The following is a 56,625-nucleotide window of genomic DNA, read 5'->3' on the forward strand; positions in this document are numbered from 1 at the left end:
GATAAGTGCTGAAAGCATCTAAGCATGAAGCCCCCCTCAAGATGAGATTTCCCATAGCGCAAGCTAGTAAGAACCCTGAAAGATGATCAGGTTGATAGGTCAGAGGTGGAAGCGCGGTGACGTGTGGAGCTGACTGATACTAATCGTTCGAGGACTTAACCAAAAACGAAAAGTGTAGGCGACTGTACAGCCTCGACAAGTGCTGGAGGGCCAGCAGTTGAAGTCGTTCTTTGACTTCAGCGGATGGACCGAAGCAATCTCGAGAGGCTAGGAGCCGAAACTGGACAATTGATTACTCGTTCTTCTTGTTTTCTTCTTACAACATTATCTAGTTTTGAGGGTACAAAACCTCAAATCAAATAGTCTGGTGGCGATGGCGAGAAGGTCACACCCGTTCCCATACCGAACACGGAAGTTAAGCTTCTCAGCGCCGATGGTAGTTGGGGGTTTCCCCCTGTGAGAGTAGGACGCCGCCGGGCACACGAAAGAACAGCTGTAATGGCTGTTCTTTTTTTTGTGTAAATGTCCGAGTGGGATATAGGATTAAGCCGAATAAATGTCTAAGTAGAAAGGTTAGCAAGGAGGACCGCATCGTATGATATACGCGGGCACTGAGTGACTGAAACTGACGCACAGACCCGCCGGTGATGTGTAATGAACAGCAGAGAGCACTGTTCTTTGTTGTGTGTAGTCATGGTTGCGATAGAATGTTCTCAGAAGAGAAGGCTAACTCCTGTCAGAAAAGCAACTTTTATAGTCTCCGCACAACCAAATGGTCACCAAATTTCAACCTTACAATATCTCCTTTTAAAGTTGTTGCAATCTCTTGTGACATCGCTTTTTGTTCTTCTTCACTCTCAGCGAGTAAAGTTAGCTGCTTTCCTCCCATTACTCGGTCTTTTGAAAGTGTAATGATGGCTAATACATCAAATTTAGGGAAGCCTCCGCTGGTCTCAGCCAAATTAATTCCTCCCAACGAAATTTGTTCTTAGTACATCTTTATTTTTTTTGGTGCTCTCAAGCAGGGGGGTTTTTTTAATGGCTTCGAGTAACCGGTCAGAATCCTTTAGTATTGGAACAAAGGTTATGATGACCTTGCCATTATCAAAGTCTTTTCTAGTGAAATGGTATCGTTTTAAGCCTAATGTCCGTGTTGCTTCAAATAAGGCTGCTTGTTGTTGTCCCCTATGGTCTAAAGTGATACGAAAACGGTCTTCATTCGGTGTGAGTACTGCTGCAATTCCCTCACTTTCAAATAAACTTGATGCATTTTCGGAGCCAAGAAAATTAGTTACAAAAATATCATCTACATATAAATCAGTTTCTTTTATTGATATAGAACCTTGTTCAACCGACGCTATGTCTCCAATTGTTTTACCTTTAGAAAACCTTTTGAGAATGAAGAGGACTATTACTCCGCTAATTACTCCTGCTGCTATCCTAATCGGGATTGATTGGCTATTGACTGCTTGTATTGCCAGAGCTGTACAGAATGATACGATAAGAGCAAAGTAGTTACGAGCTTCAAAGGTTTTTGCGATACCATCTATATATGCGTCGCCTCGACTTGTATACTCTGTATTCTCAAGATCTTTTAAGCTTTCTCTTTCTGCTTTTCTTACATCCCTGAATTGCTGAATGGCCAGAGTTAAAAAGGTAACTGCGATAAAATTCTTAGTCATTAGTGCGGGAATCGCTACTGCACCTAGAGCTGAGGCTATGAATCCAGTCACTAAATTAGTCATATAACCATTTGGATAACTGGGGTATTGTCTGAAATCCTCTTTAACAGTAAGAATGCGTGCGAGTGTCCCAGTCGTGATAGCTACTGCAATCATGACAATATGTTCAGTTGAAATAACGTCTGCTTTCATAAAGACACCCCGATGAATGATTTTAGCATTTGTGAATGAAATATTTTGAACATATACACTGGACAAGGTGAATAAAAATGAGAGAAAGCCTATCCATATTTTTTGAAAAAGTTGGGATGCATTTATGATAGCTTTTCTCCGAAAAAACGTAATGGTTATAGCAGGAGGTACCATTCAAGGCATAGGAATGGGACTTTTTTTATTTCCACATGCAATCCCGTCCGGGGGAGCAGGTGGGATCGCAGTGCTTTTGAATTACTTTCTCGGTATAGACATGGGATTGGCTCTTTGGATTGTAAATTTCTCTATGCTTGTTGTCGCAGCAAAATATCTGGGAAACCGTTGCGCTCTATGGACCATGTGTGCTATCACTGTGACCTCATTTACCATTACATTCTGTGAACAATATTATTTTCCAGCGGTCCGCAATGAATGGATTGATCTTGTTATGGGTTCCATCTTTTTAGGAACTGGCATTGGTCTATTGCTTAAGGAAGGAGTCTCAAATGGCGGTGTTGGGGTCATCGCGCTTATTATCGCCAAGAGAAGGAACTCACTTCCAGGATCCGCTTTATTTTGGATTAATTGCTGTATCTTTGTAATGACTGGTTTTATCATCAGTTTGGAACTCATCGTCCAGGCGTTAATCAGTCAATGGATTTCCACTAAAATGGTCGATATTGTTTATTATTATAACTATAACCAGGCTTATACTTTGGGTTGGAGGAAAAAGTAGTTTATACATAGTTATAGCGGAAAGCAGAATTTTTCTCTTTTTTTCCGTCAGACCTTTTTACATGAATCGTCAGAATGGCAAGCAGTCCTACGATGAAAGTGAGAGTTGCGATTGACAAAAACATTCCTGTACGCGACCAATCCATTAGCCTGGTAAAAATTGGCGGCCCGACAGCCACTCCTATAAAGCGGACTGATCCATATAAGGAAGTGACAAATCCTCTCATTTCTTTCCCAACAGACCCAGTGATTAAGCTGTTTATGCAGGGAAGAACCAATCCCGTACCGATACTGCTAAAGATAAGGACGAAAAGGAATGGAACAATTTTCTCAACCATGGTCAGGAAAACGTAGGAGAGAGTCATCAGCAAAAACCCAAGAACTATCAGCCGTTTCATCATCAGCATGTTCTTGCCGATCTTAGACCCTGTTATGTAGGCAGTGCCTCCTTGTACTAGCAAAGGAATTGCAAGGATTAGCCCTTTTTTTACTCCATTTATTCCATATTTGGACTCTAAAACATCTGAAAGGTAAAACAAAATCCCAAAAAGGGTAAATAAACAAGTGGCACCAGCAAGGTATGTTGTAAAGAGCCATCTGCCCTCCTTTTTAAAGACATGCAAAAGACCTCGTGAATACTTTTCAAAAGGGGGAGGGACTTGACGGTTCCTCTTCTCTTTTATGAATATCCAAGTCAGTATTATAGAAATCAGACATATAGCTGGAAAGGCGTAAAAAACCGCATACCAGGCTATGATGGCAAGCAGTGAACCAATAATGGGGGATAGTACCTTACCCAGGCCGTTTGATGCTTCTACAATCCCTAAAACCCGGCTTTGTTCTCCGCCTTTAAATAAATCCCCGGTAAGGGCCATCGCTATAGGTGCTGTACCTGCTGCCCCGATTCCCTGTAATGTCCTGCCAATAAGAATCCATATATAATGATTTGATAAAGTACTGGCACCGAAACCAGCAAGCAGTCCACCAATTCCATATAAAATTAGGGCAGGAAGTATGATGGCTTTTCTCGAAAAACGGTCAGACAGGTACCCAAATATGGGAATGAATATTGCAGCAGCAACTGAAAATACAGTAATTGTCAGGCTTACCTGCAGCTGTGTCAGTCCCAGTTCTGATTTCATTTTGGGAAGGATGGGAATCAGCATCGAATTACCCAGCGTCATGATTAACGGGATTGATCCAATTGCAGCAATTAACATGCCTTTATTCTGTTTAGCCAAGTATCCTGCACATCCTTCTTTTTAAAATGCAATGTTTATTTAAGATTGATCGGCGGGGGAACAAGCCAGCCTTTTTCTTTCGTGATTTTAAGTAATTTCCCCTCATACTCGGTCTTTTGGACGTGAAATTCTCCAAACATTTCCGCAATGTCTGACCTGATTGAAATACCCATGACATAGCTGCAAAGAATTTTACCGACCATCAATTCTCTTTGGACGAGCAAAGCAATTTCAGGATCATTGAAACGCGCACCTGCTGGTATATCCTCTACTTGAACATCAGGCCTTGCGGGGGGAGCTGGCGGCAAACGAATTCCGTTTTGCTTTAAAATTGCTTCTGTTTGCTGCTCCTCCTGCTTATAGCAATTCTCCAGAAGATCCTCCAAAAAAACCTTTAAATCATGGTCCCCAGTGTGATTAATCATAATTTGAAGAGTTACAAGATATCCTTTTGCAGCATAAAGATGGGCCCACAAATTGAATACCTCTCCCGAATGAAGTGGTTCATTCTCGGGTTTACCAGTAAAGATTCCCATAAAAACTCCCTCCAGCTTTTTTTCAATGTAATTAGTTTTCCTGCTTTTAAAATTTTTATGTTCTTTTTTCTTTGCTATAGACAGGAACCTAGTTTTTGTCTGTGACATAGGCTAAAACAGTTGTTATCAAATGATTAAGAGGTGTAAGAGGATGAAGTGTAATTCAGCATATATCAAAAAGATGATTGCAGGCTTTGTTCTGCTGTTCAGCATTGTCCTTTCTGGATGTAATCAATATAGTGAAAGGAAACAGGATGCGGAAGCTTCATCTTCTGACAAAATAGTCCGGATTGGTTATCAAAAAAATTGTCCGCTTGTGATTTTAAAATCGTTGGGAACACTTGAAAAGCAACTTGAGAAAAAGGGTGTAAAGGTTGAATGGAAGGAATTTCAGGCAGGTCCAGCATTGTTGGAGGCATTGAATGCAGGAAGTGTTGATTTTGGAAGAACAGGAGATTCCCCGCCAATATTTGCCCAAGCAGCTGATTCTCCAATTGTCTATGTTGCAGCAGGTTATTCCAAATTTAAGGGCAGCGGCATACTCGTACCCAAAGAGTCAACCATTCAATCGTTAAATGATTTAAAGGGAAAGAAAATTGGTTTTGCTAAAGGTTCAAGCTCCCACTATCTTCTTGTGAAAGCATTAGAAAAGGCAGGTTTGGAATATGGTGACATCACTCCAGCTTACCTTCAGCCAGGTGATGCCAGGGTCGCCTTCGAACAAGGAAACATAGACGCATGGGTTGTCTGGGATCCTTTCGCTTCAGACACAGAATTAAATTCAGAAGCAAGAATGCTTGTAAATGGTGAGGGGTTGACTTCTGATCGTGACTTTTTTATCGCAAATGCCAATTATGCTAAATCGAATAAAGAAATACTTAATACGATAGTGGACCAGGTTCAGGAGTCTTCAGAATGGGCTAACTCCCATCATGAAGAATTAGTATCAATGCTTGCACCTCTGCTGAAAATCGATGAAAATTCAATCGAAATGGCAGTAAAAAGAAGAGAATACGGAGTGGATCCATTATCCGATGAAATCATGAAAGAGCAGCAGGAAAAAGCTGACACCTTTTACCAGCTAAAAATTATCCCGAAAGAAATTGTTGTTAAGGACGCCTTATTGGACTGAGCTATATAGGGAAGGAGAGGTTTTATGAAAGCCCGATTTATAGCAGGTATTCGCCAGATGATTCCGTGGGCTATACCCATTTTATTATTGGTGTTATGGCAGCTGCTTTCATGGAAAGGAATCATCTCAGAGAGAATTTTACCCGCACCCACTGATGTGTTCACAGCAGCAATTGTATTGATAGGGACAGGAGAGTTGACGGAACATATTACGATCAGTCTAGGAAGGGCTATGCTTGGTTTCTTGATTGGAGGTCTTCTTGGTTTTTTCCTGGGGATCATAAACGGTATCTTTCGACTATCCGATCTATTACTTGATACATCCATTCAGATGCTAAGGAATATTCCTCATTTGGCGTTGATTCCCTTAGTAATTTTATGGTTTGGCATTGATGAAACATCCAAGATTTTTCTAGTTGCACTCGGTGTTTTGTTCCCGGTTTATATTAACACGTATCACGGAATCAAAAATGTCGATAGTGATTTGATTGAAATGGGCAAGGCATATGGGTTAAAGGGCGTAAAATTATTTCTAACCGTAATCTTTCCGGGTGCGTTATCTTCTATTTTAGTAGGCATTCGTTTTTCACTTGGTGTAATGTGGCTGACTCTCATCGTGGCTGAAACGATTTCTGCTCATTCAGGAATTGGTTATATGGCCATGAATGCAAGAGAATTTATGCAAATGGATGTCATAGTACTGAGTATCCTGATTTATGCTTTATTTGGGAAGTTATCCGATATGATCGCTCGTTATATGGAAGGTAAATGGCTTAAGTGGAAGACATAATCCCTTAGGAGGATTGGGTGATGAAAAGTGGAGGAAAAGAGCAGCATATACACTTGAATAATTTGAAGAAGAGCTTTGATAACACGGTTGTACTGGACGGGATCAGCTTAAAAGTGAATCACGGTGAGTTTATAGCAATTGTGGGGAAGAGTGGGTGCGGCAAGAGTACACTCCTTCGGCTGATTGCTGGTCTTGAGAAATATGATGAAGGCGCTATATATATCAAGGATAAAAAACTTGATGGTTTAAATGCACATGCCAGGATTATGTTCCAGGATGGCCGTTTGCTGCCCTGGAAGAAAGTGTTGGAGAATGTTGGCATAGGCTTAAAAGGGAAATGGGAGCATGATGCAATGGAAGCCTTGAAGGATGTAGGATTAGAAGGAAGGATGAAGGATTGGCCATCAAAACTATCGGGTGGGCAAAAGCAGCGAGTCGCCTTGGCCAGAGGGCTGGTGCATAAGCCAGAGATTTTGCTGCTCGATGAACCATTAGGTGCGCTTGATGCGCTCACAAGGTTAGAGATGCAGGAATTAATTGAATCGATTTGGGAGAAAGAAAAAATTACGTCCATTCTTGTCACTCACGATGTTGAAGAGGCAGTGGCACTTGCTGATCGTGTTATTCTTATTGAAGATGGAAAGATTGTACTCAGTAAAACCATTAACCTTCCAAGGCCTAGGCAGAGAACCCAGCAGGTCTTCACTAATTATGTTGATGAAATTTTATCTAGGATTATTGACCCTAATGAGAAGAATCTCCGGCTAATCATTAAATAGAAAAAATTATAACTATGATGGGGATGTTAGTTACTTTTTACCCCATATAAGATACAGGCGAGTCCACAGAAAATCAAAATGATTTTTTGAAAAGAAATTTTTTCAGCAAGCCCAACCAAACCGATAGTAGTTGTAGCAATGAGGATAACCGGACCGACAAATGCGAGTGTGCTATTGACGATCAAAGCCTTTTCCACATCATTGTATTTTAAAATTATAGCAGCCACCAAAATCTCAAAGCTTCCTGAAAAAAACCTCAAAAAAGCCATGCCTAAAACTGCTTTTTCAAATAAATGGAACATAGTATCCTCCTTAAAAAGCTTTTGACCCCTTCTAATTATATGCACCATGTTTATGACAGAGGACAGGTAAAGGGTGTACATGCAAAATTTTTTTAAAGGCTGTTTTCGTAAAGATTTTTGTTAAAATCCTAAAGCCGATTTTAACGTGATGTAAAGTCATTTTGTATGTCGGTACTAAGTTTGCATGCTCTTTTCTCATAATAAGCGTTAATTTTGTAAAGAAACTTAGGTAATACAATCCTATTTTGTAGTCAATAGCAACAAAGTTTGAGAAAAGAGCCTTTTTAAATGACACATTTATAAACATAGTAAAATGAGAGAAAGCATAACAGCCTAACAGACTGTTATGCTTTCTATTTATGTTGTGATTTCTTCTTTTGTAAATTCAATTTCAAATCCCAAATCCTCAAGCATTTTATGATCAGCTGTCGTTTCTTGCCCTGCTGTTGTCAGGTAATCTCCAACAAAGATTGAGTTGGCAGGGTAGAGGCCCATAGGCTGGAGGCTTCGCAAATTAACTTCTCTGCCTCCGGAAATTCTGATTTCTTTTGTAGGATTAATAAAACGCATCAGACAAAGGACTTTTAGGCAATATCGAGGATTCAATTCATCGGTTCCTTCAAGAGGGGTTCCGTCAATCGCGTGGAGGAAATTGACTGGAATTGAATCTGCGTTAAGTGCCTTCAGGCTTCTGGCCATGTCGACCACATCGTGCTTTGTTTCCTTCATTCCTATAATCACTCCGGAGCATGGTGAAATCCCGGAACTTTTAACAAGCTCTACAGTATTTACCCGATCTTCGTATGTATGCGATGTCGTGATGGCATCGTGATGGTTAGAGGAAGTATTGAGATTATGGTTATAACGGTCAACACCGGCAGACTTGAGTCTTTCTGCTTGTGAAGGTTTAAGTATGCCAAGACAGGCGCAAACCTTAAGGCCATATTTTGCTTTAATTTCCTCAACTGCCGAAGTAACAGTTTCAATTTCCTTTTCACTTGGTCCTCTGCCGCTGGCAACAATGCAATATGTGCCAGCATTCAGATTGAACGCTTGTTCTGCACCCTTTAGGATTGTGTCCTTATCCATCATTCGATACTTTTGGATAGGGGCATCGGAGACGCTGGATTGCGCACAGTAACCGCAATTCTCCGGACACATTCCCGATTTGGTATTGATAATCATATTTAGCTTTACCCGATTTCCATAATAGTGATGGCGAATCGTGTATGCAGCCTGAAGCAATTCAAGCATTTCTTGGTCTGGACAATCAAGTATACTTAAAGCCTCCGCATCAGACAACTCGTTCCCATCGAGTACGCCCATGGCTAACTCCTTCCAGTATCCCATTGATCTATCCTCCCTTTAAGCTGCTTTTCTTAAGTGTTTGAAGCTGCCTTTGGATAAAACAGATTTCTCTAGTCTGTGACCCATCATGCCGGCGAATACAGCAAGGATGATGTCTTTTGGAAGAGGGACAACCATCCATAACCAGGCCATTTTATACGTAAAGCCCTCTGGTGCTGCTGCCCAGAATTTATAGGCAAAATACATCCAATTTGTACCGAAAACATAATTAATGACAAGCCCAATTAATGAAGCGATGACAAAAGCAGAAAGAGTGCGGTTCTTCTCAACAATCTTGCCTGCAACATATGCTGTGAAAATGAATGAAAGGATAAATCCGAATGTTGGACTGATCAAAGTAGACATGCCGGCGCCAAATTTGGCAAACACCGGTACACCCACTAATCCTACAAGTGCGTATACGGTCATTGAAATTGCCCCCAGCCGGCTGCCAAGGATGATGCCTGCCAGAATGGCAAAAAAGGTTTGGAGTGTAATCGGCACCCCGCCAACCACCATAAATGGCACAAACGATGTTATGTTCGCCCCGATAGCCATAAGACCGACGAACATGGATGCTAGAGTTAAATCAAGTGCTTTAAACTTCATGTAATTTGCTCTCCTTTTCTGTAATATAAATTCAGGATAAACTTTTTGAATATTTTATGTCAACTTAAAAATAATTAAGTTAACAAATATTCTGCAAAAAACAAAGAATCTAGGTATATATATGGAATAAGGGAGAATTCAAACTAGTAGATTTTGTGATGGCAGCTTGCACAGAGGAAAGTTTTTATCGATTTTTAAACAGAAGACGGATCTCAAACGGTCAAATCAATCAATTTCTAAACGATTAGCAGCGGATCATGAAAAAAAAACAAGGTGCACGGGGATAATCCGTGCACTTTGTATCATCTAACGCGATTATTCATTGCCCGTTCAGGCAATGGACGATCTATATCCTTGCTTTTATCGGTTTCTAATGCAGGATTTTCTGATGGGTCATCCTTGTAATCTTCAAAAGCAGGTTCCCCCATATCCAGCTCGCCTGGACTAAAGGCATTCGTTGGATATTCCTTGGTTGACTTCTTTTCGACATTATAGCCTGAAATGGAACTGTTGACAGGATTATCTTTTTCTTCCTTTATTTTCTCGATTGAATCTATAGCTTCTTTTTCGTTTTTGTATGATTTAATGATATGTTTTTTCTCAATTTCCATTTCGAACAGCCTCCTAATCGGTTTTATTTACTTATACCCAAGATATAATACAGACTAACTTTTACTTTTTTTCCATGGCTCGTCTTTTTAAACTATCTTTCTGGTAAAATATTTTTAATACAAAGATGTTTTTGCATCTAAATTGAATAAAGGGGACTTTTAATTGTGAAGAAAAGGATCATATGGATTGCTACCGGGATCATCCTGGCAATTTTCATCGGACTTACTGCTGCTGGGAATTACTTTTATAATGTCGCCATAAACCGGAGCCAGGAATCTGTGGAACTCCATGGTGGCGGGGAAAGTGTCACGGCAGCCACACTGTTAAGTGAAAAAGAGGAGCAGAAGAAGCTTGAGGAAATTACAGCCTGGACAAAGAAACAAAAATTCGAAGTGGTCGAAATAAAATCAGAAGACGGACTAAGGCTGAAGGCACGGTTTTTAAAAAATGAACAGCCCTCTGGGAAAGCTGTGATTCTTGCTCATGGTTATAAAGGGAACAGTGAACAAATGCCAGGAATCACGAAGTTTTATTATGAGCAGGGGTATGATATTCTTAAGCCTGATGCCAGGGGGCACGGCCTTAGCGAAGGGGACTATATAGGTTATGGCTGGCATGATCGCAAGGATTATGTGCGGTGGTCAAAATTCTTATCTGAAGAAGCTGGGGTTGATGAAATTTTCCTTCATGGATTTTCCATGGGAGCTGCGACTGTCCTGATGGCGAGCGGGGAAGAACTGCCGGAGGAGGTTAAGGGAATTATTGCTGACAGTGGCTATACGACGGTGCTCGAAGAACTAAGCCACCAATTGAAATACATGTATAATCTTCCTGCATTCCCGGTTATGCAGGTTACCAGTGTAATCACGAATATACGGGCAGGCTACACCTTTGCTGAAGCCTCGGCTATTGACAGTGTCGCGAAAAATAAACTTCCATTACTCATTATCCACGGGGACAAGGACGCATTAGTCCCAACTGAAATGGGAAAACGTATTTTTGAAAAAGCAAACAGTGATAAAGAGATTTGGATTGTCCCAGGAGCCGGTCATACGGAGGCATATACAATTGCTGAGCAGGAGTATCAAGAAAAATTAAAGGCCTTCTGGACGAAAGCCATAGGAAAATAGGTGAATTTAATGCAAAAAATCGAAAGAATAGGCGAGCGCTTTTGGTATATGACACCTGTTTCTGAGACAGACAGGCCGATCCTCGGTATCGTTGCAGGCAAAGAAAAAACACTGATGATTGACGCCGGAAACTCAGAAGCGCACGCCACTCTTTTCAAGGATATGGTTAAAGAGCAGGGTGTAGCTGTGCCCTCTTATGTAGTTTTGACACACTGGCATTGGGACCATATATTCGGCCTGTCTGCGCTTGGAAATACTCTATCCATCTCTTCTAGGAAAACGAGGGAGGAAATTGAAAAGCTGCGCCCTTTATCATGGTCAAACGATGCAATCGATCAAAGGGTAGCAGAAGGAACAGAAATCGAATTTTGCGCAAAAGCGATAAAACAAGAGTTTCCAGATAAGCGGGACATTACAATCGCTTTACCTGAATTGACTTTTGAAGATGAAATCGAAATTGATCTAGGCGGTATTACGTGTATCATCAAGCACGTAGGTGGTGACCATGCTGAAGATTCGGTCGTCATTTATATCAGAGAGGAAAAGATTCTGTTCCTGGCCGACAGCATTTATCCTGATATCTTTTCGGTTAAAGATAACTATACGATCAATGGAATTAGAGACTTGCTCAGTAAAATTGAGATCTTTGATGCTGACACCTATATTCTCTCACATTCAGGGATAATTTCTAAAGAGGAATTCAATCAGGAAGCGAAACTCCTAAAATCTATCGCTGATTTGACTGAAAAGCATAGTGGAGATTCTAAATTGATGATTGAGGACTATAGAGAAAAGGTTAACAGAGACCTTACAGAGGAAGAACTTGAAACAATTGAATACTTCGCCAATGGATTTGAGTAGAGATGAAACACGCCTTATAAGGTGTGTTTTTATTTTACTAGGGAATACGAATAGTGTTCTGTAGTGATTAATTCCAGTTGGCTTAAAACTTTATGAAAATTGCAATAATCTATAAGTGATACTTTTAGCATGTTACTAAAAGAAAGGACAAAGTATAAATTCATTTGAAAAACATATATCTCTTAAAGGATATTCATCAAAGGAGGAGAGAGCATGCCAGAAGGAAAGCACGACATCATTATTGATGTGCCGATCAAACAGGTCTGGGATTTCGTGAAAGACATGGACAACTGGGCACCTTTATTGCCTGGGTATATTAGTCATGAGAAACTGAATGAAAAGCAGTCTAACTGGACCTTTAAGGAAACGGTCGGTGTATTGAAAAAGAAAATCAGTTTACAGGTTACCATCAAGGAGTGGATTGAACCAACTAGAGTGACCTTTGAATTGAAGGGAATTAATGAAAACCTGACTGGAAATGGTTATTTTAGCGCAGAAAGCCTGGGCCAAAACCGGACAAAGATGACTGGTTATCTACAAATGACAGCAGAAGGTGCCCTTGCACCAGTCATGAATGCTGTAATGAAGAAATCACTCCCGAAAAGCGGCCAGGAGCTTACCGAAGCAATCGCCGAGAAACTTGAGCAAAGAAAAGCAATTCGGTGAAAATTGCAGGGAGCCCGCAAAGAGCTGGCTCCCTAGTCTAATTTCTTGATTTCCACCGGTCCATCAATCCGTCCGCTTTTGTCAAAATACACAATAACAGCATCTCCATTCTTTATTATTTGGTATGCTGTCAATTTTTCTTTTTTAAAATAAATCCTTTTACCATCCGTGCTTTCTCCATAATATCCAGAACTGTCAACCTTATTGATCGTGTATTCTTCAGTAAAATACTGGGTTTCAACCTCATTGGAAATTTGTTGCGCTTCGTCCATTTCAAACTTCAGGAAAACCATCAATCCAAGAAGAATAGTCAATAAAAACAGCAATAATACCCTCATTTGTTTATCCTCCACTGCATAATCCGTAAACATTATATGTAGCTGGCTTGTCTAAATGACTTAATTCATTGAAAAAGTTTGCTATAATGATAGGAAAATCGGAGAAATGACAGAAGGGTTTGACACATGACGAAACTATACGAAGCCGATTTATATGAGCCGATCCGAAAGCATTTTATAAAACAAGGCTATCGTGTTAATGGTGAGGTACACGATTGCGATTTAACGGCTGTTAAGGATGAGGAACTCATAATCGTCGAATTAAAACTGAACCTGAATATCGACCTTTTGCTTCAGGCAACGAGGAGACAGCGCCTGACTGATCTCGTTTATATCGCGATACCGAAACCAAAGCGCATATCAAGGAAACGCTGGAATGATATTATCCAGTTAGTAAGAAGGCTAGAGCTGGGCCTGATTATAGTATCGTTAGCTGGTAATCGCAAGAAGATTGAGTTCAAGGTCCACCCGGAACCATATAAGCGCATGACAAGCAAGAACACCAGGAAGAAAGCTGCCTTGATTAAGGAAATAGAGGGAAGAAGCGCTGACTACAATATCGGCGGCAGCAACAAAACCAAGATCATGACTGCCTACAAAGAAAATTGTATCCAAATCGCCTGTTACCTAGAAAAACTCGGACAAATGTCTCCGAAAGCGCTCGTTGCTCTCGGGACAGGGGATAAAACGCCCTTGATTCTTCAAAATAACTATTACAAATGGTTCGAACGGGTGCAGAGAGGTATTTATGTCATCACAGAGCAAGGAAAGTCCGATCTTGAAGACTATCCTGAGCTCGTAGCTTATTATTTAGGTGGGTTGAAAACGGAAGATTGATTTTGAGTGCAAATGAAGCACCAAGATGCTGGAAAGAATCATGTTGCCATCAACATTAAATGAAACTGTAAATTAAAGTCACTTTTTAAGCTGTTTTTTGACCTTATCAAAATTTAATGTTAATTGGGAAAAAGGGCTTAAAATTTCCAGTTCGCCAATATATTTTGATTTTCGCCAATAAATAGGCATATTTCGCCAATAAAAGTTTATAATCGACAATAAAATCAAATTATCGCCAATAAAGTTGTGAAAACCGCCAATAAATATTTATTCATCAATAAAATGCTAGCAATCAAACCTAATTGAAGGAAAATTCAGTTGCTAATTTGACTTTAATGAAGCCTTTTCTCAAACTTTGTTGCTATTGACTAAAAAATAGGATTAAATGACATTTTTTCTTTGCAAACTTGACTCTTTATAATGAGAAAAGAGCCTGCAAACTTAATACCGACCAGCAAAATGACTTTATATACGTTAAAATCGGCTTTAGGATTTTAACAATAATCTTTACGAAAACAGCCTTAATGAAAAACCCAAGCAACATATTCTCACATTTTTATCGATCATGTACCAATATAGCTAAAAATATATTTACGATTACATATAAGCAAAATAAATTGACCGGCGCCAGCACAATCCTCCTATTAAAATTCAAAAAAACGGGGAGAAAACAAATAAACTGTTTTCTCCCCGTTTTTTTATGCCTTCTCAAGCAGATTATCGTCTAACAGTGATTGTAATTCATCTAACTCACTTTTATTGAATGTGTTCAATGATAACAAAACACTGTCAATCAGGAATTTTCTTGGTGATGATGATCGAAGCATTTCTTCCTCGATGAAATCCAGCTTTTTGAGAGAATCCCTATTATTGCATTCCATCTTCTTCAAGCGGGATACGACTGATTGAACTTTCATCCTCCAGTCAAGAGACTCAGTTGCAGACACCGGAAGCCAGTTATCCAAGGTTTCGGGTGGCAACAATTGGTCTTCAGATAACGCTAGCTCTTCAAGCATATTTAAAATTCGATTTACACTATACTTGACAACCGGGCGTAAACTTGCTGCCTCACCGTTAGCTTTACGATGAAATCTGATATTCTGAATCAGGATTCCATTAAGCATTATGGCCGCATCGAGAAGGTATGGCTGGCAAATTTCATCCGTAATGTCTCCAAGCCGATTTGAAAACCAGCGTAATATCTTCATTTGTCCAACTTCAATGAATTGCTTAAGTTCTTTATCTCCAGAGAAAAACACTTCTTCAAATAGCGGGATGATTTTGTTTTTACGGTTTGCATTCATCTGAAATTCGATTTGGCTGATAAAGACTTCCGGGTCACCAGGAGCCTTTCCATGCAGCAGTCCATTACGATCAATCTCCATCTTTCTGAACGCTGTTTTAAAAATATCCATAAGCAATTGATTTTTGGATGAGAAATAATTATAGAAGGTTCCTTTTGATATTCCGCTGTAATCGAGGATATCCTGAATAGAGGTGGCCTGGAATCCTTTTTCTATAAATAGCTGATGTGCTTTTTCAATAACATGCCGTTTTCTGTCGTTCATTTTATCACCTCGACCTTTTTGTACTGATTGTATAAAAATTATACTACATTAAATTTTCGGTCTTTACAAATCCCTTTGTTAAGGGGATTTAAAAACGTTGCAAAAATTGTACCGATGGTATATGCTAGTGTCTATGCAATTACATTGTTTACAAATTTGTGAACAATTATAGGGGGATATAGAATGGAACAAAATATGAAAACACCTGAGAAACCGCCCTATGGAATATTGGCGGTATTAATTGTTGGGGCTTTTATCGCATTTTTAAATAATACCTTGCTTAATATAGCTTTGCCTTCGATAATGACTGATCTTGAGGTAGAAGCAACGACAGTTCAATGGCTGACAACCGGGTTCATGCTCGTCAGTGGAATCATGATACCTCTTAGTGCGTATTTGATCCAAAAGTATTCGGTTAGGAATTTATTTTTGACCGCAATGGGTTTATTCACATTGGGTACGATCTTATCAGGAGCAGCACATATATTCCCGATATTATTGGGAGGACGGATGATCCAGGCTTCGGGTACAGCGATCATGATGCCGCTGTTGATGAATGTCATGCTTGTAAGTTTCCCGATTGAAAAACGCGGGACCGCAATGGGAGTATTCGGGTTGGTGCTTATGTTCGCACCCGCTATCGGTCCGACACTTTCAGGCTGGCTCATCGAGCATTACCACTGGAGGATGCTTTTCCATTTTGTAACGCCAATCGCAGCCACGGTATTGTTACTGGGATTCTTCCTGTTAAAAGATAAAAAAGAGAAAGTGTATATGCGTTTGGACATCATTTCTTTATCACTATCAAGCGTAGGATTCGGCGGGCTCCTGTATGGCTTCAGTTCTGCCGGTTCGAAGGGATGGGACAGTCCACATGTTTATCTAACATTAACGATAGGTGCAGTTTCACTAATCGTCTTTATCCTTCGTCAATTACGCCAGGATAATCCGATGTTGAATTTCAGGATTTATAAATATCCAATGTTTGCTTTATCATCAGTGATTTCTATGATCGTCACAATGGCTTTGTTTTCTGGAATGCTGCTTCTGCCAATCTACGTGCAGACAATACGCGGCATTTCACCATTGGATGCGGGCTTAATGCTGTTGCCAGGAGCGATTGCCATGGCAATTATGTCTCCGATTACTGGAAAATTATTTGATAAGTTTGGCGGTCGCGCTTTGGCTGTCGTTGGTCTGATCATTACGCTTGTGACGAGCTACTTTTTCAGCAAGCTTTCTATGGAAACGACTTATACTCAGCTGATCATCCTTTATACGGTTCGCATGTTCGGCATGTCGATGGTTAATATGCCAGTTAACACAAATGGACTAAACCAGTTGCCGGCTCGTTATTATCCACACGGCACAGCAATGAACAACACGCTGCAGCAGGTTTCTGGTGCAATTGGAACAGCCTTGTTGGTAACGGTAATGTCAATGCGTGCAGAATCCTATGGAAAAGAATTAGCAGCCTCAGCACTTAAAGAAGCTTCAGCTGCAGGTAAAGCAGTTACTCCTGCTGTACAAGCGGAAATGGAGCAGCAGATTGCCATGCAAGCGATGCTTCAGGGAATCAATGACGCTTTTTTTGTCACTGTATTCTTATCAGCGATTGCGTTGGTGCTTGCTTTCTTTATCAAACGCGCAACACAGGCGGAAGACACAATTGGCAAAAATGCTCCTGCCAAAAAACCTTCTCATAAATTAGTTAATAATTAATTACTTCCCCCTGGATACCAGGGGGTTTTGTATAATAAAAAGTAAACAAATTTGATTTATAGGGAGAATATTAATGGAGAAAATATCAGAAATGCTTGCGCAAAAACAACTTGACGCTTATAACAAACAAGATTTAGAAGAGTTTTTATCTGTTTATAGTGATGATGTAGTGATTATGGATTTTCCTGGTAACAGGGTGACTGCACGGGGTATTGATGAAATGCGAACCAGATACGGAAAGCTTTTTACAGACCATCCCAATAACCATGCGGAACTATTGGCCAGAATGGTCCACTGGAACAAGGTTGTTGACCATGAACTCGTAACAGGAAGGGAAAATTCCGAACCGAAAAAAGCGGTTGCCATATATGAAATAGAAGGCGAGAAGATCGTGAAGGTTTGGTTTTTATAATCTTGGCAAATAAAAAGCCAGCACCAGTTCGTTACAAGGTGCTGGCTTTTTAACTTCTGGGAATAATCCAGTCCTACTGGTTAAAAGAAGGTTGTTGCATGAATTGGGACACAGACTGCTGCTGATAATGAACCGGTTGCTGGATGGCAGTCTGGAATCCATAGGTGGAAACATTGTTGCCTGATAGCTCGCTGGCCATCTGGGAGCATAAATTGATGACTTCCTGGCATCGGTTAATGGCAAGGTCATGATTTCGAAGGCTAACCTCAATCATTTGCGCTGCTTGCTTCTCACGCTGAAGCAATTGTTCAAGCATGTGAATGTTCTGTTGTTCCTGCTGCAGCATCATCTGATATTGCTGGCTGCCCTGCTGAGTTTGTTGAATCAACTGCTGAGCGATCTGGCGTGTTTGATTCACTTGCTGTAACCCATGCTGAATTGTATGCATCTGTTTTCCTCCCAATAATGTAGTTGTGGAAACAATGTTCCTGCAATAGTTTGCAACGAATATCAGGTAAAAAAACTGTTAATGCAGACCATAACCGGTCGAGTTATACCATTATAATTTCGTTCTTAAGGGGGAATCTATCCTTAACTACACAGAAGGGTTTGAAAGAAGTGACGAAACACGAAAACATCCAATTGACATCAGCTGAATTAGCAGCGCTTCACCAAAATTACCTTGGAGATACAATGTCTGTCTGTGTTTTTGGGCATTTCCTTGAAAAAGTTGTTGATCCAGAAATCAAAACAGTCGTGGAGCATGCATACGATATATCAGCACAACATGCAGAAATTATTAAAAAAATATTCCTTAAGGAAAACATTCCTGTTCCCATCGGCTTTACGGAACAGGACGTTAACAAACAGGCACCCATGTTGTTTCAGATCCATTCTATTTGAATTATGTCAAGCATATGGCAAGAGGCGGCTTAGCGGTATATGGATTTCTTCAGCCACATGTTTTCAGAGAAGACATCTTATCTTTTTACACGAAATGTTTAAAGTCGACAATCGAGTTGAATAATGAAGCAACAAAACTATTGCAAGAAAAAGGACTCTTAGTCAGACCCGCTTATATCCCTTATCCTGACAAAAATGAGTTCATTCATAAACAAAGCTTTTTATCAGATTTCATGGGCAGTAAACGAACTTTGACGGCCATGGAGATTACTCACTTGTACGCGAACATACAGACAAATAAATTAGGGGAAGCACTTGCAATTGGTTTTAGTCAGGTTGCCAAATCAAATAAGGTCCAAAATTATCTCCTAAGAGGAAAGGAAGTAGCGGAAAAGCATATCAAGATTTTTTCCGGATTTCTTCGCGATGAGAATCTTCCTGTTCCGATGACCTGGGATCACGAGATATCCAAATCAAAGGAATCGCCATTTTCAGATAAATTGATGATGTTCCATTTTGGCCTGATGAATTTTTCCGGCAGCGGCAATTATGGAATGTCTATTGCGGCCAGTCAAAGGAAGGATATTGCAGCAATTTATGCCCGTTTAAACGGAGAGATTTTATTATATGCCGAAGACGGAGCAAATATCATGATCCATGAAGGATGGCTTGAACAGCCTCCGCTTGCTGCAGACCGGAATGATTTAGCTAAGAAATAAGCAGAAATTAGTGGTGAGCACAATGAGCGATCAAAATAAAGTTATTTCCATGGAAGATTCAAACCTGTCTAAAGAAATTACGGGCATGAAATTCACCAAGAATTTTCGTTCTGCATCAGCAGAAGAATGGTATGTATTTATCCCAGGGTTTAAGGATCCAGTTAGCGGGGGAGCTGCGGGGAAGGCGATAATCCATTACAATCTATACGGCAATAAGGAAATATTTATCAATACAACAGTCATTTTTGATGATCCTGACCTTCATGGGGAAGGAAATCATCTGCTTGTCTATGGACTGGCAGAAGAAATTGTAAATCGGCTGGTAGGGTATGCAGACACATTGCTGTCGGTACATTCTGGGCACAACTCCTATCAGGCGGAATATCGTTCTTAGATAAAATCCTTGAACGGAGGTGAACGCAAATGAAAAAAGATACAGAAGGCGAGGCCTATGAGAGTGAAGTAGCCAAATTATTTGGACTCGATGAAGAAACAAGTCTCCAATCCGTCAATTTTGCCACAACTGAAAACCCTTTATTAAATGAACAATTCCATGAGGAACAGCAAAAATAAATAAAAGCCAGGCGCACGGCCCAGCTTAATTTTGGCGGTTTGCCAGGACGGCATCCGCTTTATGCTGTTGTTGGAACTGCTGGAGGATCTGACTCGATATGGCTGTATTGCCAGAAAAGTTCGGATGCACTCCATCACTAGACAAATATTCCAAATTATCACTGTTGATGACATTCGTCGTTTGTACCACAATCGATGATGTAGTCCCTTTTGCTGCTTCATAAATCATTAAATTCCATTTTGGAAGAAGCTTATCTGCCAGGGAATAGAATTGGTGGTCGGCTGGCATCGGGTTATACAGCTCAAGAAGCACGATTGTTGCAGAAGGATTCAATTCAGCAATTTTCGTGGTAACCTCAGCAAGATTTTGTGAAAAATCCTTTTGCAGACTGTCAAAGGATTTTAAAGCACTGTAAATATCGCTCTTCTTTACCAATTTAAGAATATCATTGCCGCCAACGTTAACAGTTATAAGGTCGGCCTCTTTGATCGCTTCGTCATACACTCCGTCCTGTACCATAAGATTCAACCTCTCACTGGTAATACCGATTACTCCTTCGTTCTGGGAAACGACTTGTTTGCCTGTTTCGGCACTTAACTGGGTGGAAAATTGGCTGATGAAGTTTTCTTCCTCCGGGATATTGTAGCCACGGATAATTGAGTCCCCGATTGCAAGATGATGGATGGTACTGTCTGGTATTGCTCTGTAATAATCTATATAAGTAAGCTTATTGGTCTTTTCAACTGTTGGTGCATTTTCCTGCTTGATTTTATTGATTTGGTATTGGGGATAGTAAATCCACACGGAAAATGACAGGACGGCAAGCAGAGATGATAGCAGTAGAAATTTTATGATTTTCATGTTGATTCACTCCTCGATATATTTCTATTGTATCAAGGATTATGAAGGAAATAATTAGGGGGGTATTTCCATTTTTAAAATAATATTAATATTTAGTAATTCGAAAAAACAACGGTCGTTAAGCTAAGATTTTGCTATAATTATATAATTACTATATTCAAGGAGTACACAGATGTACCAGACATATTCGACAAAAGAGAAAATAAAACAGATTTTTGTCATGCTGATCCCAATCTTGATCACTCAATTAGGGATGTTTTCAATGGTCTTCTTTAATACGATCATGTCAGGAAAATATAATTCTACGGATCTAGCCGGAGTGGCGATTGGGTCATCGATTTGGAGCCCGGTCTTCACAGGACTCAGCGGAATACTTCTTGCAGTTTCGCCAATTGCAGCCCAGCGGTTTGGTGAAAAGAAGGGAAAAGAAGTCTCATCCATCCTCACTCATGGTATTTATTTGGCATTAATCATTGCAGTACTTGTTATCGTTTTGGGTGTTTTTCTGCTGAATCCTATTTTAACAGCGATGAACCTTCCAGAAGGTGTTCACGAAACGGCCTTTCGCTATCTGGCCGGATTAAGCTTTGGAATCATCCCATTATTTATTTTTAATGTATTGAGGTCATTCATTTATGCACTTGGTAAAACAAGGGTGGTCATGTATATACTGCTAATGTCCCTGCCAATCAATTTCTTCTTGAATTATGTCCTGATTTTCGGTCATTGGGGTTTTCCTGAATTAGGAGGAGCCGGAGCAGGTTATGCAACGTCGATTACCTATTATGTAATCGCGGGATTGACTGCTGTTGTCATTATCAAGCAAAAGCCATTCTCGGAGTTTGTCGGGTTGGAATACTTCAAGGAATTTTCGGGTGAGAAAGTGAAGGAGATCTTGAAAATCGGTGTCCCGATGGGATTATCCATTTTCTTTGAAACTAGCATGTTTGCTGTCGTCACCATATTGATCAGTAAATTTAACATCACTACTATTGCCGCTTATCAGTCAGCTTTGAATATTGTTTCTTTTCTATATATGATTCCGATGAGCATATCAATGGCGCAAACTGTTTTGGTCGGATTCGAAGTTGGGGCTGGCCGTTATGATGATGCTAAAGCCTACAGCTGGATGGGGATCTATCTTGGTGCGATCATTGCAGTTGGAGCCGGACTGCTAGTCGTACTATTCCGCTATAAGGTAGCAGGATTTTATTCAAATGAACCAGCAGTGATTGCATTAACCGGCCAATTTTTGGTTTACGCCTTATTTTTCATGATTTCCGACGCAATCCAGGCGACTGCGCTCGCAGCATTGCGCGGATACAAAGACGTGAATATATCTTTTGTTATCACATTGATTGCATACTGGCTCATCTGTCTTCCGGTCGGCTACATGCTGGCCCATAATACCGGGCTTGGAGCTTCTGGTTACTGGGTAGGTCTGACAATCGGATTGCTCGCAGCAGGGATATCCTTATCTTTAAGACTGATATTTATCCAAAAGCGCCGTTTTAACGCTAATTTGGCAGAAGTTATTTAATTTGAGTGAGATTCCATAAGGAATCTCGCTTTTTTTATGCCTCTATCATCGTTTAACCTATTGGTTTTCGAACTCATAATTACTGGATATCCGTACAATGTGATTAATAAAAAATCCTTATCTTGATAAAACAAAGAAGGGATTCTCTCTTTTCGGAGGAATAATTAGTTTATGGAGGTGTAAAAAATGACTTATTTAAATTTGGCCACTGAGAATTTCAAGAACATAAAAAATCAGTCTGAAAGAGCGATGGAGCAATTGAATTTTCAGGAGCTTCATTATTCGCCAAACGAAGAATCAAATAGCATTGCCATTATTGCTAAGCATATGAGCGGGAATCTTCAATCAAGATTTCGTGACTTTTTGACAGCGGATGGTGAGAAGCCTGACCGCAACAGGGACGGGGAATTCGAAGGTACATTTCCCACTAGGGAGGCACTGATATCACATTGGAATGCTGGCTGGACTGTGCTTTTTCAAACACTTTCACAGTTATCGGAGGAAGATTTGGATAAAACAGTCTTTATAAGAAATGAACCGCATACTGCCATTGAAGCGATCCAGCGTCAGGTTGTCCATCAAGCAACCCATGCTGGGCAGATTGTCTTTTTAGCGAAGATAATCAAGAATGAGGAATGGAACACGCTCAGTATTCCAAAGGGTTATTCACAGCAATTCAATGAAAAAATGATGGGGAATCAAAATAAAGAAGAGACCTAACGGAAGGTCTCTCTTAAGAATTAACTGCATGTTTTTTTGGTTTGTATTTAGACCATTGAAAACGAATGAAGCAGCCAATGCAAAATCCAAGGATTGCTATAAATGCGGCTAAAGCTACCATTATAGTAAATATATTTGCCAACAACGTTAAACCATTGGCATAGGCAATCAGTCCGCCTGCTAGGCAGCCAACAGCGATTTTTTGATTGAACTGTTGTTGATCCCACTCCTCCGGGATATAATCCGATTTATTCTTGCTAAGGAAGCTGCTCGCTATTCTCATTACCGGATTATATCCAAATAACAGCCCTGAAATGCCAGCGAGAAGTGGCAAAGCCAAAATCCATTCTAAACCTGTTAACCAGGTACTAATTACACTTAAGACAATAAACCACTGATTTGTTCTAACCAGGGGCCGAGGAATTGTGCGAATTTCATCAGTCATTTCAATTCCTACCTTTCATATTGGTTTATAAGTATTTTATCTTTTTTTTCTTGAAAAGTGAAGCCTTAGGTATTTATTTTTATTTTTTAAAGAACTTGCGGAAATATGGAAAAGTATCCCTGAATATAATGGAATGCTGTTTTTAAATATATAGAGGAATGATGGGGGTAACATGGGGAGAAAAATGAGGGTTATTTGGCTGTTGATTGTTGCGGTATTCATTGGATTGGCTGGCTGTTCGGAATCTACTGCAAAGAAAGCTGAGACAGAGAATAAGGTGAATGAACAGGAGGGCGAGCAAGAAACAGAAAATGCAGATGAAGGAAATGAGCCTGTTAAAGAAGAAGAAGAGGCTCAACCAATTGTAGTGAATGTTATCGAGCCTACCACTCAAGAATTGGTTCGATCACTTACACCGGAGAAGATGGGTTATGGAAATGACAATGCAAGGTATAGAGCAGAATTGGAGAAATGGGCCCGACAATTGGCTCGCGGGACGGATACGAAACCTGGGTACGACCAAAGGATGATTCCGGATAAGCTTGGTCCGGATGGACAGGTGATTAAAGGGAATCCTTTAATTGTTTTGGAAGAAGCGGAGCTAGTTGAAAAGATCCTCGAGGCTTCAGAACTAGGGGGAAATGTCGAGCTGCCACTTTATGTAACGGCGAGTGGTTACCAACTCAATGATGCTGCTCAGCTGGGCGAGGTTGTTGTTGGAAAATACACAACCTATTTTAACGCTTCCGTTGCAGGCAGGACGAAGAATATTGAACTGTCAGCTGAGGCTATTAATAATGTTATCTTGGGAACTGGGGATGTGTTTTCATTTAATACGACTGTCGGACCAAGCGATGAAGCACATGGCTATCAGCCTGCTGAAGAAATTGTGAACAAAAAGCTGGTCATGGGGATAGGAGGAGGCATCTGCCAGACTTCGTCTACTTTATACAATGCAGTTGATGTTCTAGGTGTTGGATATGTGGAAAAACATCATCATTCCTTATCTGTAGGCTATGTCCCAGAAGGAAGGGATGCAACGGTTTCCTATGGAGGCAAGGATTTCAGGTTCGAGAACACAACAGGCGTGCCACTTTTACTGAAAGCAATAGTGGGAAAAGGGTCTTTGACCGTAGAAGTGAGGACCTCCAAAGAGTACCAAGCTCAAATGAAGAAAGGTATTTAATGGTCTTAAGCTGATTCCGCCAAAAGATGGAGGAAGAATCAATCTGATGGTGAATGTTTCCATAATTCAAATCCCTTATTCTTGATTTAAGAATAAGGGAGGCGAAAGATATGGAAATGAATTATTTAGCATTAGAATATATATGGAATACAAAGAAAGAAGAAATGAAGAGAAAACATGATTATTGGGAAACTTATAAACTTTATCAAGAGTTTAAAAGGATTAAGTGGAGTACTTCGTTAAGAAGGAATAATTAATCGAATACTTCCTAATAGCAATACAAAAGAAAACAGCGGCTAATATACCGCTGTTTTCTCCTTTTAGGATGTCCGCCTTTTTTCATTAACATTCACCAACAAGCCGCGTTTGATCCAATAGTCAAAGTTATCCACCGGAAAAACACTCCGATTCTCCGCGTTGTTCATTTTGATGATTACGCTGCTGTTTGAAACCTCTAGAACCTTCAATCTGTCTGAGTTATACATATTGGGCAAAAAGCCATTAAGGATTTCGAACTCCATGTTATTTTTGTATTCCACCTTGAACCTCCATCTACTTTATGAAAATAATATTTACCAGATATAGTTTTATTATCCAAAAAATTAAAAGAAATATGTCATCTTTGCCACCAGGTATAGCAGTTCCAGTAAAGATTTCGCTAAAGACAAAATTTAGTTTCCTGTCTGGCTATATTTACAGCTAGATAACAGAAACTATATAGCGACAATGAAAAACATTTGAAAGGGAAGATGAGATGTGAGGAATAATCGTTATATACTTGGTGAGGGTTTTGAAGCTAAAGCTGTTTCAGATGCTTTAAGGCTTCAGCTAGATGTAAATCGAATGGATCATATTAACGTAGTTGCTATTGAGAAAAGGAATGAGGTGATTGTACAGGTACCGGAAGCGAGTGGTGATTTGGAAAAAGTTATTGAGAGCTTTATGTCAAGTTACCAAACACAAATCATACAGGAATAAAAAGTATCCCCGGACGAACCGGGGATCCTTCTTAAAATGGATCATTATTAGTATTAGAATATGATTCAATTGCATGCTGCAGGGCATTATAGGCTTGTCCGAACGCGCCTGCGGAAGGAATATCACCTGCATTCTCAAGAGCCTGTTCTGAGTGTTTGGCTTGACTTAATGAGCGGATAACATCTTCAATCATTGTGCCTTTGTCACCGTATTGTTCCTTTGCATCCTGAAGCTGGCGAATGCTCTGACCTAAATCATTCGATTCAGGATTTGTATAAGCCTTTTCTAGCTCACTTCTGATTTGCTGTAAAAGTTCCTTCATTAGTTGTCCCTCGTTTCGAAATATTTGTGCCATTGAGTATCTTTACCGATAACAATAGTTGTTATTCGGGATACTTAAGGTCAGAATCCTCAAATCGATAAAACCCAGTACTTTAAAATACTGGGCTTCGATTCCTATTAAGTTTTCAACACATTGAAATACCTTGCGTCTGGATGGGAGAAGACCATAGCTGTGACCGATGCCTCGGGCTCCATCATGAATCCTTCGGTTAAATTAATCCCGATATCTTCTGGTTTGATCAAGTTGAAAAGCTTTCTTTGATCTTCCAGGTCTGGGCAAGCTGGATATCCGAATGAAAATCGCTGGCCTTGATACTTGGCGGCGAAACGGTCCTTCATTGTCATAGCCGGTGTGTCCGGGAAACCCCAACGATCACGGATTTGGCGATGGATCAATTCCGCGAATCCTTCTGCCGTTTCAAGAGCAAGTGCCTGGAGTGCATGGCTTTCCAGGAATCGCCCTTCGTTTTTCAGCTGTTCTGCTGCCTGGCGAATTCCTGCACCTGCTGTCACTGCGAACATTCCGATGTAATCCTTTTCGGAATCACTGACAGGGCGGACAAAATCTGCCAGGCATAATCCAGGTGAAACCTCTTGTCGCGGAAATTCAAATGTTTCTGCAATTTGATCGGGTTTTTCAGGATTAAATACATACAGCCTATTTCCATCTGACTGGGCAGGGAAGAACTGATAAACGGCCGCAGGTTTAATCCAATTATTTGTCTTGGCTTCTTTTAAAAGGGATTGGACTACTTCCTGGAGCTTGACTGCCTTTTCATTGCCATCAGCCAGCAGTCTTTCTACCTTTCCCTTTAGTCCAAGGTGATGCCCCAGAAGCATTTGCTGGTTTACATAGGGCTCAATATGGGACAGGGAGTAGGATTTAACAAGGTGCCTCTTTGTATCCTGCGGGATGAATACCGGTGCCTTTGCTGTTACCTTTGGACGTTCTAAAACGGTTGTGGCAGAAGTTCGGCCCGTTGTCGTATAGTCCTGCTTATCCATCGCAGCTTCTTTCTTAGCCTTTTGTTCAGTTAAAAATTGTTCGTACCCGTCCGGCTCCTGCAATTGATTCGCAATCGACAGCCCATTCATCGCATCTTTTGCATATAAAACAAGTCCGTCATACTCCTTAGCGATTTTCGTATCAGTGAATTTCCTTGATAAGGCAGCGCCGCCCACAAGGATAGGAGTGTCGATGCCAGCCTGTTTCATATCATGGGCAGTCAGCACCATCTGCTGTGCAGATTTAACAAGCAGTCCTGAAAGGCCAACGATATTTGGTTTTTCCTTTTTAATCGCCTCAATAAGGGCAGTTGGTGTCACCTTGATTCCTAGATCGACAACATCATAACCATTATTGCTGAGGATAATATCCACCAGGTTTTTGCCAATATCATGGACATCGCCCTTTACAGTCGCTAGGAGCACCTTTCCCTTTGCTGCTGTTGAATCATTTTTCTCCATATGTGGCTCTAAATGGGACACAGCCGCCTTCATGACCTCTGCACTCTGAAGGACCTCCGCCACAATCAACTGGTTGTCATTGAACAGCCTGCCAACTTCTTTCATCCCGGCCATCAATGGACCATTGATGATATCAAGCGGGGCAGAGTAGGCTTCAAGTGCATGATCAAGGTCGGGAAGAAGGCCTTCTTTCGTTCCTTCAACTACATAGTAGGAGAGTCTTTCTTCAAGCGGCATATCAGGCAGGGTGCTTTTTGTTTCTTTCTTTTTACCCCGATAAAAATCGGTGAATTCCGCAAGAGTTTTATCGGTTGTATTGAATAATAAATCTTCGGCCATTTTAACTTCTTCAGAACTTATTGAAGCAAAACGCTCTAGTTTTTCCGTGTTCACAATTGCGTAGTCTAGGCCAGCCTGGGTGCAGTGGTAAAGAAATACTGAATTTAACACCTCACGGCCAACAGGAGGGAGGCCAAAGGAAACATTGCTGATTCCAAGAATCGTTTGTGTTTCCGGGAAAGTTTCTTTGATTCTCCTGATTCCCTCCACGGTCGCTTTCGCTGATCCAATATATTGTTCATCCCCGGTGCCGACTGGGAAGACAAGCGGATCAAAAATCAAGTCCTGTGCCGGTACTTTATATTTATTGACAAGAAGGTCGTATGACCGATTGGCAATTTCCAATTTTCTTTCAGCGGAAACTCCCATACCTTCCTCATCAATCGTTCCTACCACGACAGCTGCACCATATTTGTGGATAAGGCGTGCAACTGATTCGAACCTTTCTTCGCCATCCTCCAAATTGATGGAATTGATGATTGCCTTACCCTGCGAATAACTCAATGCTTTTTCAATTACCTCATCATCAGTAGAGTCAATCACAAGCGGCGCTTTCACTTTTTTAACAACTTCCTTAATAAAACCTTCCATATCTTGAAGTTCATCTCTGTCCGGGTCAGCCAGGCAGATATCGATGACATGGGCTCCATTTTTCACCTGAGCCCTCGCTATTTCTGCTGCTTCCTCCAGTTTGCCTTCTGAGATCAGGCGTTTGAATTTTCTGGAACCGATCACGTTCGTCCGTTCACCAACCATAATTGGCCTTAGTGTTGGATCATCATAGATGAAAGGCTCAATCCCCGAAACCATATGCAGCTTATTTTCTTCCGTTTGCCTTGGCGGGCGTTCCTGCATTTTTTCCGAAATCGCCTTAATATGTGCAGGAGTAGTGCCGCAACAGCCGCCAACAATATTAAGCCAGCCTTCACGGGCAAAGTCAGATAGCTTCTGAGCGAGCGTGTCAGGCGTTTCATGATATTGACCTTCCTCATCAGGCAGCCCAGCGTTCGGATAACAGCTGACAGCAGCAGTCGAAAGGGAGGACAGGGAACGCAGATGTTCCTGCATGAACTCCGGTCCGGTTGCGCAATTAAGTCCGATCGCAATCGGATTCATATGCTGGACTGAAATATAAAAAGCTTCAATAGATTGGCCAGCAAGTGTCGTGCCCATTGGCTCAATTGTGGCAGAAATCATGAGAGGTAGTTCTTTGCCACTTTTCTGAAATGCACGCTGGATGCCGGTATAAGCCGCTTTTACGTTCAACAAGTCCTGGCTCGTTTCAAGCAGGAGCAAATCGACATTCCCATCGATCAAGCCAAGCGCCTGTTCTTCATAGGAAGCAGACATTTCTTCAAAGGTTGAGCCACCGGTCACGCTTAGTGTTTTGGTAGTCGGACCCATTGAACCAGCCACAAATCGCGGCTGGGAGGGAGTGGAGGCCTTGTCAGCCGCTTTCCTGGCAATAAGGGCGGCTTCTTTGTTGATTTCATAAGCTCTATGGCCGATGCCATATTCATCAAGGACCAGGCTCGTAGCACCGAAGGTATTGGTCTCCACGATGTCTGCACCGGCTTCAAAGTATTCCCGATGGATATTTTCAATTACTTCCGGAACAGTTATATTCAGGATTTCGTTACAGCCGTCATATTCTTCTCCGCCAAAATCTGCGGGGGTCAAGTCTGCCTGCTGGAGCATCGTTCCCATCGCTCCGTCCATGATCAGGATTTTATTCTTCATCTGTTCAGTTAACAAGGTTGACATTCTGTTTCCTCCTCTTTAGAAGGCTGCTGCACTCATTAGCGTAGCTCGATAACTCAACACTCATCTCATAATTCATAAAAGGTGTGATGATATAGATTCCGTTAAACAGTTCTGCTGCAGCCTCAATCAAACCTTTTGTAATCGCGATGCCTTCCTTTTTGGACAGCAGCGGTTCATTATTGAATTTCGCCATAATGTTGAGTATTTCCTGTGAAATCTTGATGCCGGGAACTTCATTATGAAGGAATTCAGCATTTCTGCTGCTTGTTAGCGGCATGAGTCCGATATAAACAGGGGCATCAATATGCTTTGTTGCTTCATGGACCTCCAAAAGCATTTTTTCAGAGTAAACTGGCTGGGTGATGAAATAATCTGCACCAGCGCGGATTTTCTTTTCCATCCTCATGACAGCCTTTTCGATGGAACGAACATTTGGATTGAAGGCAGCACCAATAGAGAATGCACCTTTTTGTCCTAAATCTTTTCCAGAATAGGAGAGACCATCATTAAACTGTTTGATCATCTCTATTAGCTCGAAGGAAGAAACATCAAAAACAGACGAAGCACCAGGAAAATCACCGACACGGGCAGGGTCACCCGTTACGGCTAACACGTCATGCAGCCCGAGTGTATGCAAACCCATTAAATGTGACTGAAGGCCAATGATGTTCCTGTCACGGCAAGTTAAATGTACAAGTGGTCGCAAACCGATTTTTTCTTTTACCAGATGGCCGATAGCTGCATTTGAAATTCTGGGTGAAGCAAGTGAATTGTCTGCAAGGGTCAAGGCATCAATACCAGTATCCTTTAATGCTTTTGCTCCTTCAAAAAAGCGTGTCGTATCCAGTTTTCGAGGTGAGTCAAGCTCCACGATTACGGATGGACGTTCTTTCACCACTTGATGAAGTGGAGCTAAAGGTCTTTTTACGTCAGCGGGTGTGACAACAATTTTCGGCTTCTTTGCAGGGAGTTTCTTATCCAACACTGGCGGCAACCCTTTTAGCTCATCAGCAAATGCTTTGATATGTTCTGGAGTCGTTCCGCAGCAGCCGCCAATCAGCCTGACTCCCTGGTCACGGAAGCTGCGGGCAGACTTGCCGAAGTACTCAGGATTGCCTTCGTAATGGAATTTACCATCTGTGTAGGCAGGCAGTCCGGCATTCGGATAGGCGGAAAGGAAGGCCTTTGATGGCAGCTCTATCTGCTCAAGACTGGAAATCATATGATGGGGACCAAGTCTGCAATTCAGACCCACAAGATCAGCGCCAAGATCCTCTAGTCTATTGAAAACTTCCTGAAGCGGGGTCTGGTCCTGCATGATTCCTATTTCCTGGAGGGATACCTGAGCAATGATTGGCAGGTCGGTCTCCTTCCGGGCTATCTCAAGAATGGTCTCGATTTCTTCCATATCATAAAATGTCTCTAATAAAAGTCCGTCTACGCCCTCAAGGAGTAAACAGTATAGCTGCTCCCTGAAGCTTCTTTTAATTTCCTCAATCGGGATGGCGGAAGGCCTGATTCCCCGGTTGCCGCCAATCGTGCCAAGTACATACGCATCAGTGCCTGCAGCCTGTCGGGCGAGCTTTACCGCCGCACTATTAATCTCTTTTACCTGATCCTCGAGCCCATATCTTTCAAGTTTTATATAATTGGCTGCGTATGTGTTCGTCTGGATTAAGTCGGCACCCGCATTTATATAGGCCTTATGAATCTGTATTACTTCTTCAGGATGGGAAATGTTCAACTCTTCAAAACAGATACCGGCTCCATAAGAGTGGAGGAGAGTGCCAATTGCTCCATCGGCAATTAATATTTCATTTTCCAGTCGTTTCAGGAAACTCATTAGACTTCCTCCTTTTGTGCTGCTAAAGTTCCTATGTAATCAAAAGCTTGCTCAAAGTCCGCAATCAAATCGCCGGCGTTTTCCAGCCCGACAGAGAGTCGAAGGAGGCCATCAGTGATTCCACGCCTTTCTCGTTCGTCCTGCGGCATGGCCGCATGTGACATTTTTGCAGGGTAGGAGAGGATGGATTCTACTGCTCCAAGGCTGACTGCAAAAACTGGAAGTTTCACTTGTTCTATAAATCTAGTTAAAACCTCCGCATCTTCCAGTTCAAATGAAAGAACCGCTCCTGGCCCATATGCCTGCTGGATCTGAAGGTCTGACTGCGGATGATTCGCAAGACCAGGGTAAAAGACATCCTTGATTAAAGGCTGCTTCTTTAAAAATCCAGCGATTTTCTTTGCGCTTTGCTGAGATTGGTTCATTCTGACTGACAAGGTTTTAATGCCTCTCATGACAAGCCACGCATCCTGAACCCCCAGGACTGCCCCGAACGAGTTCTGCAGGGAATAAAGCCTATTGGCCAGTTGTTCATCCTTAACTACCGCCAGACCCGCCACAGTATCACTGTGGCCGGAAAGAAACTTTGTGGCGCTGTGAAGGACAATATCAGCTCCAAGTTCAAGCGGACGCTGCAAGTATGGAGTCATGAAAGTATTATCAACAAATGTAAGTGCGCCGTGTTTCTTCGCTATTTCGCTGATCGCTTGAATATCTGTTACCTTCAACAGCGGATTAGAGGGAGTTTCAGCATAAAATAATGCAGTATTTGGCCTAATCGCTTGTTCTACCGCTTCAAGGTCTGTCATGTCCACAAAAGTATGCTCAATTCCAAAACGGTTCAAAACATTAGTAACCATTCGATATGTCCCGCCATAAACATCCTCGGTGATGACTACATGATCTCCCTGAGAAAGAAGCAAAAAGGCAGTTGAAATGGCAGCCATCCCGGAAGAAAAAGCAAAACCTCGTACACCGCCCTCTAGCTCGGCGATTATTTCCTCAAGTGCCTCTCTGGTTGGATTAAGGCTGCGGCTATAATCATATTTTCCGAACTTGTCTGCCGACGGCTGGTGGAAGGTTGAGGCATGCTGGATCGGTACGCTTACTCCACCGGTTGCAGGGTCGAATTTATGCTTGTTATGGAGCAGATGGGTTTCGAATGTATATCTGCTCATATCGCTTCTGCCTCCTGGCTTGCCTTTTGGAATGCGTCGTCTAAATCATTTATCAGATCGGCAACATTTTCGATTCCCACAGAGAATCGAAGCAGTCGGTCACAAACCCCGGTTTTTTCACGAATTTCAGCTGGGATATCAGCATGTGTCTGAGTCGCAGGGTAGGTAATGAAGCTTTCGACGCCACCAAGGCTTTCTGCAAAAGTAATGGTTGATAGACTTTTAAGAAACGGATTGACCATAGCAGGAGAGTGTACTCTGAAAGAAATCATTCCGCCTCTGCCTGGATACAAGACATCCTTCACTGCATGATGATTCTGCAAATAATCTACCAGTTCCCTGGCATTTTGCTCGTGGCGTTCCATCCTTAATGCCAGTGTTTTCATCCCGCGAATGAGCAGCCAGGAGTCGAAAGGACTTAACACCGCACCACCGCCATTATGATGAAGGAAGAGGGAATCACATATCTGCTGTCCCCTGGCAACGATGAGCCCTGCAAGGACATCATTGTGACCTCCAAGATATTTAGTTGCACTATGGATCACGATATCTGCACCTAAAGCCAATGGTTTTTGCAGCAGGGGGGTGTAGAAGGTATTATCCACAATCAGCAGAATACCGCTCTCTTTTGCGATATTTGCGATGGCTTCAATATCAGCCTGCTCCATCAGCGGATTTGTCGGCGTTTCTACAAAAAGAGCCTTTGTCCTATGATTGATTGCGGATTTGATTTCGTGTAGATCTGCCATGTCAGCATATGTACTATTTAACCCCCACTTTTTGAAACCCTGCTCAAGAAGACGGTAAGTTCCTCCGTATAAATCCTTAGAGACAATCCATTCATCCCCGTGTTCAAATAAGGACAGAACGGTCCAGATTGCTGCCATTCCGGAACTGCAGGCAAATCCCCGTTCACCTTCCTCAAGGTCTGCGATCGCTTTTTCAAGAATTTCACGAGTAGGGTTGCCAGTGCGGACATAATCATATCCGCTCGATTGGCCAATCCCTTCGTGGCGGTATGCCGTCGTTAAATAGATTGGTGGGTTGACCGCACCTGTTGATGATTCACTTCTGTTGCCAAGCTGCGCTAACTTCGTATCGATTTCTGCCAATGTATTCACTCCTAATGAAAGATAGTCAGATGGCAATTTTTGTTTTATGAAAAGACGAGATAATCGACTTAAAAGGGACTTGATCTACAATTTTGCAGGAAGTCGGTTACGAGAAGTCCCTAATAAAACAAAAAAGCCTTCTTAAGAAGAAGACTTTTACAGTTGATAGCCATTCTTCTTATCTGCCAAGTTTTTAAAACTTGCTGGAATTAGCACCTTTTCAACAAAAAATAGTTGAAGGTTGCTGAAGCTTCACAGGGCCAGACCCTCAGCTTCTCTGGATAAGATTTCATATTATTGAATTATTAAATTTCTCTAAATATTACAGCCATTATTGCAGGATGTCAATCATTTTATTAAAGCAGTGAAGTATATATGCAGAAGATTCCTATAGTGTCAGTTTAATTAAAGTATCCGTCATGGCATAGTGATTCTGTTTTGACAGCTTTTCAGTGTGTGTGGCCAAAGCTGTCAAGATTCTGCGGGTTTTGTGACAACTATTCTGGTTTCGAGGTCAAAGCTGCCAAAATTCCCTTTGTTTTGTGACAGTTTTTCATGATCCTAAGCCAAAGCTGCCAAGCTTCAGCAGACTCAATCCAGCTTACTCAAAACCATAATTCTATTCTTTCATTCAAACGAGAAAGCGCGGGAGCATCAGCATTGAAAAACTGGCTCACAAGAATAAATGAGCCAGTCTTACTAAATTTAAAGTTATTAATATATTCCTACAGCATCAAATGCTTTGTTGACAGCTTCAACTTCTGCCGAAGCTACACCATACAGGTCTTTTGCTGCTTGTACAGTTCCTGCCCGTGCCTGGCTGAAATTCGTGGAAGAAGTGAAATACACAGTGTTTGCACGGTAGAAGATCGCTCCCATTTTATCTGTTCCGACTCCCGGGACCGATACTCCATAATGTGAACCGCCTTCGCTCAGAAGGTAGGCAGCTTTATTGATGATTCCGCTGTTGATATGGACTCCGCCATTGTCGGATGTTCCAGTATAACGTTTCGAATAGTGATCCGGATCACCATATTTTGTAGGGTCACTCATTGAACGAAGGGCGTCACCAGCCGTATTTGGAGTGTAGATATCTTCGCCAATCTCGAAATCTGGGTTATTGTTGTCATGGAATTCAGCAAGTGTGCCGAAGATATCGGAAATCGCTTCATTCAATGCACCTGATTCATACTGGTAAACCAGGTCAGAACTGAAATCAGTCACAGCATGTGTCAGTTCATGCGCCACTACGTCAAGAGCACCGGAAAGCGGGATGAAGGTAGCGCCATCTCCATCACCATATACCATTTGCTGCCCATTCCAAAATGCATTGTTGTAGCTTCTGCCGTAATGGACTGTGGAATTCAGCGCTGCGCCATTGTTGTCATATGAATTCCGGCCAAAAGTGGTTTTATAGTAATCATAAGTGAGGCCTGCATAGTAGTGGGCATCTACTGCGGCTCCGTCATAAGCAGCGTTCAGGTTATTATCCGCATCGACCCAGAGGGAACCTGGCGTTCTCTGGCGGTTCTTGGCATCATAGGTGAACACACCATTTCCGCGAGTATTGTCCTGTAAGTAATAAGAGCCATTTGAAAGAAGCGTGTTCAACGACTTCGTGTCACCCAGCACTCCGACACCTGATCCAACCGTATCTGCTCCGTTTAAAGAAGGATTGTTTTTTCCAGCAGTATCAATGGCGTTGTATTTATTAATAATTTCACCTGTAACAGCGTTGATAAAGTACTGGTAATTGCCTGGTTCAGGGCTCAGGAAGTTCAACGTGACATGGTAAGCGTACACTGCTTGATCCTCACCAGGATAAACAACAAATTCAGCCGTTGGCGTTACTTCATATTCAGGCTTGTAGCCCAAATCACCTTCAGCCACGGCAATTGCATCTCTCTGGGATTTTTTGCTGGAGACTTTTAAAAGCTTGTCGCCCAGTCCCTTGCTGACAGTTCCGCTAAAAACCTTAAGAACACCGTTTTCGTCAACTCTGGCTGCCTGTGTTGCTCCCCAGACAGGAACTCCATTATAGACCTGCTGCAGTCGGACAATATCTCCGCCAAGCTTGTCTGCTTCCTGAGATTTAACAGCAAAACTATCATTTGTTCCCAGATTGTATTTTCCTTTCGAAGCTTTCAGGTACCCAAGGACAATATCCTTTGCTGCTTTCTCTGATGGATTTGTCAGCTTGCCAGCAACAAATTCAGGTACGCCATGGCTTTTCGTAAACTTGTTGGACGGTGAATCTGCTGATGGGGCGGCAAAGCCTGTGGCAGCAACCAATCCGCTGATTGCAAGGCTTGCTGTCAAACTTAGGGAAACGACTTTCTTCAAATAAATTCCTCCTAAAATCAAATTCTATCTAATAGGAATTAGTAGATTATCATATTTATACTTTAATAGTCTGAACATTTCAACAACTAAGTCTAAACTCGTCGAATCTGTAGGTTGGGAAATATTTTTGATAGAGGGATGAATGCTTGAATACAGGATTTTAAGAAAAGTAGTCAGAATTTATTGACTAATTAAGCAATATATTTTTATTATTAAGTTGTAATACCAACTCATAAAAAAGGAGGTTAATAAAAATGAATTCTTTATGGTTAGCCGTGATTGGGATGATTGTCTTTGCGATTGGCTATCGCTTCTATTCCAAGTGGGTAGCAGAAAAGATTTATCGTCTAGATCCTAACTACGTTACGCCGGCACACCAGTATTCGGATGGGGTGGATTTTGTCCCAACGAAGAAAATGATTCTATGGGGCCACCATTTTACCTCTGTAGCCGGAGCTGCACCGATTGTCGGGCCAGCAATCGCTGTATATTGGGGATGGCTTCCTGCATTCCTGTGGGTTACTTTGGGGACGGTCTTCGCGGCAGGTGTCCATGACTTCGGAACTCTTGTCCTTTCAGTCAGGAATAAGGGGCAGTCAGTAGGTACCATCACAAATAAGCTGATAGGCAAACGTGCGAAAATCATGTTCTTATTCATTATTTTAATCCTTGTTTTGATGGTCAACGCCGTTTTTGCATGGGTCATCGCGAACTTATTTGTCAGCTTCCCGGCAAGTGTCCTGTCCGTATTCCTGCAAATTCCGCTTGCAATCTGGATTGGCTATGCTGTTTATAAAAAGAAAAAAGGGATGCTTCTGCCTTCATTGGTCGCACTTGCTGTCATGTATGGTGCAGCAATCCTGGCCAGCCGTGTACCGGCCTTGCAGATTGATCTTGTGAAATATTTTGGTGGAGCGGATAACACCGTCATGTTCGGGCTGAGTGGTGTATCAATGGCATTCTTAGTCTGGATTATCGTGTTGATGGTATATGTGTACATTGCTTCAACACTGCCGGTCTGGAAGCTCCTTCAGCCTCGTGATTATATTAATTCACACCAGTTGGTTGTTGGTTTATTCATTTTATATGCTGGGTTAGTCTTCCTTCAGCCCGAGGTTACAGCTCCTGCGATGAATGCAGCGGCTACTGATGTTTCCTGGTTCCCGCTATTGTTCATCACAATAGCCTGCGGTGCGATTTCAGGGTTCCATGGACTGGTTTCTTCAGGTACATCCTCCAAGCAGCTGGAAAAAGAAACGGATGCCCGTTTTGTTGGATACCTTGGTGCGGTTGGGGAAGGTGTTCTTGCGCTGATCGCCATCATCGCGGTTGTCACCGTTTTTGCGACAAAAGCTGACTTTACCGCTGCGTATTCAAGCTTTGCGGCTGCAAGTTCAGGCGGTCTTGGCAACTTCATCAATGGTGCTGCCCAGCTTGCGACTGGCATTTGGATTCCGGCGGACATCGCTAGGACAATTGTTTCTATCATTGTTGTCAGCTTTGCCGCTACAACTTTGGATACTTCAGTAAGATTGATGCGTTATATCATTGCCGAAATCGGAAGCGAATACAATGTCCAGGCTTTGACTAAAACCCATGTAGCTACAACTGTCGCAGTTGTTTCCAGTGCAGCGCTTGTACTATTGCCGAAAGGCCCTAACGGATTCGGTTCTGGTGGATACCTGTTGTGGCCGCTGTTCGGAACAAGCAACCAGCTATTGGCAGGTGTAAGCCTTCTGCTCGTTTCCATCTGGCTGAAACGTCAGGGAAGGAATTACTTCGTTACCTTCATTCCAATGGTTTTCGTTTTCTTCATGACACTCTGGGCTATGATTCAGCAAGTCGTTTTCCAGTGGTCTGGATATGGGGGCGGCGAGCTGAATATGCTGCTCTTTGGTATCGGCGGACTGATTCTGATATTTGTCTTCTGGATTATTATCGAGGCAGTCGCAGCCTTCAGCAGGAATAATCCACCGCCATTAAGCAAGGAAATGTAATGAAATGGAGGCCGGGCGACCGGTCTCTATTGTCATTTTTAGAAAGAGAGGTAATCAAGATGGGTTTTTATGAACAATTTAAGCGTGCCATAGCTGTGTATGATGAGATTCTCAGGCAGCCGCACAGGACCGAAATAGCCCGTGAATTGAGAGATGAAGAAGACCTGTTTATGCTGCTTTGTTTTTCAGAAATGCTCGGCCTGCCCAACCCGGCATTTTACTATACGCTTGAACTCTACCCTGTCATCATCGAGCGTTTTCATGATTGGCATCTGAGGGCCGGAATGGAAAAATCCCCGCTTGAAGGAATACGCTGCTGTTAGGAGGAAGTGTAATGGATATGGTGGAAAAGAAGATCTATTTTATCGGCGGAAAAGGCGGCGTTGGCAAAAGTACTACATCTGCAGCCATGGCGCTCTTACTTGCGCAAAAAGGGAAAAGGATTCTGCTGGTTTCAACCGATCCCGCCCATAATACAGGGGATCTATTCCACCGGAACTTTACTGGCGGTAAAATTGAAAATGCAACCCGGAATCTTGATGTACTGGAGATTGACTCGGAGCAGGAGTCCAGGAACTATATCAATAGTGTAAAAGGCAACTTGAAAGGCCTGGTGAAAGCGACGATGCTGGAGGAGGTTAACAGGCAGATTGACATGGCAGCATCCTCGCCTGGTGCAGAAGAGGCAGCGCTGTTTGACAAGATCACCTCATTGGTCCTGGAGGAAATAACAAATTATGATGCCATTGTTTTTGATACAGCACCGACAGGACATACAATCAGGCTGCTGACACTTCCGGAATTAATGGGCGTTTGGATGGACGGGCTGTTGGAACGGCGCAAAAAAGTGAATGAAAATTATGCACAGTGGATGAATGATGGTGAAGTGGTTGAAGACCCTTTATATGATAAGCTTAATGAACGAAAAAACCGTTTTAAGCGTGTAAGAGAAATCTTGCTTGATGGCATACAAACCGAGTATGTGTTTGTACTAAACGCCGAGCGCCTTCCAATCCTTGAAACGAACAAGGCAATCGAAACATTGCACCAGCACGGTATACATGTTAACTCGATCGTTGTCAACAAGGTCATCCCCAAGGAGGCAGACGGAAGGTTCATGGCGCAAAGGAGAACGAATGAGCGTTTGTATCTTGATGAAATCAAAGAGAAATTCAAAAATCAGAGACAGGTTTTCTTGCCGCTCCTGGAGCAGGATATTTCCTCGCTTAGCACATTGGAATACATTTCAGGTCTTTTGGGAAAACAAATCGATTCAGTCTTAAACCATATTCAAAAGTAGAGTTTTCATTTTATTTATTAGGGTTATATAAAAACATGGATAATTTTTTGAGTAGCATGGAAACTAAAGCTAATGATTGGCGGAGAATTTGTTTTACAGAAAGGGGCACGAAAATGAGGCGGATCTATGCCGGTTCGATTACATCTTATAGTCAGTTCGGACATTTGAAGGTCCCAAAGGGCATTAGAAATATCTGTCCAGTATGCAAGGAAAAAGTTGAATTTGTTCTTAAGTCGACATATCAGAGCAGCAAACATGGGCTGATGACTGAAAGTGCTTGTCCCTCATGCAAACATAGTGTTCCCTTTGTTATCATTACAAGGGATCACGAGACCCAGCCCGATGTGTACATATATGATCCACAGAGCTCCACAGATCCGACAAGCCAGATACAGCATATTCCCAAAATACCCGAAGAATTGATAAGGGCTTATAAATCGGCAGTCAGCGTCTATCTTTCAAAAGAGAATACAGCCACTGCGGTACTGGCCAAGCGTGTCATTGAGAATGTTCTAAAAAACTTTTTAGGTGACAAGGCAAAGGGCATGACACTTGATCAGCAATTCGAGATATTACCAGACCATATTAATTTAGTAAATCCAGTTACCTCATTAAGCCCCTTGATGAAACCTGAAGGGGGACTCCATAGGATGCTTGAGTTGGAAACGGACATGGATGATGAAATGACAGAACTAATAATGGATTTACTGGAGGATTTGATCCAATATCTGTTCGTATTGCCCGGAAAAATTGAAATGACCCGGGAACAAATTGAAAAAAAGTTAAATTGAATTGACTTCAAGCAGCTTCCACGGGAGGCTGTTTTTTTGGTATAGTAGGAGGGGTAAAAGGGGGAGCAGCTGTGAATTACATAAAAAACTTTAGTGTGATACTTGCCATCCTGATGGCATTTTTTATTTTACCAATCCTTGCCTCGGCGCATAATGGCTCATGGGATGAACTTGGCGGCCATTTCCGCAATGCAGATTGCGTATATATCCTTCATGAGCCAACGTCGATTGCGAAAAGCGCAGACAATATCGGCGAGCTTATCCGATTGATTCATCAGTATAACAGTAATTCTGATTGTGCAGCCGGACTCAATGGGGAAAAAGTAGATTTGGAGGGGAATACTTTCTCAGGGGCAGGGAATGATGCTTCTGAATCCAATCAGGCTGCAGGCGAAATGCCTAAAGCTGAAGTTTCTACCGGCAAATTGCAGCTTGGAAAAATGTATGAAGCAGAATTGTCTGATTGCATAGACGGCGATACGGCTGTGTTTACGATCAACGGCAAAGACTATAAAACACGTTTTCTCTATATTGACACTCCTGAAAGTACAAGGACGAAGGAACCATTCGGACCTGAAGCGGCACAGTATACATGTTCCTTTTTAAAGCAGGGAAAAATTAAACTTGAGACGGATGGCGGGAGCCTTTTCGATAAATATGATCGACTTCTAGCATGGGTTTGGGCAGGAGACAAGCTGCATCAGGAGGAAATCACGAAGGCAGGACTGGTCGAAGACTTTTACGATTATGGCAGTTATAAGTATGAAAATCGAATCTGGTCTGCGATGGATTATGCAAAAGATAGTGGAAAAGGCATATATGCAGCTACAGATGGTCCAGAAGAGGGAAATGAACAATCACAAGAGCAACCAAAAAACCAAGATGATCATACCAGCCAAGAGCAGCAACCTAAAAATGACAGTGAAGAAAATCAACAAGATAGTCAGCCTGAAGACAGGAAAGAAGATACCAAAGTAACAGACCAACAGCGTGAATCAAAACAAGAATCCGATCAGGCTGACACTGCTGACGAAGAATTTGACTACAGCTTTTTAAGCGGCCTGTTGTACGCCTTGTTATTTTACCTCACCGTTCCCATAAAGAAGGCGATGGGGAAGCGGACGCTGATCGCTCACAGGTTGTGGAGCAAAAAATGGCCGCTCAACCTGTTACTTGGCGTAATTTATGCTTACCTTTGCTACATTACCTTACTACTATTGCTAGTGGAAATACTTCATTTTTTTAAGAATAAAAGGCGTAAGAGAAAGTAACGAACACTATCGGATGGAAAACGGTAAAAATGTCCGTCATCAGGGTTATGACGGACACTAACTGCGGGAATACCCGAAAAACTGACCGTCATCCTTTATGGGTGGCGTTTTCTATTTTAGCTAGAACCCAGCTTTCCTATGGTGACGCGATCTTCAGCATTTTGAAGAAATCATCTCGATTATATGCCTCGTAAAGCAGTCTTTCATGATTGAAAATGGCGTAATACGGCAGCGAATCGATTTTTAAATCAGGGAATTGCTGGCGTGCTTCCTCAAGGTTGTTAATCTTCAAAGAATGTGCCTTGTGTACATATTTGTTATTTACCTGTTCGAGAGCCCAATTTTCCTGCAGCGCTTCTGGTTTATACAGTTCAAGTACAGCCAAGTAGCCTGGTTCTTCGGCAAGTTGTGCCTGATAAGCAACCACTTTTTCAATGATTAATGGAAAAGCATAATGATAGACTTGATCTCCACTGGAGGCCTGGATGATTACGGTACTTTGGCCAGCCACATTGTTAAAAGTATAGGTATCATCAAAAACTGTTTCCAGCGGAAGATTCCCCATCTCCAAATCTCCTTGTCCCTCTGAGCGGTAAACGGATATGTTGTCTACTCCCGCCTTTTCAGGAAAAGTAATCTTCATTTCGCTGAACGGCTTCACACTGACAGGCAGCTGATCATGGAACAGGATTGGCGGCTCATCCTGGTCGATGACAGGTCCGGTGCCTTTTTCTACCCAGGCAAATGTACCTGATTTATATATAACTTCCTGGTCTCCAACGGTGATTACTGCTTCTGGAATACTGTAAGACGGTTCTTTTTCCTGTTCCTGCATAAGCGTCCGGTATCTATCTATTGTGAAAATCAGCAATATCGCGATGAGAAGTATTCCATATGGGAGCCATTTACTTTTCATAGTTTGTATTCTTTGAAGTTAGCACCATTTCGATTTCCTCATCCGTTGGTGGTGGTAGCACTGGGTTTAGATGAGCATTCAACCTATCAATCTTCTTATGCAGTCTAACAACATCAATGAGTATGAACAAAAGTAAAACAATGATTAACCACATTAACATATGAAACACCTCTCTTTTTTCAAATATAAAACAAAAGGCATGGAATAGAAAGGTGAAATTGGATAAAATTTGCGCTGCGCACTGGATTATAATACTATCTTAGTGAGTATAAATGGTGGTGTTACAGTGGAAATTACAAAGCATTTATTAATGAATCTCTCACTTCTTCTTGTCCTTTTGTTTTTTACACAGTTAATCATTGAAAGGCAAGTGAAGGAAGAGAGCCGAGAAAGATATCAATTATTCTATTTTATTATATCGATTTTTACCTGTTATATTTTTTCGGTACAAGTCCAGGATGGCATTCGCTTTGACCTTCGACAAGTGCCGATGATTCTTGGAAGTCTCTATACTGGATATAGTTTTCTGCTTGCAGGCGTCACAATCCTTATGAGAGGTTTTTTAGGCATAAACGATGGGTTCTGGGTCTCGGTGGGGGTCTTTGCAGTGCTTGCCATCCTTCTCAAATGGATTCATCCCTGGTTCAATAGGCTTACTCTGAACAGCAGAGTAGGTATTTCGGTTTTATTGACCGTAATCACTTCTTTTCTGCTAATGCAGATGGTCGCCGTAGTCAGCGAACCAGTCAGACATCCGGAAGCCTGGATTAGTTTCATTTTGATTCCTGCCCTGACTTCAGGTCTAATCAGCTATTCAATAGAGACTATTCGTCAAACATTCATTATCCGGCAAAGACTAGCTAAGGCCGATAAAATTGAAGCCGTCAGCCATTTAAGTGCGGCTATTTCTCATGAAATCCGTAATCCACTTACAACTGTAAAAGGATTCCTTCAACTTCTCGGTGAGAAAGGTTATCCTGATGAAAAGAAAAAGGAATTCATCGATATTGCCGTACAGGAATTGAATCGTGCTGAAGAGGTCATTAATGACTATCTTACTTTTGCAAGACCTGCTTTTGAAAAGGAAGAGCAAATCGAAGTCGATAAGGAATTGAATCAGGTTCTTAATGTACTAAATCCATTGGCTAACCTTAATGGTGTGAAAATAATAAAAAAGTATAGTCCGGGATTAGTCATATCAGGAGATCGTTCCAAATTCAAGCAAGGATTCATCAACCTGATCAAGAACGGTTTGGAGTCTATGCCAAACGGCGGGGAACTAATCGTCCAAACCTTCCGCACCGGAACTGTGATCCATATCCTTGTGAGAGATACAGGCCTCGGGATGACTGAAGAACAGATTGCCCGCCTGGGAGAACCATACTACACGACAAAAGGGCAGCAAGGAACCGGTCTTGGCATGATGGTGACTTTCAGCATAATCCGTGCAATGAGAGGTAAGGTAGAGGTCAAGAGCCAGGTTGGCACAGGGACAACCTTCCATATCCGCTTCAGCAATATAATAGAAAACAGCTAACATTCTCCGTCCACCGATTTGGGGTGGTATTGGTTTTTTTCTACATTTCTCAGCAGAAATCTTCTGCCAGAAATAAGGGACTATAAACAAGAATTTGTCAGGTTTGTCTTTTGTTGACATTAAAATCCATCGTTGCTATATTGAAATTAGCTGATTGCACACGTATTAGGCACTTTGCAATTTGCTTATTCTAATGTTTTCAGACGTTTGAATAGGTCATGTATGAGGAACTAGTCGTTGTGATTTGCTAAATTTTAATCATGGCTTGTTCGGCCGATCTAGGAGGATTTGTCACATGAAAAACGGTAAGGTTAAATGGTTCAATGCAGAAAAAGGATTTGGTTTCATCGAAGCTGAAGACGGCAATGACGTATTCGTACATTACTCTGCTATTCAAACAGAAGGTTTCAAAACATTAGAAGAAGGCCAGGAAGTATCTTTCGAGGTTGTGGAAGGTGCTCGCGGACCGCAAGCTGCTAACGTTACAAAACGATAATCGTTACTAAACTATCATTCTAATTCTAATTTTTAGCTCAGCCAACTGGCTGGGCTTTTTATTTGCCAAAATTTCAATAATTCCGAAACCTTTCCATGATGTAAACCGTAATATCCTTAACAACTATTCCATAAGGCGAGGTGTTTGATGTTGGGTATCTTCTTAGCGATTGCGGCGGGTGCAGGGGTTCTCTTTGCCATAGCTTATTTTTCGGGCAATGGAAGCAAAAAGAAAGTTTTATTGAAGGAGAATATACCGGGTCGTCTCGGCTTGCTGGATGATGTGCCGGCTTCTGCTATCCTAAATAAATTAGAAAACGCACTTCCTTACGAGTATATCAATCAAGTAAAACTTCGATATTTAAGTGACCATCCCCAAATTTCCGATGATGAGTTTGAGTGGCGCCTACTTGAATTAAAACGATATTTCTTCCTCAATTCGGTTATGAAAAGCACTCCAATGTTCAGCAGCGAAGTCGATGAGGTGTGGCATGAGATGCTGATGTTCACGAAGCAATATGAATCATTTTCTGAAAAATATCTTGGCAGAATGCTTCATCATACGCCCAACCTCGAGCCTGAACCAGCACCCCAGCAAAGGGCGTTCTTTGATTGGGTGTTTGCTCAGCTATTTGAAATAACTGAATACACATGGCAGACATGGGGAGACTTTTTCCATTATCCATTGGATCAGCAGGTACTCCAAAAAATCGGTTCACTTAGTGACGATGAGCTGAAGCGGCAATTTTTCAAGGTCACCGAGGATAATCAGGAATTGGTTGATTATTTAACCAAACAGCTGAGGTCTCAACTAAGAAAAGCCCAAGAAATATACCATGTTGATAGAAAAGGGTCTTTTGAAAGGCCAGGACTTTTTGGTGACCTATCAGGTTTAAGCGTGGTAATGGTGTTTTATTCATATTATTACTTTGATGAATACTGGGACCATGCACAAGCTTATGCGTATTCACACCAGGCACATGGAACATCGGGCTGCAGTGCTGTTTTTTGCGGTTCAGGAGATACACATGATTCCCATAATGATGGCAGCGGACACAGCTGTTCTTCCAGCAGCTGTTCAAGCTGTGGCGGAGGATGCTCATCTTAAGAATAAGAAACCTGCTAGTAATCGCTAGCAGGTTTTAACTTTGGATGATTTTCTTAATTGGCTCATTTCTAAAACTTTGTTGCTATTGACTACAAAATAGGATTGAATGACCTATTTTTCTTCGTAAAGCTGACTTTTTTGTGAGAAAAGAGCATCCAAACTTAATACCGACCTGCAAAATAGACTTATATTACGTTAAAATCGGCTTTAGGATATTAACAACAATCTTTACGAAAACAGCCTTTTAATTACATTCTGCAGATTGCCTTCTGTAGTAATATCTGAAAAATCTATTCCCAGCTGAACTGCTGTTTGTGCAACCTCCGGCCGGATACCTGTAACAATGGTTAGAACGCCCAGCAGCTTTAAGGCGTCCATCAGTTTGAAGATTTGATGGGCTACCATCGTATCAACCATCACGACTCCTGAAAGATCAACTATCAAGGTATTGATTCTCGCATCGATACTTTGTGTAAGCGTTGATTCCATCAAGCCCTTTGCTCTCGTTGTATCGATTTCACCTATCAATGGCAGAAGCCCGACTTCCTTTGTCAGACTAATTACTGGTGCGCTTAATTCCTTAATTAAAGTTGCTTGAGAGGCTAATCGATTCATAAGGATATCCATGAAAACAATAATAAATGTTTCAAATACGTAATCAAGAGTGTAATTGATTTTTTCTTCCCATGTAAAAACGTCGTCCAGTGTGATCTCCATGTCAGTCTGTTTTACGAATTTTTGAACATATTCCCAGTAAACACGACGGAATACGCCTGAATTCCACGCCACTTCTGTCAGGTCCGTTTTAGATTTTATCCGGTCAGCTGCAGTCTGGCTCGTCCAGGCCGAAATGGTTTCCTTCATCTCTTCCTCAGTCTGATAAAGTGATTTGGCCACAAGGCGAACATAATTTGAATTCTGCTCCTTCACCCTGTTCATAACTTCTGGCGGCGCGTCAGCAGAATAATCCGATCCCTTAATAATCCGCTGGCGTTTAAGCCAATCCTCTGTAAAATGGCTCGCATTGTCGACAAGAAACTTATATAACGCCTCAGTTTTTGGTTCCATTCATAATCCCTGCTTTATTGATTAGTCATAACTCTATTGTGAAAAACAAGCACTTAAAAGTCAAATTTCAAATATAATTAGTAAATGTTAATTCAATAGACAATAGTGAAGGAAAAATCAGGTAGATTTTCAAGAGGGTGTCTGATAGGATTAGAACAAACGTTCCCTGAACCTTTCCTTTTTTTGAGCACCCATTAAATTTTTGAGTTTGATATAATAGTAGCATTGTCAAAAACGCTTTTAGCAAAAATTAAAATAGATGAACTTTAAAAAAGGCTGTTTTCGTAAAAATTGTTGTTAAAATCCTGTAGGCGATTTTAACGTGATAAAAGCCATTTTGTAAGTCGGTACTAAGTTTGCAAGCTCTTTTCTCATAATAAAGCGTTAATTATGTGATGAAACTTAGGTGATTCAATCCTATTTTGTAGTCAATAGCAACAAAGTTTGAGAAAAGAGCCTTAAAAAACAGGGGGGATTGGCATGAAATTTATCCATACAGGTGACTGGCATCTTGGAAAGCTTGTACACGGTATGTACATGACTGCAGATCAGCGAGAGGTATTGAATCAATTTGTAGACCTTGTCGCCGACGAAAAGCCTGATGCTGTTGTAATTGCAGGAGATCTTTATGACAGGTCTGTACCGCCGACAGATGCTGTGGAACTTCTTGATGAAGTACTCTTCAGGATCAACGTGGAATTGAACACGCCGATTGTGGCGATTGCAGGAAATCACGACAGTGCAGAACGGCTGTCCTTTGGGAGTTCATGGTACCGCCATAACCATTTTTACCTTACCGGTAAATTGACGAACGACTTTAGGCCTGTACATATTAACGGGGTCAATTTTCACCTGATTCCTTATGCTGAACCTGGCGTCGTCCGCCATTTGCTTGACGATTCTTCGATTCATTCCCATCAGGATGCGATGAAAGCAGTGATTGGCAAAATTGAAGAAAACCTGAATCCTGACGAAGTAAACGTTTTTGTTGGACATGCTTTTGTGCTTGGCGGTGACTCGTGTGATTCGGAGCGTACCTTGTCGGTTGGCGGTTCAGGCTGTGTCACCCAGGACCTTTTTGACCCATTCGCCTTTACTGCATTAGGGCATCTTCACAGCCCAGACGCAATCAAGCATGAAAAAATAAAATACTCTGGATCCCTGTTAAAATATTCATTTTCGGAAGCAAAACAGCGCAAATCGATTTCAATCATTGAAATGAATGAAAACGGCAGTTTTGACATGCGCTACAAGACCCTGAAACCGAAGCAGGATATGCGTGAATTGGAGGGCCATCTTGAACAGCTTTTGGATCCATCCTTTTATGAAAAAGAAAATACGAGTGATTATTTAAAAGTAACTTTGCTAGATGACGGGGCCATAATCGACCCAATGGGCAAACTCCGCCAGGTCTTTCCGAATGTCCTCCATCTTGAGCGTAAAATCGAATCTATAGATCAGAAGCAAAAGCAGCACTTCAGCTCCATCAGGGAAGAGAAAAAGACGGAGCTTGAGCTTTTCGAACAGTTTTACAAGGAAATGACAACAAGCGAATTCTCAGAAGATAAACGTGGCGTCATTACAGATGTGATTGGCAAAGTATTGAGGGAGGAGGGTCAAAAATGAAACCTCTGAAACTGACGATGCAGGCTTTCGGGCCATATGCCGGTACGGAAACGATAGATTTCAAGCAGCTTGAGAACAGGACAATGTTTGTCATTTCGGGTAAAACTGGATCAGGAAAGACAACCATTTTTGACGGCATCAGTTACGCGATTTATGGCAAGGCAAGCGGTGAGGACCGTAATGGCCCCGATCTGCGGAGCCAATTTGCTGAAGATGAGTTATTGACTGAAGTTACTCTTGAATTTTCATTACGTCAAAAGACATACCGGATTACAAGGTCTCCGCAGCAGGAGAGGAAAAAGAAGTCTGGTGAAGGAACAACAAATGTTGGTGCAAAGGCAGAATTTTATCTGATCGACGAAAACGGAGAACTGCAGCTGCTTGCTTCAAATGTTCGCGAAGTGGATGAAAAGATCAAGGAGATCATGATCATCGACAGCAATCAATTCCGGCAGATCCTGATGATTCCCCAGGGGGAATTCCGAAAGCTTTTAACTTCCGACAGTAAGGAAAAGGAAGTCATCCTGCAAAGACTATTCCATACGGAAATCTATAAAAGAGTAGAGGAAAAGCTTAAGGAAGAAGCCACTGTGCTGAAAAAATCGGTCGAGGACCAGGTTGAAAAAAGGAATTCAGCACTTCGCAGCATAAAAGCTGTGGAAAATGAGGAACTGAAGGAGTATGTAGAATCCGGCAGTACAAATGATGTACGGATCCTCCCGCTTTTAAAAGAAGAAATTGGGGCAATGGAAATAAAACTTGAAAAGCTAAACAGGGACCGTGAAAAGCTTCAGCTTGAACGCGATAAAATGCAGCAGCGTTTGTTCGAAGCGGAAGCAACTTTAAAACAAATACAATCACTAGAAACCCTTAAGATGACAAAGGAAAAGCTTGAAGGCCAAAAGGATCTTTTTGCGGAAAAAGAAAAACAAACAGTACTTGCAAAAAAAGCAGCTCTTCTAGAAGCTCAGGAACAGCTTTGCCACCGACTTAAGGCCGACCTGGAAAGTATAACAAACCAGGTAAATGTGATCACAAAACGAATTGAACAGTTAACAGTCAGACTCACAGCAGCAGAAAAAGACCACCAGAAACAAATTGATCGGGAACCAGAGCGGAAAGCAGCTGCTGAACAGGTTAACAGGCTTGAAAATATGAAGGAAGATGTCCATGTATTCGCCAGCATAGCTTCACAGTTTGCTGAACTAAAGCAAGCACTGGAATCATCGGTAAAGAACCGGGAGAACAATGAATCCCAGCTTAAGTCCTCTGAGGAGAGACTTAAAGTCTTGCTTACAGAAAAAGAAGATGCCGAAAAGGCGCAGATCACTTATCTGGAGAATGACCGGAAATTGGAAAAACTGCTCCTTGAATTGGACAAGTTGAATAGGCTTGGCAATCATAATCAGAAAGTTAAACAAGCACGAGCAAGCTTTGAAGCACGGAAAGGCATTTTTGACCAGGCTGTATCCAGACTGAATGATGCCAAAACCACAGTGGAAGAGCTTGAACAAAAATGGCTTCATTCGCAGGCTGCAGTTTTGGCTGCCTCACTGCATGATGGCAGTGCTTGCCCTGTTTGCGGATCAGAGCAACATCCTGAACCCGCGAAAGCAACTGAAGGTTTTATTCCGACCGAAGAAGATCTAAAAGCTGCACGGGTGCAGATCACTGGTGTTGAAAGAGAGAAGAGCGCTGCTGAAAAGTCTTTTATCGAGGCTGATACGACCCTTAGGTCAATGATTGAAAGCGGAGAGGAAATGGTTGCTGAAATCGTCAAATTCCGCTCTGACTTTGTCGCCGGCCAGTTAGCTGACACGGTACTGCTGACTCAAAGTGACGTTGAAAAACTGCAATATGAGCAGAATCAACACTCGGTGAAGTTAAAAGGCCTGGAAAAAATCAAATCTGAAATCAAAAGGTTTGAAGATGACAGAGAAAGGCTGAATAAGCAGCTGAAAGCTATAGATGAACTCTATTCCAGCCTGATGATCCAATTTACCGAAAAAAAGACTACACTTGAGAGAATGAAAGAAAAAATACCCGAACAGCTTCGTTCACTTCAGGTATTCGAGTCAAAACTGAAATCAGCTGGTCTCTTGCAAAAGCAGCTTGATGAACAATTTGAGCAGGCCCGCAAGAACTATCAGGATGCAAAAGAGCTGCTGGGGACTGAAAAAGCACGCGGTGAAGAAGCTGAAAAGAGGTTAAAGGAAATAGAATCCAAATTGGCTGAAGAACGGGAAACTTTCAGAAACAATTTGACAGCCCAGGGGTTCGAAAACTATCAGGCATATCACCAGGCCAAACTATCCGAAAAGTCTATTCAGCAGCTAGATGCAGATATCATGAATTATCGTGAAGAGGTCAGGTCTGTAACGGACCGTTTCGCAGAGTTGTCTGACCTACTGAAAGACATTAAAAAACCTGATATGGAAACACTTCAAGCAGACTTCGCACAACTAAATAATATGATTAAGGAGACTGATGAAGCATACCAGGATTTAAACCTTAAAAAACGCGATAATCAGTCCATCTTGGATCAGGTAGATAATCTGAATGAGCAGATGAAGGTTCTCGAGGAAAAATACAAGCTGGTCGGCCATTTATTCGAAATTTCAAAAGGCCAGAACACTTACAGGATTACCTTCGAACGTTATGTCCTGGCGGCGTTCCTAGATGATATACTGGCTGAGGCAAATCTAAGGCTCAACAAGATGACGAGCGGACGATACCGCTTATTGCGAAAAACTGATCGTTCAAAAGGCAATGTACAAAGCGGATTGGAACTTTTGGTTCTGGATGCCTATACCGGACAGGAACGGCATGTAAAAACATTGTCTGGGGGAGAAAGCTTCAAGGCGGCGCTGTCACTGGCGCTGGGACTGGCCGATGTTGTCCAGAATTACGCAGGTGGAGTTTCATTAGAGACAATGTTCATCGATGAAGGCTTCGGAACCCTTGATCCAGAGTCCCTAGACCAGGCCATAGAAGCATTAATCGATATTCAGAGCAGCGGCCGGCTTGTCGGCATCATTTCTCACGTACCGGAATTAAAAGAGCGGATTGATGCAAGACTTGAGGTCATATCAACACAAACCGGAAGCAAAACAGAATTTGTATTGTTGAATTAATCGACAAGTACAGCATCTTGCAAGAGATGCTGTATTTTCGCGCTTACAGGTTAGACCTGATTTCCTACTCAAAGTATATATGCTTATTAAAAGGAATCATTAAATAAGTCAGCAGGGAGTTTTACCATGGAATTCGAAGTTCAATACTTATCATTTTACGTTGTTCAGGTTGAAGGCAAAGGCGAGCAGGCAGATAAAAGATATAAACATTTCCAGACATTGAATGAGGAAGAATATGAATCCAGTCACCTTAAGGATTTTCTTGATGGCGAGTTTGCCAAAATAGTCAAACGGAAGGTGGAACGCCATCCAAAAACAGATGAAGTTCCTACTAAGCTCGGATACTTCATCGTAGAGGAAGGGCATGATTTAACCTCCAACCCAAACTACAATCTTTTCCATCGTGTGCGATTTGCTGAATCAAAGGAAGACTTCCAGCAAGAGAGCGAAAAGTTTGCAATAGCATACGTTGATACAAGCGCAGTAAGAGGCGGGGCATTCATTGTTGCGAGAGCTAAGCTTCGCAAGTTTTTTGACGATGCATTTGTGTTTATCCTGAAATGTGATTTTGAACCAAAGGTTGCCTCAATTTCTGATGAATCGACCTTGATCCGGCAGGTTGAAATGGCGATTACAACTAAAAACATGAAATCCATACAGTATCCCTATATGCCGGAAGAGGGAATGATCCAGGATAATGAACTAAAAATTAACCAGTCCTCACATGCTCGTTATTTTGAGGACTTCCTGAAATATGTTGAGTATGGCCAGTCGATGCCGGAAATCGTAAAGACTCAGGTCATTGAGATGGTCCGCGGGCATATGGAGGAAACCTTTGAACCAGAAAGCGAGGAGCGGGAGCAGCTTGAGAACGCCATGGAAATCTGGGCAGCCAGCGACAAACGCGAGCTCCAGGAACGATTCGAGCCCGATCAGGTCATTGAAGCAGCTGCACAGCTTATCGAGCATACTCCTGAATTGGAGCTTAAAATGAAGCTCGACCACATTTCGGTAAAAGGATTGCTGGCTGATTATGGAGACAGTATCCATCTTGCAAAGGTGAATGGGAAGTATGTCATTATGATTGAAGCAGATACCATTACCTTTGAAAAAGGGTTCTCTCCTGTTGAATTTGCCAAACCTGATGAAATCGGTACAGTAGTAGAAAGGATCAGGCAAAAAAGCTGACAATCTATAAATTTACTACTTGATAATGTGAGCTGGATTAACACTTTAATATTACATTGAAGCATTGGCGTATTTGCCAATGCTTTTTTATGGCCTTGTCAAGCACTTCATATTTTGGTTACAATTGGAAAAGGAGGTGAACTTATAGCAGCAAGGGGGATTATGGATGGTCACTACATATGTAAACTGGAACAATGGCAGAGTAAAGTTAAGCTGGCAGACAGATACTCATCTTCCGCCGAGGGATTTGATAAGCAGTGTTCACGGGTTCTGTTTTCACAATGAAAAAGTGTTACTGGTAAGCTTGAATCATCGCGGATGGGATATGACTGGCGGTCATATTGAGGCAGGTGAATCAGCTGAGGAATGCTTTAAGAGAGAGACTATGGAAGAGGCTTATGTTACAGGTGATTGCATATTTTTAGGTTCCATCATAGTCGATCATAGCGAAAACTTGCAATGGAATGAATGATAGCCCTTACCCTAAAGTTGGATTTCAAGTGTTTTACAAGATGGATATAACGGAAATTCATGAATTTGAAGCAGGCTATGAGTCCACAAAAAGAATCTTTGTCGATCAAGATCAGATTTCCGAATATTACCATGATTGGCACGAGCTGTATGAACATATTTTAAAATTTGCTGCTGATAAAAAATAATAGATTAATATAGTTAGGATGAATGAAATGGATGCTGTGAAACAAAATAGTCTTGCATGGGACAAGAAGGTTGAAAGTGAAGCTGTTTATACTAAAGCGGTTTCAAGAGAAGTGATTGAAAAAAGCAAAGCGGGTGGATGGGAAATCACAGTGACGACTGGAAAACCAGTTCCTAGAAGCTGGTTTCCACAATCACTGGCAGGATTAAAAGTTCTTTGTCTTGCTTCTGGCGGAGGACAGCAGGGGCCCGTTCTGGCGGCAGCGGGAGCCGATGTAACAGTTGTTGATATCTCCCAAAAACAGCTGGAGAGGGATGAGTTTGTCGCCAAAAGAGATGGACTGCAATTAATTACACTACAATGCAGCATGACGGATCTTTCGGCGTTCAGTGATGAAGAATTTGACTTGATCATCCATCCAGTGGCAAATCTATTCGTCGAAGACATCTCACAAGTTTGGAGGGAAGCGTCAAGAGTATTGAAAGATAAAGGGACACTTATATCGGGCTTCACGAATCCTCTCTTATTTATTTTCGATGATGAAGAAGACATGAAAGGGAACCTGGTGGTGAAAAATAAGGTTCCAACCTCATCTCTTGATCACCTGACAGATGAAGAAAAGGACGAGTATATGAACTCTGATCAAACGGTTGAATTCGGCCATACATTAGAGGACCAAATTCAGGGCCAAATTGATGCCGGATTCGTCATCACTGGATTGTATGAAGACGATTTTGGCGGCAGAAGGCCACTAGATGAATATATTAAATGTTTTGTCGCAACAAAAGCTGTTAAAATAAATGTATAAATCGCTCGCGCCCTAAGAATCCTTAGGGTTTTTTGTTATTTAATCAGCATAAACTTCACACCCCGGATCAGTGTTTGGCTCAAGCTTCCACCTCCTCGAGTTTCTCAACTTTTTCTAGATTTTTTAGAATATTTAGACTAATAGTTGAATATTTCAATATAAACGTTATAATAAAGTTTATAATACATACCGACCGGTTAGTAGAAAGCTTTAGGGGGAATAAAATGAGATTAGGAGACAAGACAGCGATCATTACTGGCGGTGCCAGTGGAATTGGGCGTGCAGCCGCACGTCGCTTTGCCGCTGAAGGAGCCCAGCTGGTAATCGCAGATGTGAATTGTGATGGCGGCAGAGAGACAGCCCAGCTTATTGAACAACAGGGGGGCAAGGCTCTTTTTATCGAAACAAATGTAAGCGATTCCAAACAGGTGAAAGATCTCGTTTCAGCAACTGTTGAAGCATACGGAAAACTGGATATTCTCTTTAATAACGCAGGCATAGGCAATCCGGATGTTAAAAGTGTTGATCTCGCTGAAGACGATTGGGACAGAATTATAGATATTAATCTTAAAAGTGTTTTCCTCGGCATAAAACATGCTGTTCCTGAACTGAAAAAGGCTGGTGGAGGAGCGATCATCAACACCTCTAGCTTGCTTGGAATAAAGGGGCAAAAATATCTTGCCGCTTACAACGCATCCAAGGCTGGCGTTATCCTTCTGACCAAAAATGCAGCATTGGAATACGGCAGGGATTATATCCGTGTAAATGCAATAGCCCCGGGTGTCATCGATACCCAGATTATAGATGGCTGGAAAAATGATGAGCGGAAGTGGCCGATCATTTCGAGAGCAAATGCCTTGGGGAGAATTGGAACACCCGAGGAGGTCGCTAATGCCGTCCTGTTCCTCGCCTCTGATGAAGCTTCTTTTATTACTGGTGCGACATTGTCAGTCGACGGCGGTGGACTGACATTTTAGCCATATACAATTAAGTAAAATTTAGAATGGGGGAAATCAAATGAGCGAGAACAATGTCTGGCTTTCCAAGTATCCTGACTCCATTGCATCCACTATCACAATTCCTGAAAAATCTTTGCCGCAAATGCTTCGAGAATCAGCAGAGAAGTATCCTCTTAACAATGCCTTATCCTTCTATGGCAGAAAAATCACATATGAACAGTTGTCCAAGAATGTGATGCATTTTGCATCAGCACTGCAAAACAGAGGAGTAGAGGCTGGAGACCGGGTGGCTATCATGCTCCCGAATTGTCCTCAATATGTCATTTCCTATTTTGGCATATTGACTGCAGGTGCGATCGTTACACAGGTGAATCCAATGTCCGTTGAACGTGAGCTTGAATATATCCTTAATGACTCAGGAGCGGAAACAATTGTAGTGTTTGATGCGCTCTATGCCAAAGTGAAAAGTGTTGAGGCTTCTACTAAACTTAGAAATATCATAGTTGTCAGCCTGCAGCCTTCTGAGCATACTTTTGCACCAGACACAAAATTTGAAGTGTTTTTATCAGAAAGCAGCGGCAGGACATCCGTGGTCGATGTTAATCCTCTTGAGGATGTTGCCGTGCTCCAGTACACGGGCGGCACAACAGGACGATCCAAAGGTGCGATGCTAACTCATCGAAACCTTCTGGCCAATGTACTGCAATCCCATGAATTTTTCAAGAATGATATCAAACCTGGTGTTGAGCGTTCGTTGACGGTCATCCCCCTGTTCCATGTATTTGGGATGACAGCCTGCATGAACCTATCAATCTATACAGGCGCAGAGATCATTTTATTGCCTCGCTTTGACCTGGAAGAAGTCCTGAATACGATAAAAAATGAACAGCCAACGATGTTCCCTGGGGTTCCGACGATGTATGTCGCGATTACGAACCATCCGAAAGCGGAGGAGTATGGAATCGGCAGCATAGAAATATGCAACAGCGGGAGTGCGCCAATGCCAGTAGAACTCCTAAAAGAATTTGAGAGAAAAACTGGTTCAAAGATCCTTGAAGGCTATGGCCTTTCGGAAGCATCGCCAACTACCCATTGCAATCCAAGCTTTGCTGAAAGAAAACCCGGAAGTGTCGGCATCGGCATGCCATCAACAGAATACAGAGTCGTCGACCTGGCAACAGGAAAAGAAGAAGTTCCAGCTGGAGAGCTGGGTGAAGTAATCATTAAAGGCCCGCAGGTTATGAAAGGCTACTGGAATATGCCAGAGGAGACAGCAAACACATTGAGGGATGGATGGCTTTATACAGGAGATATTGCAAAAGTTGATGAAGAAGGATATTTATATATTGTCGACCGAAAAAAAGACATGATCATCGCGAGCGGTTACAATATTTATCCACGTGATATTGAGGAAGTATTGTATGAACATCCGTCTGTCCAGGAAGCCGTTGTCATCGGCATACCGGATGAATACCGCGGCGAAGCAGTCAAAGCAGTGATCGTCCTAAAAGCAGGAAAGGAAGCCGATGAAGCACAGATCAAGGAGTTCTGCCGACAGAATATGGCTGCCTACAAGGTACCAAACGTCGTCGAATTCCGTGAACAGCTGCCGAAGACAAGTGTGGGCAAGATTTTGCGAAGAGCACTAAGGGAAGAAGTAAGGAGTAAATAAATACTTTCTCCGTAATGGGACAGGGGGTAAAATATGGTATAATTTCTGTGCAGACTAGTAGGATTGCGAGGACAGCAAAGTGAAAGAAAAAATTACCGCACATAGCATAAGATTATTCGAGGTAAAAGGTTTCAGTGAGACTTCAATCCAGGATATTGTCGACTCACTAGGGGTGACTAAAGGTTCGTTTTATTATTACTTTTCCAGCAAAGAAGAATTACTGATGGATATACATCTCAGATATATTGACGAGTTATTAAGCCGTCAGGAAGAAATTCTTTTAGAACAGTCGA

The 56,625-nt window shown here is 42.0% G+C and carries 58 protein-coding genes, 2 rRNA genes, 1 pseudogene and 1 riboswitch (1 of these 62 only partly in view); of the genes and pseudogenes, 39 read left to right on the plus strand and 22 right to left on the minus strand.

Features of this window, described 5'->3' with window-relative positions; translation table 11 throughout:
- A 23S ribosomal RNA gene (locus J7E37_RS07865) occupies positions 1-163 on the plus strand; the annotation flags it as partial.
- A 200-nt stretch (positions 164-363) separates the two neighbouring features.
- A 5S ribosomal RNA gene (gene rrf, locus J7E37_RS07870) occupies positions 364-479 on the plus strand.
- Positions 480-751: 272 nt separating this feature from the next.
- Here the strand turns inward: rrf and J7E37_RS07875 are convergent.
- The gene (locus J7E37_RS07875; RefSeq protein WP_214778742.1) at positions 752-961 is read right to left on the minus strand and encodes a capping complex subunit for YIEGIA; all 210 of its coding nucleotides are present in this window, start codon (positions 959-961) and stop codon (positions 752-754) included.
- Position 962: 1 nt separating this feature from the next.
- Positions 963-1,874 (minus strand): YIEGIA family protein, encoded by a 912-nt coding sequence (locus J7E37_RS07880; protein WP_214778744.1) that lies wholly within the window; start codon positions 1,872-1,874, stop codon positions 963-965.
- Positions 1,875-2,025: 151 nt separating this feature from the next.
- Here J7E37_RS07880 and J7E37_RS07885 point away from each other — a divergent pair, with 151 nt between their 5' ends.
- A complete protein-coding gene (locus J7E37_RS07885; RefSeq protein WP_251040844.1) occupies positions 2,026-2,610 on the plus strand; it encodes a YitT family protein in 585 nt (194 codons plus the stop codon).
- A gap of 1 nt (position 2,611) precedes the next feature.
- Here the strand turns inward: J7E37_RS07885 and J7E37_RS07890 are convergent, their stop codons facing one another.
- Both J7E37_RS07890 and J7E37_RS07895 read right to left on the minus strand, forming a co-directional pair.
- Complete coding sequence (locus tag J7E37_RS07890) at positions 2,612-3,829, minus strand: MFS transporter (RefSeq protein WP_214779325.1); 1,218 nt, start codon at positions 3,827-3,829, stop codon at positions 2,612-2,614.
- 56 nt (positions 3,830-3,885) lie between these two features.
- Positions 3,886-4,386: a DUF3231 family protein gene (locus J7E37_RS07895; RefSeq protein ID WP_214778748.1), complete on the minus strand. Its 501-nt coding sequence runs from the start codon at positions 4,384-4,386 to the stop codon at positions 3,886-3,888.
- Positions 4,387-4,537: 151 nt separating this feature from the next.
- Here J7E37_RS07895 and J7E37_RS07900 point away from each other — a divergent pair, with 151 nt between their 5' ends.
- The 3 genes from J7E37_RS07900 to J7E37_RS07910 are packed head-to-tail and all read left to right on the plus strand — an operon-like array spanning position 4,538 to position 7,086.
- Positions 4,538-5,518 carry a sulfonate ABC transporter substrate-binding protein gene (locus tag J7E37_RS07900; protein WP_214778751.1) on the plus strand — a complete coding sequence of 327 codons (981 nt, stop codon included), beginning with the start codon at positions 4,538-4,540 and terminating at the stop codon, positions 5,516-5,518.
- A 24-nt stretch (positions 5,519-5,542) separates the two neighbouring features.
- Positions 5,543-6,307 carry an ABC transporter permease subunit gene (locus J7E37_RS07905; protein ID WP_214778752.1) on the plus strand — a complete coding sequence of 255 codons (765 nt, stop codon included), beginning with the start codon at positions 5,543-5,545 and terminating at the stop codon, positions 6,305-6,307.
- 20 nt (positions 6,308-6,327) lie between these two features.
- Positions 6,328-7,086 carry an ATP-binding cassette domain-containing protein gene (locus tag J7E37_RS07910; protein WP_214778753.1) on the plus strand — a complete coding sequence of 253 codons (759 nt, stop codon included), beginning with the start codon at positions 6,328-6,330 and terminating at the stop codon, positions 7,084-7,086.
- Positions 7,087-7,112: 26 nt separating this feature from the next.
- On the opposite strand, the gene J7E37_RS07915 is transcribed toward J7E37_RS07910, so the two are convergent.
- From J7E37_RS07915 to J7E37_RS07930, 4 genes are all read right to left on the minus strand, one after another.
- Positions 7,113-7,388 (minus strand): YqhV family protein, encoded by a 276-nt coding sequence (locus J7E37_RS07915; protein WP_214778756.1) that lies wholly within the window; start codon positions 7,386-7,388, stop codon positions 7,113-7,115.
- 357 nt (positions 7,389-7,745) lie between these two features.
- Complete coding sequence (gene bioB, locus J7E37_RS07920) at positions 7,746-8,738, minus strand: biotin synthase BioB (RefSeq protein WP_214778757.1); 993 nt, start codon at positions 8,736-8,738, stop codon at positions 7,746-7,748.
- A 15-nt stretch (positions 8,739-8,753) separates the two neighbouring features.
- Entirely contained in the window at positions 8,754-9,344 is a 591-nt protein-coding gene (locus J7E37_RS07925; protein ID WP_214778760.1) for a biotin transporter BioY, read from the minus strand.
- A 302-nt stretch (positions 9,345-9,646) separates the two neighbouring features.
- A complete protein-coding gene (locus J7E37_RS07930; protein WP_214778762.1) occupies positions 9,647-9,955 on the minus strand; it encodes a hypothetical protein in 309 nt (102 codons plus the stop codon).
- A gap of 165 nt (positions 9,956-10,120) precedes the next feature.
- Here J7E37_RS07930 and J7E37_RS07935 point away from each other — a divergent pair, with 165 nt between their 5' ends.
- From J7E37_RS07935 to J7E37_RS07945, 3 genes are all read left to right on the plus strand, one after another.
- Positions 10,121-11,086, plus strand: coding sequence for an alpha/beta hydrolase (locus J7E37_RS07935; RefSeq protein WP_215023441.1), 966 nt, complete (start codon positions 10,121-10,123; stop codon positions 11,084-11,086).
- A gap of 9 nt (positions 11,087-11,095) precedes the next feature.
- Positions 11,096-11,947, plus strand: a complete 852-nt coding sequence (locus J7E37_RS07940; RefSeq protein WP_215023443.1) for an MBL fold metallo-hydrolase — start codon at positions 11,096-11,098, stop codon at positions 11,945-11,947.
- Positions 11,948-12,160: 213 nt separating this feature from the next.
- Positions 12,161-12,613: an SRPBCC family protein gene (locus J7E37_RS07945; RefSeq protein ID WP_215023445.1), complete on the plus strand. Its 453-nt coding sequence runs from the start codon at positions 12,161-12,163 to the stop codon at positions 12,611-12,613.
- 32 nt (positions 12,614-12,645) lie between these two features.
- Here the strand turns inward: J7E37_RS07945 and J7E37_RS07950 are convergent, their stop codons facing one another.
- Positions 12,646-12,951: a hypothetical protein gene (locus tag J7E37_RS07950; RefSeq protein ID WP_215023447.1), complete on the minus strand. Its 306-nt coding sequence runs from the start codon at positions 12,949-12,951 to the stop codon at positions 12,646-12,648.
- 126 nt (positions 12,952-13,077) lie between these two features.
- Here J7E37_RS07950 and J7E37_RS07955 point away from each other — a divergent pair, with 126 nt between their 5' ends.
- Positions 13,078-13,788, plus strand: coding sequence for a DUF2161 domain-containing phosphodiesterase (locus J7E37_RS07955; RefSeq protein WP_215023449.1), 711 nt, complete (start codon positions 13,078-13,080; stop codon positions 13,786-13,788).
- Positions 13,789-14,486: 698 nt separating this feature from the next.
- Here J7E37_RS07955 and J7E37_RS07960 read toward each other — a convergent pair.
- Positions 14,487-15,356: a TetR/AcrR family transcriptional regulator gene (locus J7E37_RS07960; protein WP_214778773.1), complete on the minus strand. Its 870-nt coding sequence runs from the start codon at positions 15,354-15,356 to the stop codon at positions 14,487-14,489.
- Between the two features lie 183 nt (positions 15,357-15,539).
- Here J7E37_RS07960 and J7E37_RS07965 point away from each other — a divergent pair, with 183 nt between their 5' ends.
- Both J7E37_RS07965 and J7E37_RS07970 read left to right on the plus strand, forming a co-directional pair.
- Positions 15,540-17,078 (plus strand): DHA2 family efflux MFS transporter permease subunit, encoded by a 1,539-nt coding sequence (locus J7E37_RS07965; protein WP_214778775.1) that lies wholly within the window; start codon positions 15,540-15,542, stop codon positions 17,076-17,078.
- Positions 17,079-17,151: 73 nt separating this feature from the next.
- Positions 17,152-17,490: a nuclear transport factor 2 family protein gene (locus J7E37_RS07970; RefSeq protein ID WP_214778776.1), complete on the plus strand. Its 339-nt coding sequence runs from the start codon at positions 17,152-17,154 to the stop codon at positions 17,488-17,490.
- A 73-nt stretch (positions 17,491-17,563) separates the two neighbouring features.
- On the opposite strand, the gene J7E37_RS07975 is transcribed toward J7E37_RS07970, so the two are convergent.
- Positions 17,564-17,938 (minus strand): hypothetical protein, encoded by a 375-nt coding sequence (locus tag J7E37_RS07975; protein ID WP_214778777.1) that lies wholly within the window; start codon positions 17,936-17,938, stop codon positions 17,564-17,566.
- A 170-nt stretch (positions 17,939-18,108) separates the two neighbouring features.
- On the opposite strand from J7E37_RS07975, the gene J7E37_RS22040 reads away from it, so the two are divergent.
- From J7E37_RS22040 to J7E37_RS07990, 5 genes and pseudogenes are all read left to right on the plus strand, one after another.
- Complete coding sequence (locus tag J7E37_RS22040) at positions 18,109-18,393, plus strand: DUF3231 family protein (protein WP_353049994.1); 285 nt, start codon at positions 18,109-18,111, stop codon at positions 18,391-18,393.
- 14 nt (positions 18,394-18,407) lie between these two features.
- Positions 18,408-18,524: pseudogene (locus J7E37_RS22045) on the plus strand (DUF3231 family protein); the annotation flags it as partial.
- A 144-nt stretch (positions 18,525-18,668) separates the two neighbouring features.
- A complete protein-coding gene (locus tag J7E37_RS22050; RefSeq protein WP_251009570.1) occupies positions 18,669-19,112 on the plus strand; it encodes a DUF3231 family protein in 444 nt (147 codons plus the stop codon).
- 22 nt (positions 19,113-19,134) lie between these two features.
- Positions 19,135-19,506, plus strand: coding sequence for a hypothetical protein (locus J7E37_RS07985; RefSeq protein WP_215023451.1), 372 nt, complete (start codon positions 19,135-19,137; stop codon positions 19,504-19,506).
- Between the two features lie 29 nt (positions 19,507-19,535).
- Complete coding sequence (locus J7E37_RS07990) at positions 19,536-19,685, plus strand: hypothetical protein (RefSeq protein WP_214778778.1); 150 nt, start codon at positions 19,536-19,538, stop codon at positions 19,683-19,685.
- 25 nt (positions 19,686-19,710) lie between these two features.
- Here J7E37_RS07990 and J7E37_RS07995 read toward each other — a convergent pair whose 3' ends face one another.
- Positions 19,711-20,547 carry a GDSL-type esterase/lipase family protein gene (locus J7E37_RS07995; protein ID WP_215023453.1) on the minus strand — a complete coding sequence of 279 codons (837 nt, stop codon included), beginning with the start codon at positions 20,545-20,547 and terminating at the stop codon, positions 19,711-19,713.
- 172 nt (positions 20,548-20,719) lie between these two features.
- On the opposite strand from J7E37_RS07995, the gene J7E37_RS08000 reads away from it, so the two are divergent.
- Positions 20,720-22,087, plus strand: a complete 1,368-nt coding sequence (locus J7E37_RS08000; RefSeq protein ID WP_215023455.1) for an MATE family efflux transporter — start codon at positions 20,720-20,722, stop codon at positions 22,085-22,087.
- 186 nt (positions 22,088-22,273) lie between these two features.
- Entirely contained in the window at positions 22,274-22,807 is a 534-nt protein-coding gene (locus J7E37_RS08005; RefSeq protein ID WP_214778781.1) for a DUF1572 family protein, read from the plus strand.
- 13 nt (positions 22,808-22,820) lie between these two features.
- On the opposite strand, the gene J7E37_RS08010 is transcribed toward J7E37_RS08005, so the two are convergent.
- Positions 22,821-23,252 carry a DUF4395 domain-containing protein gene (locus tag J7E37_RS08010; RefSeq protein ID WP_214778783.1) on the minus strand — a complete coding sequence of 144 codons (432 nt, stop codon included), beginning with the start codon at positions 23,250-23,252 and terminating at the stop codon, positions 22,821-22,823.
- Positions 23,253-23,424: 172 nt separating this feature from the next.
- Between J7E37_RS08010 and J7E37_RS08015 the strand changes: the two genes are divergently transcribed.
- Positions 23,425-24,438 (plus strand): VanW family protein, encoded by a 1,014-nt coding sequence (locus J7E37_RS08015; protein ID WP_214778785.1) that lies wholly within the window; start codon positions 23,425-23,427, stop codon positions 24,436-24,438.
- Between the two features lie 110 nt (positions 24,439-24,548).
- A complete protein-coding gene (locus J7E37_RS08020; protein ID WP_214778787.1) occupies positions 24,549-24,695 on the plus strand; it encodes a hypothetical protein in 147 nt (48 codons plus the stop codon).
- 63 nt (positions 24,696-24,758) lie between these two features.
- Here the strand turns inward: J7E37_RS08020 and J7E37_RS08025 are convergent, their stop codons facing one another.
- Positions 24,759-24,977, minus strand: a complete 219-nt coding sequence (locus J7E37_RS08025; RefSeq protein ID WP_353049995.1) for a hypothetical protein — start codon at positions 24,975-24,977, stop codon at positions 24,759-24,761.
- 217 nt (positions 24,978-25,194) lie between these two features.
- Between J7E37_RS08025 and J7E37_RS08030 the strand changes: the two genes are divergently transcribed.
- Positions 25,195-25,416 (plus strand): hypothetical protein, encoded by a 222-nt coding sequence (locus J7E37_RS08030; RefSeq protein ID WP_214778789.1) that lies wholly within the window; start codon positions 25,195-25,197, stop codon positions 25,414-25,416.
- A 31-nt stretch (positions 25,417-25,447) separates the two neighbouring features.
- Here the strand turns inward: J7E37_RS08030 and J7E37_RS08035 are convergent, their stop codons facing one another.
- The 6 genes from J7E37_RS08035 to J7E37_RS08060 all read right to left on the minus strand — a co-directional run bounded on the left by J7E37_RS08035 (position 25,448) and on the right by J7E37_RS08060 (position 35,762).
- Positions 25,448-25,738, minus strand: a complete 291-nt coding sequence (locus J7E37_RS08035) for a hypothetical protein (RefSeq protein WP_215023457.1) — start codon at positions 25,736-25,738, stop codon at positions 25,448-25,450.
- A gap of 137 nt (positions 25,739-25,875) precedes the next feature.
- The gene (gene metH / locus J7E37_RS08040) at positions 25,876-29,328 is read right to left on the minus strand and encodes a methionine synthase (RefSeq protein ID WP_215023459.1); all 3,453 of its coding nucleotides are present in this window, start codon (positions 29,326-29,328) and stop codon (positions 25,876-25,878) included.
- Positions 29,309-31,171, minus strand: a complete 1,863-nt coding sequence (locus J7E37_RS08045; protein WP_215023461.1) for a bifunctional homocysteine S-methyltransferase/methylenetetrahydrofolate reductase — start codon at positions 31,169-31,171, stop codon at positions 29,309-29,311. The genes metH and J7E37_RS08045 overlap by 20 nt, the downstream gene beginning before the upstream one ends.
- Positions 31,171-32,349, minus strand: a complete 1,179-nt coding sequence (gene metC / locus J7E37_RS08050) for a cystathionine beta-lyase (protein WP_214778797.1) — start codon at positions 32,347-32,349, stop codon at positions 31,171-31,173. Before metC ends, J7E37_RS08045 begins: the two co-directional genes overlap by 1 nt.
- On the minus strand, positions 32,346-33,461 hold the full coding sequence (locus tag J7E37_RS08055) for a methionine biosynthesis PLP-dependent protein (RefSeq protein WP_214778800.1): 1,116 nt from the start codon (positions 33,459-33,461) through the stop codon (positions 32,346-32,348). Before J7E37_RS08055 ends, metC begins: the two co-directional genes overlap by 4 nt.
- 175 nt (positions 33,462-33,636) lie before the next feature.
- A riboswitch (SAM riboswitch) is annotated at positions 33,637-33,749 on the minus strand.
- Positions 33,750-34,175: 426 nt separating this feature from the next.
- A complete protein-coding gene (locus J7E37_RS08060) occupies positions 34,176-35,762 on the minus strand; it encodes a M4 family metallopeptidase (RefSeq protein ID WP_353050000.1) in 1,587 nt (528 codons plus the stop codon).
- Positions 35,763-36,058: 296 nt separating this feature from the next.
- On the opposite strand from J7E37_RS08060, the gene J7E37_RS08065 reads away from it, so the two are divergent.
- The 5 genes from J7E37_RS08065 (at position 36,059) to J7E37_RS08085 (ending at position 41,163) form a co-directional block, all read left to right on the plus strand.
- On the plus strand, positions 36,059-37,801 hold the full coding sequence (locus tag J7E37_RS08065; RefSeq protein ID WP_214778808.1) for a carbon starvation CstA family protein: 1,743 nt from the start codon (positions 36,059-36,061) through the stop codon (positions 37,799-37,801).
- A gap of 59 nt (positions 37,802-37,860) precedes the next feature.
- A complete protein-coding gene (locus tag J7E37_RS08070; protein ID WP_213367584.1) occupies positions 37,861-38,124 on the plus strand; it encodes a cory-CC-star protein in 264 nt (87 codons plus the stop codon).
- A gap of 11 nt (positions 38,125-38,135) precedes the next feature.
- Positions 38,136-39,101: an ArsA family ATPase gene (locus J7E37_RS08075; protein WP_215023463.1), complete on the plus strand. Its 966-nt coding sequence runs from the start codon at positions 38,136-38,138 to the stop codon at positions 39,099-39,101.
- A 113-nt stretch (positions 39,102-39,214) separates the two neighbouring features.
- Positions 39,215-39,892 (plus strand): hypothetical protein, encoded by a 678-nt coding sequence (locus J7E37_RS08080; RefSeq protein ID WP_214778812.1) that lies wholly within the window; start codon positions 39,215-39,217, stop codon positions 39,890-39,892.
- Between the two features lie 71 nt (positions 39,893-39,963).
- Entirely contained in the window at positions 39,964-41,163 is a 1,200-nt protein-coding gene (locus J7E37_RS08085) for a thermonuclease family protein (RefSeq protein ID WP_353049996.1), read from the plus strand.
- 136 nt (positions 41,164-41,299) lie between these two features.
- On the opposite strand, the gene J7E37_RS08090 is transcribed toward J7E37_RS08085, so the two are convergent.
- Complete coding sequence (locus tag J7E37_RS08090) at positions 41,300-42,079, minus strand: hypothetical protein (RefSeq protein WP_215023465.1); 780 nt, start codon at positions 42,077-42,079, stop codon at positions 41,300-41,302.
- A gap of 286 nt (positions 42,080-42,365) precedes the next feature.
- Between J7E37_RS08090 and J7E37_RS08095 the strand changes: the two genes are divergently transcribed.
- The 3 genes from J7E37_RS08095 (at position 42,366) to J7E37_RS08105 (ending at position 45,219) form a co-directional block, all read left to right on the plus strand.
- Entirely contained in the window at positions 42,366-43,616 is a 1,251-nt protein-coding gene (locus J7E37_RS08095; protein ID WP_214778817.1) for an ATP-binding protein, read from the plus strand.
- A gap of 295 nt (positions 43,617-43,911) precedes the next feature.
- Entirely contained in the window at positions 43,912-44,112 is a 201-nt protein-coding gene (locus J7E37_RS08100) for a cold-shock protein (protein ID WP_214778819.1), read from the plus strand.
- A gap of 150 nt (positions 44,113-44,262) precedes the next feature.
- Entirely contained in the window at positions 44,263-45,219 is a 957-nt protein-coding gene (locus tag J7E37_RS08105; RefSeq protein WP_215023467.1) for a glycine-rich domain-containing protein, read from the plus strand.
- Positions 45,220-45,447: 228 nt separating this feature from the next.
- Here J7E37_RS08105 and J7E37_RS08110 read toward each other — a convergent pair whose 3' ends face one another.
- Positions 45,448-46,287 (minus strand): STAS domain-containing protein, encoded by an 840-nt coding sequence (locus J7E37_RS08110; protein WP_215023469.1) that lies wholly within the window; start codon positions 46,285-46,287, stop codon positions 45,448-45,450.
- Positions 46,288-46,767: 480 nt separating this feature from the next.
- On the opposite strand from J7E37_RS08110, the gene J7E37_RS08115 reads away from it, so the two are divergent.
- From J7E37_RS08115 to J7E37_RS08150, 9 genes are all read left to right on the plus strand, one after another.
- Positions 46,768-47,913: an exonuclease SbcCD subunit D gene (locus J7E37_RS08115; protein WP_214778825.1), complete on the plus strand. Its 1,146-nt coding sequence runs from the start codon at positions 46,768-46,770 to the stop codon at positions 47,911-47,913.
- A complete protein-coding gene (locus J7E37_RS08120; protein ID WP_215023471.1) occupies positions 47,910-51,047 on the plus strand; it encodes an AAA family ATPase in 3,138 nt (1,045 codons plus the stop codon). The genes J7E37_RS08115 and J7E37_RS08120 overlap by 4 nt, the downstream gene beginning before the upstream one ends.
- A 126-nt stretch (positions 51,048-51,173) precedes the next feature.
- Complete coding sequence (locus tag J7E37_RS08125) at positions 51,174-52,235, plus strand: DUF3900 domain-containing protein (protein ID WP_214778830.1); 1,062 nt, start codon at positions 51,174-51,176, stop codon at positions 52,233-52,235.
- 166 nt (positions 52,236-52,401) lie between these two features.
- Positions 52,402-52,707 carry an NUDIX hydrolase gene (locus J7E37_RS22460; protein ID WP_353049997.1) on the plus strand — a complete coding sequence of 102 codons (306 nt, stop codon included), beginning with the start codon at positions 52,402-52,404 and terminating at the stop codon, positions 52,705-52,707.
- 40 nt (positions 52,708-52,747) lie between these two features.
- The gene (locus tag J7E37_RS22465) at positions 52,748-52,894 is read left to right on the plus strand and encodes a hypothetical protein (protein WP_353049998.1); all 147 of its coding nucleotides are present in this window, start codon (positions 52,748-52,750) and stop codon (positions 52,892-52,894) included.
- 27 nt (positions 52,895-52,921) lie between these two features.
- The gene (locus tag J7E37_RS08135; protein WP_214778832.1) at positions 52,922-53,701 is read left to right on the plus strand and encodes a class I SAM-dependent methyltransferase; all 780 of its coding nucleotides are present in this window, start codon (positions 52,922-52,924) and stop codon (positions 53,699-53,701) included.
- Between the two features lie 224 nt (positions 53,702-53,925).
- The gene (locus J7E37_RS08140) at positions 53,926-54,678 is read left to right on the plus strand and encodes an SDR family NAD(P)-dependent oxidoreductase (RefSeq protein ID WP_214778834.1); all 753 of its coding nucleotides are present in this window, start codon (positions 53,926-53,928) and stop codon (positions 54,676-54,678) included.
- A 40-nt stretch (positions 54,679-54,718) separates the two neighbouring features.
- Positions 54,719-56,332 carry a long-chain-fatty-acid--CoA ligase gene (locus tag J7E37_RS08145; RefSeq protein ID WP_215023473.1) on the plus strand — a complete coding sequence of 538 codons (1,614 nt, stop codon included), beginning with the start codon at positions 54,719-54,721 and terminating at the stop codon, positions 56,330-56,332.
- 79 nt (positions 56,333-56,411) lie between these two features.
- Positions 56,412-56,625 carry the start of a TetR/AcrR family transcriptional regulator gene (locus J7E37_RS08150; RefSeq protein ID WP_214778839.1) on the plus strand. The gene runs 350 nt beyond the window's last position, so 214 of the gene's 564 nt are visible here — the first part of the coding sequence; it begins with the start codon at positions 56,412-56,414; its stop codon lies off the right edge, out of view.

The organism is Bacillus sp. ISL-39 (assembly GCF_018613295.1).
Lineage (GTDB): Bacteria > Bacillota > Bacilli > Bacillales > Cytobacillaceae > Mesobacillus.

What these genes read in the sequence shown, in the direction of transcription:
- J7E37_RS07880 (WP_214778744.1), bottom strand. Translation starts at nt 1,874, where the DNA reads ATGAAAGCAGACGTTATTTCAACTGAACATATTGTCATGATTGCAGTA.
- J7E37_RS07885 (WP_251040844.1), top strand. Translation starts at nt 2,026, where the DNA reads ATGGTTATAGCAGGAGGTACCATTCAAGGCATAGGAATGGGACTTTTT.
- J7E37_RS07890 (WP_214779325.1), bottom strand. Translation starts at nt 3,829, where the DNA reads ATGTTAATTGCTGCAATTGGATCAATCCCGTTAATCATGACGCTGGGT.
- J7E37_RS07895 (WP_214778748.1), bottom strand. Translation starts at nt 4,386, where the DNA reads ATGGGAATCTTTACTGGTAAACCCGAGAATGAACCACTTCATTCGGGA.
- J7E37_RS07900 (WP_214778751.1), top strand. Translation starts at nt 4,538, where the DNA reads ATGAAGTGTAATTCAGCATATATCAAAAAGATGATTGCAGGCTTTGTT.
- J7E37_RS07905 (WP_214778752.1), top strand. Translation starts at nt 5,543, where the DNA reads ATGAAAGCCCGATTTATAGCAGGTATTCGCCAGATGATTCCGTGGGCT.
- J7E37_RS07910 (WP_214778753.1), top strand. Translation starts at nt 6,328, where the DNA reads ATGAAAAGTGGAGGAAAAGAGCAGCATATACACTTGAATAATTTGAAG.
- J7E37_RS07915 (WP_214778756.1), bottom strand. Translation starts at nt 7,388, where the DNA reads ATGTTCCATTTATTTGAAAAAGCAGTTTTAGGCATGGCTTTTTTGAGG.
- bioB (WP_214778757.1), bottom strand. Translation starts at nt 8,738, where the DNA reads ATGGGATACTGGAAGGAGTTAGCCATGGGCGTACTCGATGGGAACGAG.
- J7E37_RS07925 (WP_214778760.1), bottom strand. Translation starts at nt 9,344, where the DNA reads ATGAAGTTTAAAGCACTTGATTTAACTCTAGCATCCATGTTCGTCGGT.
- J7E37_RS07930 (WP_214778762.1), bottom strand. Translation starts at nt 9,955, where the DNA reads ATGGAAATTGAGAAAAAACATATCATTAAATCATACAAAAACGAAAAA.
- J7E37_RS07940 (WP_215023443.1), top strand. Translation starts at nt 11,096, where the DNA reads ATGCAAAAAATCGAAAGAATAGGCGAGCGCTTTTGGTATATGACACCT.
- J7E37_RS07945 (WP_215023445.1), top strand. Translation starts at nt 12,161, where the DNA reads ATGCCAGAAGGAAAGCACGACATCATTATTGATGTGCCGATCAAACAG.
- J7E37_RS07950 (WP_215023447.1), bottom strand. Translation starts at nt 12,951, where the DNA reads ATGAGGGTATTATTGCTGTTTTTATTGACTATTCTTCTTGGATTGATG.
- J7E37_RS07955 (WP_215023449.1), top strand. Translation starts at nt 13,078, where the DNA reads ATGACGAAACTATACGAAGCCGATTTATATGAGCCGATCCGAAAGCAT.
- J7E37_RS07960 (WP_214778773.1), bottom strand. Translation starts at nt 15,356, where the DNA reads ATGAACGACAGAAAACGGCATGTTATTGAAAAAGCACATCAGCTATTT.
- J7E37_RS07965 (WP_214778775.1), top strand. Translation starts at nt 15,540, where the DNA reads ATGGAACAAAATATGAAAACACCTGAGAAACCGCCCTATGGAATATTG.
- J7E37_RS07970 (WP_214778776.1), top strand. Translation starts at nt 17,152, where the DNA reads ATGGAGAAAATATCAGAAATGCTTGCGCAAAAACAACTTGACGCTTAT.
- J7E37_RS07975 (WP_214778777.1), bottom strand. Translation starts at nt 17,938, where the DNA reads ATGCATACAATTCAGCATGGGTTACAGCAAGTGAATCAAACACGCCAG.
- J7E37_RS07985 (WP_215023451.1), top strand. Translation starts at nt 19,135, where the DNA reads ATGAGCGATCAAAATAAAGTTATTTCCATGGAAGATTCAAACCTGTCT.
- J7E37_RS07990 (WP_214778778.1), top strand. Translation starts at nt 19,536, where the DNA reads ATGAAAAAAGATACAGAAGGCGAGGCCTATGAGAGTGAAGTAGCCAAA.
- J7E37_RS07995 (WP_215023453.1), bottom strand. Translation starts at nt 20,547, where the DNA reads ATGAAAATCATAAAATTTCTACTGCTATCATCTCTGCTTGCCGTCCTG.
- J7E37_RS08000 (WP_215023455.1), top strand. Translation starts at nt 20,720, where the DNA reads ATGTACCAGACATATTCGACAAAAGAGAAAATAAAACAGATTTTTGTC.
- J7E37_RS08005 (WP_214778781.1), top strand. Translation starts at nt 22,274, where the DNA reads ATGACTTATTTAAATTTGGCCACTGAGAATTTCAAGAACATAAAAAAT.
- J7E37_RS08010 (WP_214778783.1), bottom strand. Translation starts at nt 23,252, where the DNA reads ATGACTGATGAAATTCGCACAATTCCTCGGCCCCTGGTTAGAACAAAT.
- J7E37_RS08015 (WP_214778785.1), top strand. Translation starts at nt 23,425, where the DNA reads ATGGGGAGAAAAATGAGGGTTATTTGGCTGTTGATTGTTGCGGTATTC.
- J7E37_RS08020 (WP_214778787.1), top strand. Translation starts at nt 24,549, where the DNA reads ATGGAAATGAATTATTTAGCATTAGAATATATATGGAATACAAAGAAA.
- J7E37_RS08035 (WP_215023457.1), bottom strand. Translation starts at nt 25,738, where the DNA reads ATGAAGGAACTTTTACAGCAAATCAGAAGTGAGCTAGAAAAGGCTTAT.
- metH (WP_215023459.1), bottom strand. Translation starts at nt 29,328, where the DNA reads ATGTCAACCTTGTTAACTGAACAGATGAAGAATAAAATCCTGATCATG.
- J7E37_RS08045 (WP_215023461.1), bottom strand. Translation starts at nt 31,171, where the DNA reads ATGAGTTTCCTGAAACGACTGGAAAATGAAATATTAATTGCCGATGGA.
- metC (WP_214778797.1), bottom strand. Translation starts at nt 32,349, where the DNA reads ATGAGCAGATATACATTCGAAACCCATCTGCTCCATAACAAGCATAAA.
- J7E37_RS08065 (WP_214778808.1), top strand. Translation starts at nt 36,059, where the DNA reads ATGAATTCTTTATGGTTAGCCGTGATTGGGATGATTGTCTTTGCGATT.
- J7E37_RS08070 (WP_213367584.1), top strand. Translation starts at nt 37,861, where the DNA reads ATGGGTTTTTATGAACAATTTAAGCGTGCCATAGCTGTGTATGATGAG.
- J7E37_RS08075 (WP_215023463.1), top strand. Translation starts at nt 38,136, where the DNA reads ATGGATATGGTGGAAAAGAAGATCTATTTTATCGGCGGAAAAGGCGGC.
- J7E37_RS08080 (WP_214778812.1), top strand. Translation starts at nt 39,215, where the DNA reads ATGAGGCGGATCTATGCCGGTTCGATTACATCTTATAGTCAGTTCGGA.
- J7E37_RS08090 (WP_215023465.1), bottom strand. Translation starts at nt 42,079, where the DNA reads ATGAAAAGTAAATGGCTCCCATATGGAATACTTCTCATCGCGATATTG.
- J7E37_RS08100 (WP_214778819.1), top strand. Translation starts at nt 43,912, where the DNA reads ATGAAAAACGGTAAGGTTAAATGGTTCAATGCAGAAAAAGGATTTGGT.
- J7E37_RS08110 (WP_215023469.1), bottom strand. Translation starts at nt 46,287, where the DNA reads ATGGAACCAAAAACTGAGGCGTTATATAAGTTTCTTGTCGACAATGCG.
- J7E37_RS08115 (WP_214778825.1), top strand. Translation starts at nt 46,768, where the DNA reads ATGAAATTTATCCATACAGGTGACTGGCATCTTGGAAAGCTTGTACAC.
- J7E37_RS08120 (WP_215023471.1), top strand. Translation starts at nt 47,910, where the DNA reads ATGAAACCTCTGAAACTGACGATGCAGGCTTTCGGGCCATATGCCGGT.
- J7E37_RS08125 (WP_214778830.1), top strand. Translation starts at nt 51,174, where the DNA reads ATGGAATTCGAAGTTCAATACTTATCATTTTACGTTGTTCAGGTTGAA.
- J7E37_RS22460 (WP_353049997.1), top strand. Translation starts at nt 52,402, where the DNA reads ATGGTCACTACATATGTAAACTGGAACAATGGCAGAGTAAAGTTAAGC.
- J7E37_RS22465 (WP_353049998.1), top strand. Translation starts at nt 52,748, where the DNA reads ATGGATATAACGGAAATTCATGAATTTGAAGCAGGCTATGAGTCCACA.
- J7E37_RS08135 (WP_214778832.1), top strand. Translation starts at nt 52,922, where the DNA reads ATGGATGCTGTGAAACAAAATAGTCTTGCATGGGACAAGAAGGTTGAA.
- J7E37_RS08140 (WP_214778834.1), top strand. Translation starts at nt 53,926, where the DNA reads ATGAGATTAGGAGACAAGACAGCGATCATTACTGGCGGTGCCAGTGGA.
- J7E37_RS08145 (WP_215023473.1), top strand. Translation starts at nt 54,719, where the DNA reads ATGAGCGAGAACAATGTCTGGCTTTCCAAGTATCCTGACTCCATTGCA.